At 62.8% G+C, this 56019-nt stretch carries 56 protein-coding genes (2 of these 56 only partly in view); 20 read left to right on the top strand and 36 right to left on the bottom strand.

Annotated features, from left to right (window positions below; all coding sequences use genetic code 11):
• Nucleotides 1-1194: the 5' portion of a nucleobase:cation symporter-2 family protein gene (locus tag NGJ21_RS25210; protein ID WP_012314986.1), read on the bottom strand. It extends 180 nt beyond the left edge of the window; 1194 of the gene's 1374 nt are visible here — the first part of the coding sequence; its start codon is at nt 1192-1194; its stop codon lies off the left edge, out of view.
• A gap of 138 nt (nt 1195-1332) precedes the next feature.
• On the opposite strand from NGJ21_RS25210, the gene NGJ21_RS25205 reads away from it, so the two are divergent.
• The gene (locus NGJ21_RS25205; RefSeq protein ID WP_012314987.1) at nt 1333-2223 is read left to right on the top strand and encodes a LysR family transcriptional regulator; all 891 of its coding nucleotides are present in this window, start codon (nt 1333-1335) and stop codon (nt 2221-2223) included.
• A 20-nt stretch (nt 2224-2243) separates the two neighbouring features.
• Here NGJ21_RS25205 and NGJ21_RS25200 read toward each other — a convergent pair whose 3' ends face one another.
• From NGJ21_RS25200 to NGJ21_RS25165, 8 genes are all read right to left on the bottom strand, one after another.
• Complete coding sequence (locus NGJ21_RS25200) at nt 2244-2660, bottom strand: DUF6691 family protein (protein ID WP_251962844.1); 417 nt, start codon at nt 2658-2660, stop codon at nt 2244-2246.
• A 2-nt stretch (nt 2661-2662) separates the two neighbouring features.
• Nucleotides 2663-3097 (bottom strand): YeeE/YedE family protein, encoded by a 435-nt coding sequence (locus NGJ21_RS25195; RefSeq protein WP_046785774.1) that lies wholly within the window; start codon nt 3095-3097, stop codon nt 2663-2665.
• A 94-nt stretch (nt 3098-3191) separates the two neighbouring features.
• Complete coding sequence (locus NGJ21_RS25190) at nt 3192-4511, bottom strand: serine hydrolase domain-containing protein (protein WP_046785773.1); 1320 nt, start codon at nt 4509-4511, stop codon at nt 3192-3194.
• A 20-nt stretch (nt 4512-4531) separates the two neighbouring features.
• On the bottom strand, nt 4532-6385 hold the full coding sequence (locus NGJ21_RS25185) for a DUF1302 domain-containing protein (protein WP_502943673.1): 1854 nt from the start codon (nt 6383-6385) through the stop codon (nt 4532-4534).
• A 237-nt stretch (nt 6386-6622) separates the two neighbouring features.
• A complete protein-coding gene (locus NGJ21_RS25180) occupies nt 6623-7054 on the bottom strand; it encodes an acyl-CoA thioesterase (RefSeq protein WP_115274428.1) in 432 nt (143 codons plus the stop codon).
• A 2-nt stretch (nt 7055-7056) separates the two neighbouring features.
• Nucleotides 7057-8220, bottom strand: a complete 1164-nt coding sequence (locus tag NGJ21_RS25175) for an iron-containing alcohol dehydrogenase (protein ID WP_237858767.1) — start codon at nt 8218-8220, stop codon at nt 7057-7059.
• 41 nt (nt 8221-8261) lie between these two features.
• Nucleotides 8262-10049, bottom strand: a complete 1788-nt coding sequence (locus NGJ21_RS25170; RefSeq protein WP_046785769.1) for an acyl-CoA dehydrogenase C-terminal domain-containing protein — start codon at nt 10047-10049, stop codon at nt 8262-8264.
• Nucleotides 10046-11317, bottom strand: coding sequence for a 3-hydroxyacyl-CoA dehydrogenase (locus NGJ21_RS25165; protein ID WP_442968986.1), 1272 nt, complete (start codon nt 11315-11317; stop codon nt 10046-10048). Before NGJ21_RS25165 ends, NGJ21_RS25170 begins: the two co-directional genes overlap by 4 nt.
• 67 nt (nt 11318-11384) lie before the next feature.
• On the opposite strand from NGJ21_RS25165, the gene NGJ21_RS25160 reads away from it, so the two are divergent.
• Together NGJ21_RS25160 and NGJ21_RS25155 are read left to right on the top strand one after the other, a co-directional pair.
• Nucleotides 11385-12284, top strand: a complete 900-nt coding sequence (locus NGJ21_RS25160) for a LysR family transcriptional regulator (protein ID WP_046785767.1) — start codon at nt 11385-11387, stop codon at nt 12282-12284.
• A 101-nt stretch (nt 12285-12385) separates the two neighbouring features.
• Nucleotides 12386-14344, top strand: coding sequence for an alkyl/aryl-sulfatase (locus NGJ21_RS25155; RefSeq protein ID WP_251962843.1), 1959 nt, complete (start codon nt 12386-12388; stop codon nt 14342-14344).
• A gap of 18 nt (nt 14345-14362) precedes the next feature.
• Here the strand turns inward: NGJ21_RS25155 and NGJ21_RS25150 are convergent, their stop codons facing one another.
• From NGJ21_RS25150 to NGJ21_RS25140, 3 genes are read right to left on the bottom strand one after another with little or no spacing between them, the layout of a single operon-like run.
• Nucleotides 14363-14662, bottom strand: a complete 300-nt coding sequence (locus NGJ21_RS25150) for a DUF202 domain-containing protein (protein ID WP_046785766.1) — start codon at nt 14660-14662, stop codon at nt 14363-14365.
• Entirely contained in the window at nt 14655-15041 is a 387-nt protein-coding gene (locus NGJ21_RS25145) for a YidH family protein (protein ID WP_012314999.1), read from the bottom strand. Before NGJ21_RS25145 ends, NGJ21_RS25150 begins: the two co-directional genes overlap by 8 nt.
• Before the next feature lie 28 nt (nt 15042-15069).
• A complete protein-coding gene (locus NGJ21_RS25140) occupies nt 15070-16416 on the bottom strand; it encodes a DUF1329 domain-containing protein (RefSeq protein ID WP_115274422.1) in 1347 nt (448 codons plus the stop codon).
• A 155-nt stretch (nt 16417-16571) separates the two neighbouring features.
• On the opposite strand from NGJ21_RS25140, the gene NGJ21_RS25135 reads away from it, so the two are divergent.
• Entirely contained in the window at nt 16572-17534 is a 963-nt protein-coding gene (locus NGJ21_RS25135) for a LysR family transcriptional regulator (RefSeq protein ID WP_039602330.1), read from the top strand.
• On the opposite strand, the gene NGJ21_RS25130 is transcribed toward NGJ21_RS25135, so the two are convergent.
• The 7 genes from NGJ21_RS25130 to NGJ21_RS25100 form a co-directional block, all read right to left on the bottom strand.
• Nucleotides 17519-18793, bottom strand: coding sequence for an MFS transporter (locus NGJ21_RS25130; protein WP_251962858.1), 1275 nt, complete (start codon nt 18791-18793; stop codon nt 17519-17521). The two genes, NGJ21_RS25135 and NGJ21_RS25130, sit on opposite strands and share 16 nt — an antisense overlap.
• 105 nt (nt 18794-18898) lie before the next feature.
• Complete coding sequence (locus tag NGJ21_RS25125; RefSeq protein WP_046785762.1) at nt 18899-20062, bottom strand: acyl-CoA dehydrogenase family protein; 1164 nt, start codon at nt 20060-20062, stop codon at nt 18899-18901.
• 15 nt (nt 20063-20077) lie between these two features.
• The gene (locus tag NGJ21_RS25120) at nt 20078-21625 is read right to left on the bottom strand and encodes an AMP-binding protein (protein WP_251962842.1); all 1548 of its coding nucleotides are present in this window, start codon (nt 21623-21625) and stop codon (nt 20078-20080) included.
• A gap of 165 nt (nt 21626-21790) precedes the next feature.
• The gene (locus NGJ21_RS25115) at nt 21791-23047 is read right to left on the bottom strand and encodes an OprD family porin (protein WP_251962841.1); all 1257 of its coding nucleotides are present in this window, start codon (nt 23045-23047) and stop codon (nt 21791-21793) included.
• Between the two features lie 65 nt (nt 23048-23112).
• Nucleotides 23113-24417, bottom strand: a complete 1305-nt coding sequence (locus NGJ21_RS25110; RefSeq protein ID WP_012315007.1) for a CitMHS family transporter — start codon at nt 24415-24417, stop codon at nt 23113-23115.
• A gap of 124 nt (nt 24418-24541) precedes the next feature.
• On the bottom strand, nt 24542-25858 hold the full coding sequence (locus NGJ21_RS25105; RefSeq protein WP_125924022.1) for a dicarboxylate/amino acid:cation symporter: 1317 nt from the start codon (nt 25856-25858) through the stop codon (nt 24542-24544).
• Between the two features lie 77 nt (nt 25859-25935).
• Entirely contained in the window at nt 25936-27015 is a 1080-nt protein-coding gene (locus NGJ21_RS25100; RefSeq protein ID WP_174142488.1) for a 4-oxalomesaconate tautomerase, read from the bottom strand.
• Nucleotides 27016-27162: 147 nt separating this feature from the next.
• Here NGJ21_RS25100 and NGJ21_RS25095 point away from each other — a divergent pair, with 147 nt between their 5' ends.
• Nucleotides 27163-28056: a LysR family transcriptional regulator gene (locus tag NGJ21_RS25095; protein ID WP_012315010.1), complete on the top strand. Its 894-nt coding sequence runs from the start codon at nt 27163-27165 to the stop codon at nt 28054-28056.
• A 95-nt stretch (nt 28057-28151) separates the two neighbouring features.
• Here NGJ21_RS25095 and NGJ21_RS25090 read toward each other — a convergent pair whose 3' ends face one another.
• The 3 genes from NGJ21_RS25090 to NGJ21_RS25080 form a co-directional block, all read right to left on the bottom strand.
• Entirely contained in the window at nt 28152-28931 is a 780-nt protein-coding gene (locus NGJ21_RS25090) for a MetQ/NlpA family ABC transporter substrate-binding protein (protein WP_012315011.1), read from the bottom strand.
• Nucleotides 28928-30103 (bottom strand): N-methyl-L-tryptophan oxidase, encoded by a 1176-nt coding sequence (gene solA / locus NGJ21_RS25085; protein ID WP_251962840.1) that lies wholly within the window; start codon nt 30101-30103, stop codon nt 28928-28930. The genes NGJ21_RS25090 and solA overlap by 4 nt, the downstream gene beginning before the upstream one ends.
• Nucleotides 30104-30207: 104 nt before the next feature.
• On the bottom strand, nt 30208-31452 hold the full coding sequence (locus tag NGJ21_RS25080) for an MFS transporter (RefSeq protein ID WP_115274412.1): 1245 nt from the start codon (nt 31450-31452) through the stop codon (nt 30208-30210).
• A 115-nt stretch (nt 31453-31567) separates the two neighbouring features.
• Here NGJ21_RS25080 and NGJ21_RS25075 point away from each other — a divergent pair, with 115 nt between their 5' ends.
• A complete protein-coding gene (locus tag NGJ21_RS25075; RefSeq protein WP_115275514.1) occupies nt 31568-32497 on the top strand; it encodes a LysR family transcriptional regulator in 930 nt (309 codons plus the stop codon).
• Here the strand turns inward: NGJ21_RS25075 and NGJ21_RS25070 are convergent.
• On the bottom strand, nt 32494-33441 hold the full coding sequence (locus NGJ21_RS25070) for a MerR family transcriptional regulator (protein WP_115274411.1): 948 nt from the start codon (nt 33439-33441) through the stop codon (nt 32494-32496). The genes NGJ21_RS25075 and NGJ21_RS25070 overlap by 4 nt on opposite strands.
• A gap of 96 nt (nt 33442-33537) precedes the next feature.
• Between NGJ21_RS25070 and NGJ21_RS25065 the strand changes: the two genes are divergently transcribed.
• The 7 genes from NGJ21_RS25065 (at nt 33538) to NGJ21_RS25035 (ending at nt 39045) form a co-directional block, all read left to right on the top strand.
• Nucleotides 33538-33984 carry a PAS domain S-box protein gene (locus tag NGJ21_RS25065; RefSeq protein WP_046785752.1) on the top strand — a complete coding sequence of 149 codons (447 nt, stop codon included), beginning with the start codon at nt 33538-33540 and terminating at the stop codon, nt 33982-33984.
• 100 nt (nt 33985-34084) lie between these two features.
• Nucleotides 34085-34507: a nuclear transport factor 2 family protein gene (locus tag NGJ21_RS25060; RefSeq protein ID WP_115274410.1), complete on the top strand. Its 423-nt coding sequence runs from the start codon at nt 34085-34087 to the stop codon at nt 34505-34507.
• A complete protein-coding gene (locus NGJ21_RS25055; RefSeq protein WP_046785750.1) occupies nt 34504-35256 on the top strand; it encodes an SDR family NAD(P)-dependent oxidoreductase in 753 nt (250 codons plus the stop codon). Before NGJ21_RS25060 ends, NGJ21_RS25055 begins: the two co-directional genes overlap by 4 nt.
• A 7-nt stretch (nt 35257-35263) precedes the next feature.
• Entirely contained in the window at nt 35264-36511 is a 1248-nt protein-coding gene (locus tag NGJ21_RS25050; RefSeq protein ID WP_251962839.1) for an NAD(P)/FAD-dependent oxidoreductase, read from the top strand.
• Nucleotides 36508-37320 carry a DUF1365 domain-containing protein gene (locus tag NGJ21_RS25045; protein ID WP_115274408.1) on the top strand — a complete coding sequence of 271 codons (813 nt, stop codon included), beginning with the start codon at nt 36508-36510 and terminating at the stop codon, nt 37318-37320. The genes NGJ21_RS25050 and NGJ21_RS25045 overlap by 4 nt, the downstream gene beginning before the upstream one ends.
• Entirely contained in the window at nt 37295-38554 is a 1260-nt protein-coding gene (locus NGJ21_RS25040) for an SAM-dependent methyltransferase (RefSeq protein WP_251962838.1), read from the top strand. Before NGJ21_RS25045 ends, NGJ21_RS25040 begins: the two co-directional genes overlap by 26 nt.
• A gap of 2 nt (nt 38555-38556) precedes the next feature.
• On the top strand, nt 38557-39045 hold the full coding sequence (locus NGJ21_RS25035; RefSeq protein ID WP_174142495.1) for a DUF2878 domain-containing protein: 489 nt from the start codon (nt 38557-38559) through the stop codon (nt 39043-39045).
• A gap of 1 nt (nt 39046) precedes the next feature.
• Here the strand turns inward: NGJ21_RS25035 and NGJ21_RS25030 are convergent, their stop codons facing one another.
• Nucleotides 39047-39583: a DUF3833 domain-containing protein gene (locus NGJ21_RS25030; protein ID WP_174142496.1), complete on the bottom strand. Its 537-nt coding sequence runs from the start codon at nt 39581-39583 to the stop codon at nt 39047-39049.
• Between the two features lie 2 nt (nt 39584-39585).
• Complete coding sequence (locus NGJ21_RS25025) at nt 39586-40140, bottom strand: chalcone isomerase family protein (RefSeq protein WP_251962837.1); 555 nt, start codon at nt 40138-40140, stop codon at nt 39586-39588.
• A gap of 263 nt (nt 40141-40403) precedes the next feature.
• On the opposite strand from NGJ21_RS25025, the gene NGJ21_RS25020 reads away from it, so the two are divergent.
• Nucleotides 40404-41702, top strand: coding sequence for an MFS transporter (locus NGJ21_RS25020; protein WP_046785743.1), 1299 nt, complete (start codon nt 40404-40406; stop codon nt 41700-41702).
• A gap of 68 nt (nt 41703-41770) precedes the next feature.
• On the opposite strand, the gene NGJ21_RS25015 is transcribed toward NGJ21_RS25020, so the two are convergent.
• Nucleotides 41771-42523, bottom strand: coding sequence for a TerC family protein (locus NGJ21_RS25015; protein WP_012315026.1), 753 nt, complete (start codon nt 42521-42523; stop codon nt 41771-41773).
• A gap of 25 nt (nt 42524-42548) precedes the next feature.
• Nucleotides 42549-42788: a hypothetical protein gene (locus NGJ21_RS25010; protein ID WP_012315027.1), complete on the bottom strand. Its 240-nt coding sequence runs from the start codon at nt 42786-42788 to the stop codon at nt 42549-42551.
• A 134-nt stretch (nt 42789-42922) separates the two neighbouring features.
• Between NGJ21_RS25010 and nhaR the strand changes: the two genes are divergently transcribed.
• The 3 genes from nhaR (at nt 42923) to NGJ21_RS24995 (ending at nt 45979) form a co-directional block, all read left to right on the top strand.
• Nucleotides 42923-43816: a transcriptional activator NhaR gene (nhaR, locus tag NGJ21_RS25005; protein WP_251962836.1), complete on the top strand. Its 894-nt coding sequence runs from the start codon at nt 42923-42925 to the stop codon at nt 43814-43816.
• Nucleotides 43817-43894: 78 nt separating this feature from the next.
• Nucleotides 43895-45106, top strand: a complete 1212-nt coding sequence (gene sstT / locus NGJ21_RS25000; protein ID WP_251962835.1) for a serine/threonine transporter SstT — start codon at nt 43895-43897, stop codon at nt 45104-45106.
• 225 nt (nt 45107-45331) lie between these two features.
• Nucleotides 45332-45979 carry a YceH family protein gene (locus NGJ21_RS24995; RefSeq protein ID WP_251962834.1) on the top strand — a complete coding sequence of 216 codons (648 nt, stop codon included), beginning with the start codon at nt 45332-45334 and terminating at the stop codon, nt 45977-45979.
• 5 nt (nt 45980-45984) lie between these two features.
• Here NGJ21_RS24995 and NGJ21_RS24990 read toward each other — a convergent pair whose 3' ends face one another.
• From NGJ21_RS24990 to NGJ21_RS24950, 9 genes are all read right to left on the bottom strand, one after another.
• Nucleotides 45985-46173: a hypothetical protein gene (locus tag NGJ21_RS24990; RefSeq protein ID WP_046785739.1), complete on the bottom strand. Its 189-nt coding sequence runs from the start codon at nt 46171-46173 to the stop codon at nt 45985-45987.
• Nucleotides 46174-46228: 55 nt separating this feature from the next.
• Nucleotides 46229-47791 (bottom strand): alkyl hydroperoxide reductase subunit F, encoded by a 1563-nt coding sequence (ahpF, locus tag NGJ21_RS24985; protein ID WP_251962833.1) that lies wholly within the window; start codon nt 47789-47791, stop codon nt 46229-46231.
• 124 nt (nt 47792-47915) lie between these two features.
• Complete coding sequence (gene ahpC / locus NGJ21_RS24980) at nt 47916-48479, bottom strand: alkyl hydroperoxide reductase subunit C (RefSeq protein WP_012315033.1); 564 nt, start codon at nt 48477-48479, stop codon at nt 47916-47918.
• A gap of 270 nt (nt 48480-48749) precedes the next feature.
• Nucleotides 48750-50105 carry a glutathione-disulfide reductase gene (gorA, locus tag NGJ21_RS24975; protein WP_115274402.1) on the bottom strand — a complete coding sequence of 452 codons (1356 nt, stop codon included), beginning with the start codon at nt 50103-50105 and terminating at the stop codon, nt 48750-48752.
• Between the two features lie 98 nt (nt 50106-50203).
• Nucleotides 50204-51043 carry a UTP--glucose-1-phosphate uridylyltransferase GalU gene (gene galU, locus NGJ21_RS24970; RefSeq protein WP_012315035.1) on the bottom strand — a complete coding sequence of 280 codons (840 nt, stop codon included), beginning with the start codon at nt 51041-51043 and terminating at the stop codon, nt 50204-50206.
• Nucleotides 51044-51091: 48 nt separating this feature from the next.
• Nucleotides 51092-52453, bottom strand: coding sequence for a UDP-glucose dehydrogenase family protein (locus NGJ21_RS24965; protein ID WP_251962832.1), 1362 nt, complete (start codon nt 52451-52453; stop codon nt 51092-51094).
• Between the two features lie 100 nt (nt 52454-52553).
• On the bottom strand, nt 52554-53468 hold the full coding sequence (locus tag NGJ21_RS24960) for a c-type cytochrome (RefSeq protein ID WP_046786371.1): 915 nt from the start codon (nt 53466-53468) through the stop codon (nt 52554-52556).
• 32 nt (nt 53469-53500) lie between these two features.
• Nucleotides 53501-54151 (bottom strand): c-type cytochrome, encoded by a 651-nt coding sequence (locus NGJ21_RS24955; RefSeq protein ID WP_115274400.1) that lies wholly within the window; start codon nt 54149-54151, stop codon nt 53501-53503.
• A 144-nt stretch (nt 54152-54295) separates the two neighbouring features.
• Entirely contained in the window at nt 54296-54655 is a 360-nt protein-coding gene (locus NGJ21_RS24950) for a hypothetical protein (RefSeq protein ID WP_039602624.1), read from the bottom strand.
• A 160-nt stretch (nt 54656-54815) separates the two neighbouring features.
• Between NGJ21_RS24950 and NGJ21_RS24945 the strand changes: the two genes are divergently transcribed.
• The 3 genes in view from NGJ21_RS24945 to NGJ21_RS24935 are tightly spaced (at most 18 nt apart) and all read left to right on the top strand, a layout consistent with a single transcriptional unit that may run on beyond the window.
• Nucleotides 54816-55118 carry a DUF1883 domain-containing protein gene (locus tag NGJ21_RS24945; protein WP_046785735.1) on the top strand — a complete coding sequence of 101 codons (303 nt, stop codon included), beginning with the start codon at nt 54816-54818 and terminating at the stop codon, nt 55116-55118.
• A 7-nt stretch (nt 55119-55125) separates the two neighbouring features.
• Complete coding sequence (locus NGJ21_RS24940) at nt 55126-55296, top strand: hypothetical protein (protein ID WP_012315041.1); 171 nt, start codon at nt 55126-55128, stop codon at nt 55294-55296.
• A gap of 18 nt (nt 55297-55314) precedes the next feature.
• Nucleotides 55315-56019 carry the 5' portion of an NAD(P)H-dependent flavin oxidoreductase gene (locus tag NGJ21_RS24935; RefSeq protein ID WP_115274399.1) on the top strand. It continues 372 nt past the right edge of the window, so only the first 705 of its 1077 coding nucleotides appear in the window; it begins with the start codon at nt 55315-55317; the stop codon falls past the right edge of the window.

The following is a 56019-nucleotide window of genomic DNA, read 5'->3' as shown; positions in this document are numbered from 1 at the left end:
GATCATGCCAATGCCAACGCTGGTGGCGGCAATCAGCAAGTTGTAGCGCGACTGCTCGAAGTCAACCGTAGACAGGATGCGCACCCCCATGAGCGTAACCATGCCGAACATCACCATGCCGGCGGCGCCGAGCACATATTGCGGTGTCGACGCCACCACATACGCCAGTTTTGGAAAGAGCCCGAGGGCGATGAGGATCAGCGCACCGGCTATGCACACATAGCGACTCTTGACCCCGGTCATGGTGACCAGGCCGATGTTCTGCGAAAACGACGTGTAGGGAAACGCATTGAATACGCCGCCGACAATGGCGCCCATGCCATCGGCACGAAGTCCGCGCACCAGGCGCTGGCGGCTGGTCGGCCGGTCGACCATGCTTCCCAATGCCAGGAACATCCCCGTCGACTCGACCATGGTCACCAACATCACCATGCACATTGAGATCACGGCAACGGCGTCGAACGTCGGCAGGCCAAACGCAAAGGGCGTGATGGTGGAGAACCAAGGCGTTTGAGCGATGCCATCAAGGACGATATCCCCGCGAATGAAGGCAATCACAAAACCGACCAATACACCCAGCAACACTGCAATATTGGCAATAAAGCCTTTAGCGAATCGGTTGAGCCCTAGAATCAACAGTAACTGAGCCAGCGAGATAGCCAGGTAGACCGGGTTTCCGTAATCCGGATTGGGCCCGCCATCAGCCAGCGTTGGTTGTCCGCCGGCTGACCAGTCGATGCCAACGCGCATCAGGCTGATGCCGATCACCAGCAACACAGTCCCCGTCACCACCGGCGGAAAATAGCGCAGCAGCCGCCCCATCACCGGGGCGAACAGAAAACCAAACAGACCCGACGCGATAATCGCACCATACACGCCCGGCAGGCCGAGGCCGGGGGTCACGGCGATGGCAATCATCGGCGTGACCGAAGCGAAGGTCACGCCCATCATGATGGGCAGTTGAATGCCGAAAAAACGGTTGCCCGCGCACTGCAAGAGCGTCGCCAGGCCCGCCGCAAAAAGATCGGCATTTATGATCAGGGTCAACTGGTCCTTGGGAAGTTTCAGTGCAGCGCCGAGGATCAGCGGCACAATAATGCAGGCCGAATACATCACCAGCACATGCTGAAAGCCAAGTACTGCAGTTTGTATCAGCGGTAAGCGCTGATCTACCGGGTGCACGCTAGGGGTCATTTGTCCTCTCCTGAAACGTATTGTCGAGGCAGTGATGAAATAAATAGTTATTGTGGTTATGGGTAGCGCAGCACCACCATGCGCCAGCCCGTACCCGTTGTAAAAATGGGTCCCATTTAATTTTTTTATGGAGCAGCGATGAGGTTGTCTCTTGAACAACTGGCCGCTTTTTCTGCGGTAGTCAGTGAGCGCTCTTTTTCGGCCGCAGCACGCAAATTGGGCAAGTCGCAATCCGCTGTGAGCATTTCCGTTGGCAACCTGGAAATCGATCTGGGAATTACCCTGTTTGATCGCAGTCAGCGCTATCCACAACTCACCAATGAAGGCCGGGCCTTGTTGCGTGACGCCGAGGCCATTCTGGGCCAGTGCTGCAACATGGAAAGTCGCGCGAGCAGCCTGGCGCAGGCGTTGGAGACTGAGCTGGTGATCAGCATCGACGAGGCGATTCCCTATCAGTCCCTTGCACCTGTTCTAGAGGAATTCTCCCGCCGCTTCCCCCATGTCGACCTTACTGTGTTGCATCCTTGCGGGCAGGATGTACTGACAATGATCGAAGACAAAAAACTATTGCTTGCCATGATGTGTACCCGCACTCATTACCCGCGAAATCTGCAATTCATACGCCTTGGCAGCATCACGTTCAGCAACGTCGTCGGCCGCCAACACCCTCTGGTCGCAATGCCCACCGTCAGCTTCAATCAATTGAGCAACTACCGACAGTTGATCTACCTCCCCTTCCAGGACCGCTTGCCCACCAGTGAATACCTGAATTCACCCAACCATTGGCGTGTAGAAAGCTATTTGACCTTGATGGGCATGCTGCGCGCAGGCATGGGATGGGCCACAGTGCCCAGGCAACTGATACAAGCGTTGGGTCCCAATGGGGAGTTTGTGGAACTGCAGCTGGAAGCTTACCCGTACACCGATTGGACGGTAGGCGTCGACCTTGTCTGGTCGTCAGGCTTGCGTTTGGGCAAAGCGGGTACCTGGCTGCGTGAGGCGCTGGGGCGAACGCCGATAGCGACGTAAAAATTAGAACGCAGACCTCATCAAGACGTACGCCTCTGCAGCACAGTGAACGCATACATCCCCGCCAGCATTGCCACTACGAATACCAGTACCTGCCAGTGCCCGGTAAGCGAGATGGCGACCGCAGGCCCCGGGCAGATGCCGGCAATGCCCCAGCCTATGCCGAACACCAGGCTGCCACCGATCAGGCGGGCGTCCAGCTCCCTTTTCACAGGTATCTGCATGGGGGCGCCAAGCAACGACCGCTTGTGTTTGCGTGCCCAGTTCAGCGGAGCAGCCGCCACCGCGATGGCCCCTGCCATCACCAGTGCGAGTGACGGATCCCAGGCCCCGGCCACATCGAGAAAAGCCAACACCTTGGCGGGGTTCGCCATGCCTGCCAACAACAGGCCAAGACCAAAGATCAAGCCGGCGAAAAAAGCTGTCAACTTGCTCATTCTCAGGCCCCCAGCGCATGGCGGATGACGTACACGGTCGCAAAACCGCTGGCCATGAAGCACACCGTGGCCACGATTGAACGGGGTGACAAGCGCGAGACTCCACACACACCGTGGCCACTGGTACAGCCTGAGCCGTACCGTGTCCCAAGGCCAACCAGCAGCCCGGCAATCACCAACGCCGGCCACGAGGTGTCGATCTCGATTTCCGGCAGCACGGCGAACAGCCCCCACACCAATGGCGCGATCAGCAGGCCGAGAAGAAACAGCGCCTTCTCGCCCCAGCCCTCACTGCCCCATTGCATCACACCTGCAAGCAGGCCGCTGATGCCGGCGATGCGACCATTGGCCAGAATGAACAGGCTGGCGGCCAGCCCGATCAAGGCCCCTCCCCCCAAAGCACTCCAGGGTGTGAAGTTGATCCAATCAATGTTCATGTTGCATCTCCGGCGCAGTGAAGCTGGTAAAGGGCGTTGAACAGCACATCAACATGGCAGGCATGATAACGATTTGCCAGGCGCCCCACACCGCTCAACCCGGCAGCGCCGCCAACACCGCAGTGACCATGCCGTTGAACGTCGCCGGCGAGTCCACCACGCGCGCAGTGACTTTCGCCTCACCGTCGGCACGGGTGGCGCGCCGGGCCTGGTCGGCAGTGGCCGAGAGCTTGACGATCACCACTTCGCGGCGCGGGTTGATATAGATTTTCTGGCCGAAGCGCCCGCTGGCCTCGACTGAGCCGTCGCCATCATTTTTCTGGAACCAGTAGTTGCGATAAGCGTAGCCCGGGCGGCCGGGGGCAAGGTTGCCTTGGGCAAACAACGCCGGGTCGGCGGGCTGGAAAGTGCTGCGCACCGCTTGGTTGAAGCTGTCATCCTTGACGTCACGGGCCAGCTCACGGCGCACCCGTTCGGCGAAGCGCGCGCTGTCGCGCAGGTTGCAGCTGATACCGCCGCTGGCCATCTCGGTACCGAGCGGGTCGACTTGAACATAGGCATCGTCCTGGGCAAAGCGTGACCAGATACGTTGTTCAACCAGTTGGGCCCAGTTCAGCCCGGTGATGCGCCGCAGCGCCCAGGCCAACGCTTCGGGTGAACCGTTCTGGTAGAAGAACAACGGTTTGGCGCCTGAGCCGGACGCCTTTCGTGCGTGCTGGAGGAAACTGTAGATATCCCCCGGCATGCCCTCGGCCCGAGGTATCAACCCGGTAGCGGCAAACAGCCCAAGGTCCGGCGGCACTTGCGGCGGGTACTCCACAGCCACCTGCATGTCGAGGTTGGCTTGCACCGTCGCCTCGCCAAACGGCGTGCCGCTGAGTTCCGGCACGTAATGCGCCAGTGTACGTTGCGGGTCCAGCGTGCCTTCGGCGATCAGTTGGGCGGCGATCAGGCCAGTCACCGACTTGGTCATCGAGGCCCAGATATGCGGCTGGCCGGGTTGGAAGCCCTCCAGATAACGCTCGTACACCACCTGGCCACGGTGCAGCACGATAAGCCCGTCGGTGCTGGTCTGTTGCAGGTAGCTCGCCAACGTCAGGGGCTGCTCGCCGGCATTGAACGCCACCTGGTCCAGTGGCAGCTCAGTGCCTGCTGGCAAGGCTAACGGTGTGGAAGCGCGGCCGATGCCCCGGGTCGGCGAAACCTCGCGGGCGTGGCGCATGGACCAGCGCAGGTAAGGTGGCTGGAACGCGTTGGCCTGGTTCACGCGCAACTGCGGTGCGGGTGGAAACCCTTGCATCACGCCCTGCTCTGCCGGTGCGCTGCTGGCCATGCCCGGGGCAAGTGTACTGGCCAGCATCAGAGCGATGGCCGGCAGGTTGGCGGGTGAAGCGTGCATGCTGCGTTTGGACATTGTCTTGCTCCTGGGTTGGTCTAGAAGTTGGCGCCCACGCTGAATGCCACATAGTCGCGGTCGCCGCGGGTGCCGTAATCGCCATCGAGATAATCGGTGTAGGCAAGGCTTGCCCAGTACTTGCTGGCCAGCGCCACGTCGACGCCCAGGCTGATCGAGCGCGAGCCTTCATTGAAGCCCGAGCCGTCGGCAGGCGAATAGCCTTTCACATCGTGGGACCAGGCCAGGTTGGGACGGATGTCCACGCCCGGGACCAGGTTCTGATAGCTCCAGGTCGCGCGCAGGCGGTAGCCCCAGGAAAACGGCGTGACGAACCCTTCGCCGTTGCAGTCGCCAGGGCTTTTCGAAATCGCCTGGCAAAGGCTGTTGTCGGCCAGCTCTCCGTTGCCGTAGGCCCCGGAACGGCCATAGCGCGGCCCGAAACGCCCCTCGAGCCCACCCACATAGGTTGCGCCCACCTCCCCCATCAACAGCAGCTGGTTGGCCCCCATGACCTGGCTGAACGCTTGCACTGCCGACACTTGGGCCTGGGTCACCTCTTTGCGTCGATAACCGTCGAACAACGTATCGTCGGTCGAAGGGCGCAGGCCTTCGGCGTTGAGCGGGCTGCGGCCCGGGGCGTTGAGCAGCGACTGCAGTACATCGTTGCCGTTGAGCTGCACCGGCTGGTTGGGGCGGTGACTCAACTCCCCCTGCACAGCGGTACCGTTGTGCAGGGTGGTGGCGAAGGTGATGCCGTAGAGCCGGATATCCTCAGGGTACTGCGCCAGGTACTGCGAGGTTCCCATGCGCAGGGCGCCGGCCAAGGTCTGCCCCGCGCTCGAAGCCAGGAAGGCACCGCAGCCGGACAGGGGCACGCCAATGTTGCCGCACAAGTCCCTGGCAAAACCGGTATTGGCGAAGTAGCGGCTGCTGACGGTACCCAGGTAGGGAGAGCGGCTGTGGTAGTTGGCCGCGAACAGGCCAAACTCGGTATCCAGCGACTGGACATACCAGTGCAAGGCAAAACCCCATTGGCCTCCATTGCGCGCATCCTGGTCGGCCCCGCGCGGCACGCGCACGCCCTCATCGGCAAGCGTCACGCCCATGGACGCCAGCGCTTGGGAAACCCCCGGGTTGGTGACCATCTGCCCACCGACATCCAGGCCTTGGCAGCCCTCGGGCATGAAGTCATTGCCGGAGAAGAAGGTCGCACAGTTGTCCAACCGGGTCTGCTCCCAGTCCAGTTGGTAGAAGGCGTCGAATGACAGGGCCTGGTTGATGTTTTGCGTGACATACAACAGGTTGACCGGCGCCAGCGCGTCTTTGACTTCCGAGCCTGGCCGGCGCAGTGCGGCCTGATTGAACGGGCTGATCACGTTCAGGCCACCCTGAATGAACAGGCTTTCGCCCCAGTTCACCACCTGATTGCCAAGGCGCACTGAGCCGGGCTCACCGTCGATGTCGTAGAGGGCATAGGCAAACGCATCGAGCAGTTCCGCTGCGGCGGTTTTGGCCGATGCCTGGCGGTTGTGGTCGTCGATGTCGACAGCACGCTGGCTGTGGTCGCGCTGCACCGTGTCATACCAGTAGATGCCGCGCAGAAACACCCCGACGTTGTCCCGCTGCAGTTCCAGGTCATGGGTTGCTTTGAAAATGGCCGAGAACACATCACCCGAGCGGTAGTTCCGCCGGCCGTCATTACTGTTGGCGGCCTGCAACAGTTGCTTGTCGGGGTTGGCTGTACTGACGGCAGTGCCGAACGAAAGCGCCGTATCGAAGCGGCCTTCGAGCGGGCCGGCGTGGAATTGCAGGGCAGCCGCCGGGGTGGCGAGCAGGCAGCATAGAGCCGCCAGCGGCGCTTGGCGCCGGCAGAAATGGATGTATACGCTCACTCTTAACCTCTTGTTGTTTTATTCGAGAGTGAAAGGTGGGGTACCACAGATGAGGTACCGGCCGCCCAGGCTGGCGGAATCGGTAATGTGGATTATCGGGGCAGTGAAAGCGGGCTCACAAATAGCGTCTTCGGATCAGTGCCATGCCGGATTGTTATGGCCTGGGCGGAGGTTGGGCGAGGCGTTCGGGGGCCTGGCTGGGGTGGGGTGGCGTCAATCGAGCGCCCCCAGATGACCTCAAACAGCCAACAGTTCCAAGGCCCTGCGCACCTTGCCTGGTATGGCAACCGCGCGCTGCTCACGACGATCAACGAACACATGGGTAAAGCGACCGGCTGCGCACGCTTCAGGCTCGCCCTCGACGAAAACGGCCAGCGCGTAGTGCACCGAGCTGTTACCTGTGCCCGTGACCGCGATACCCACTTCGATGCGTTGCGGAAAGGCGACCGCGGCGAAGTAGTCACAAGCAGACCCGACCACATAGGCCACGACCGGGTCGCGGTGGATATCCAGACCGGCATGCTCGATCAGCCAGGTGTTCACGGCGCTGTCAAAAAACCCGTAGTAGACGACATTGTTCACATGCCCATACAGGTCGTTGTCGTGCCAACGCGTGGTGATCGGCTGGAAGTGGCGATAGGCGCCGCGTAGCGGGCGTTCCCTGGCCATGATCAGAACGCCGCCTGGTAGAGTTCGACAGCATCGGCGAGGGTGACCTTGCGCGGGTTGTTCACCAGCAGGCGCTGCTGCTGCAGGGCCTCTTCGGCAAGCTGTTGCAAGCTGTGCCGGGGCACGCCGACATCACGCAACCGGCTCGGCAAGCCGCAGCGTGGTGCCAATTGTTCCAGTTCGGCAATGAACTGGCTGCACAACTCATGGGGGCCGCCAGGCACCAGCCGCTCGCCCAACAGCGCCGGCGCCAGCGCCGCGTAGTCGGCGAATGCCTCGCTACGGTTGAAGCGCATAACATGCGGCAGCACCAAGGCATTGGCCAGCCCGTGCGGTACGTGGAAACGCGCCCCCAGCGGGTAGGCCAAGGCATGCACCGCAGCGACCGGCGCATTGGCGAATGCCTGGCCCGCCAGGCAAGCCCCCAGCAGCATGGCCTGACGGGCCTGCAGATTACCGCCGTTGTGCACCGCCTGGTCGAGGTTGCCTGCCAGCAGTGTCAAGGCCTCGCGAGCCAGCAAGCTGGACATTGGGTTGCGTTTGAACTTGCTGGTGCTGGCTTCGATGGCATGGACCATCGCGTCGATGCCCGTGGCGGCGGTGATCGCCGGTGGCAGGCCCAGGGTGCGTTCGGCATCGAGCAGCGCAAGGTCAGGCAGCAGCAGCGGTGAAATCACCGCCATCTTGGCGCACTCGCCGGTGGTGATCACGGCAATGGGCGTGACCTCCGAGCCGGTGCCGGCGGTGGTGGGCACCTGGATCAGGGGTAGGCGCTGGCCCTTGGCCTGGTCAATGCCATACACCGCCTCCAGGGTCTGGTCGCACCCTGGGTGGGCCAGCAGCGCCACCAGTTTGGCGACGTCCATGGAGCTGCCGCCGCCGAAACCGACAATCAGCTCGGCACCGATATGCCGGGCCCGGCCGACGGCGGCCAGCACGCAGGCATGGCTGGGGTCGGCGCTGACATCACTGAAAATCGCCGCGCTCAGGTTCGCCTGGGTGAAGCCAGGCAGTACATCGTCAAGCATCCCCAGGCTGACGATACCGGGGTCGGTGACGATCAGCACACGGCGCACGCCGCGTTGCTGGCACAGCTGGGCCAGGCGGCCAGCGGCGCCCGGTTCACAGAGCAGCTGGGCGGTGGTGGCAAAACTGAATGGCTGCATGTTCATGTTCCTTTTGTTCTTGTGGGTGAACGGCACAGCGATCAGAAGGCGAAGTGCGCTTCATCCAGGCTCATCAGGCACTGGGCGCCGCCACGCAACGCCTCACAGTGGGCACTTGCACGCGGCAGGATGCGCCGCCAGTAAAAGTCCGCTGCGTGCAACTTGGCCTGGTAGAACGCGCTGTCGCCGCTGCCGACGGCCAGTGCCGCACTGGCCCGCTCGGCCGCCCGCAGCCACAACGCAGCCAGCAGCACATAGCCTGAATAGGCAAGAAAATCGACCGACACCGCTCCAATTTCCTGGGGGTCGCAGCGGCATGCGTCGAGCACCTCGGCGCTCAGGTTGCGCCACTCCTGCAAGCGCAGGGTCACTGCCTCGGCCATCCCTGTCAGGTCATCTGCGCGGCACTCGTGCGCCGCCTCCAGCAGTTCATCGATCAACAGGCGCAGCTGCTCGCCGCCGTCGGCCAGTACCTTGCGGCGAACAAGGTCCAGGGCCTGGATGCCATTGGTACCCTCATACAGCTGGGTGATCCGGCTGTCGCGCATCAACTGCTCCATGCCCCACTCGCGAATGTAGCCATGGCCGCCATACAGCTGCACGCCTAGGCTGGCGACCTCCTGGCCGACATCGGTGAGGAAGGCCTTGACCACCGGAATCAGCAGCGCTGCCCGACGCCCGGCGGCGGCCTGCACTTCAGGCTGCGCCGCACCCTGCTCCAGGTCGAGCGCCTGGGCGGCGTAGGCCGCTAGCATCCGGCAGCCCTCGCTGAGGGTCTTCTGGGTCAGCAGCATGCGCCGCACGTCAGGGTGGCAGATGATCGGGTCGGCGCTGCGCTCGGGCGCCACCGGGCCGGCCAGGCTGCGCGACTGCAAGCGCTCACGGGCATAAGTCAGGCCGCCCTGGAACGCCGCTTCGGCAATGCCCAGCCCCTGCAGCCCCACCTGAAAGCGCGCATCGTTCATCATGGTGAACATGCAGGCCAGGCCCTGGTTGGCCTCACCCACCAGCCAGCCGCGGGCGCCGTCGAAGTTCATCACGCAGGTGGCAGCCCCCTTGATGCCCATCTTGTGCTCGAGGGCACCGCAGCCCAGCGCGTTGGGCACGCCCGGTCCACCGTCAGCCGCGCACTCGAACTTGGGCACCAGGAACAGGCTGATGCCGCGCACTCCGGCCGGCGCATCGGGCAGGCGGGCCAGCACCAGGTGGATGATGTTGTCGGTCAGGTCCTGGTCGCCGCCGCTGATGAAGATCTTGCTGCCACTGATGCGATAGCTGCCATCGCCTTGCGGCTCGGCACGGGTACGCAGCAGCGCCAGGTCGGTGCCAGCCTGCGGCTCGGTCAGGCACATGGTGCCGGCCCACTCGCCGCTGACCAGCTTACCCAGGTAGTCGCGCTTGAGCGCCGGGCTGCCATGCCGGTGCAGGGCCAGCACAGCACCCTCGGTGAGGCCCGAATAGATCCGAAACGCCAGCGAGGCGCTCATCAGCATTTCGTGAAAACAGGCTGCAACCATCTGCGGCAGGCCTTGGCCATCGTGCTCGGCCGGGCCGGTCATGCCGCCCCAGCCCTGCTCGACATACAGCCGGTAGGCCTGGCGGAAGCCTTCGGGGGTCAGCACCTGCCCTTGCTCCAGGCGGCAGCCCTGCTCGTCGCCCTGGCGATTGAGCGGGGCCACCACCTCGCTGGCAAAGCGAGCGCCTTGTTCAAGGATGCCATCGATGGTTTCACGGTCCAGGCCGTTGCCCAGGCGGGCGCAATGTTGCGTCACATCGAAGACTTCATGCAGGACGAACTGCATGTCACGCAGGGGGGCTCGGTAGTTCATGCGCGGCCCTCGCTCACGTCAGCCAGCTGTTTGCCGGCCGCGACTAGGCGCATCAGCAGGCCAGCAGGTCGCCAGTGCTCGCCAAACAGGCCCTGCAGCCGCTCCAGCCTGGCCAGCAGTACCCCCAGCCCTTGTCGATCGGCCCAGCACATCGGCCCGCCGGTCTCTGCCGGGAAGCCATACCCATGCAAGTAGACCCGGTCGATGTCCTGGCTACCACTGGCTATGCCCTGCTCAAGAATTTTCGCCCCTTCATTGACCAGCGCCAGCAGGCAGCGCTCACGGATCTCCTCGTCATCGATCGCGCGCCGACGCACACCCAGGTCCTGAGCGACCTTGAGCACCAAAGCATCGACCTCGGGGTCATGCAAGGCTTCGCGGCTGCCGGGTGCGTAACGGTAATAGCCCTGGCCAACCTTCTGCCCGAAACGGCCGAGCGCGCACAAAGCATTGTCGACCTGGACCAACGGGGCATCCATCCCCTCCCCGGCCAGTTGACGTGCGCGCCACTCCAGGTCGATGCCGACCACGTCATACATGCGGAACGGGCCCATGGCAAAGCCGAACCCCTGAAGCGCCTCGTCCACCTGCCGCGGTGTGGCGCCCTCGAGCAGCAACTGCCGGGCCTCGGCGACATAGGTACGCAGCATGCGGTTGCCGATGAAACCGGGGCAGTTGCCTGCCACCACCACCTCCTTGCCCATGCGCTGGCCCAGCGCCACAGCCGCGTCCAGCACTGCGGGCGCGGTAAGCTGCCCGCGCACCACCTCCAGCAGCTTCATCACATGCGCCGGGCTGAAAAAGTGCAGCCCCAACACCTGTTCAGGCCGCCCGGTGACGGCGGCGATGGCATCGATGTCCAGCGCCGAGGTATTGCTGGCCAGGATCGCTGCAGGCTTGAGCGTGCTGTCCAGGGTGCGGAAGATCTCTTGCTTGAGCGCCAGGTTTTCGTACACCGCTTCAATCACCAGGTCGGCCTCGGCCAGCTCGGTGTAGGCCGTTACCTGCCGCACCCGCGCCAGGCAGGCATCGGCCTGGGCTTGGTCGATACGGCCTTTGGCGACCTGCTGGGCCCAAGTCTGCGCGAGCATGGCAAGGCCTGCCTCGGTGGCGCTGGGGTCGTTGTCCAGCCACAGCACAGGCAGCCCGGCACGGGCCAGGCTGATGACGATGCCGCGGCCCATGGTCCCGGCCCCGATCACGGCCGTCTGCTGAACGTTGTAGGAAGTACTCACGCGTGACACTCCTGATTCGGTAGGTGAAGGCATTGCCCTCACCCTAGTCAGGCGCCTACTATTTTTGAAATTCTAATTTTCCATCCCATGTATTTTTCACATGAATATATCCAACTTCGATCTCAACTTGCTGCGCGTGCTGGACATGCTGCTGCGTGAACAGAACGTGTCACGCGCAGCGGAACGTCTGGCCCTGACCCAGCCTACAGTGAGCAACGCCTTGGCGCGCCTGCGCGACGTGCTCGGTGATCCGCTGCTGGTGCGGGTCGGCCGACGCATGCGCCCTACCCCACGCGCCCTGGCCCTGGAAGGGCCGATTCGCGCGGCGCTGCAACAGATCGAGCAGACGCTCGGCGCCGGCGACAGCTTCGACCCGGGCCGCAGCCACAGGCAACTGCGCATTGCCCTGACCGACTTCGCCGAACAATTGTGCATGCCCAGGTTGCTCGCCACCCTGCAAACCCAGGCGCCGCACTTGCGCGTGGATGTGCTGCACCTGGCACCCAACCTGCCGGCCGATGCCCTCGACCGTGGTGAACTCGACCTGGTGCTGGGGCGCTTCGACGATGTGCCGGCGCGCTACGAGCGCCGCCACTGGCGCAGCGAAACCCTGCACGTGGCGGTGCGCCAGGGGCACCCAGAGGTCGATGGCGCGCTCGATCTGCAAGCCTTCCTGGGCTTGCGTCACTTGTGGGTGCACGGCGGCCAGACCCGGGGCATGGTCGACCAGTGGCTGGCCGAACAGGGCCTGGCGCGGCGCATTGCCTACACCACGCCCAATTACCTGCAGGCCGCGCACCTGGCCGCCAGCTCCGACCTGTGCGTGGTCTTGCCCACCGCACTGGCCCGCCATTTCGCCCAGCTACTGCCCTTGCAGGTCTTTGACCTGCCTTTCGCCCTGGAGCCCTTCGAGCTGGAACTGGTGTACCTTGCCCACCGTCAGCACGACCCGGCACTGGCCTGGCTGGTAGCGCGCATCATGGACATTCGCAGCGGCTGAGCCATCGCATTCAGGTATGGCCACCCATGCAAGAGTGGTATTGGTTTGCCGGCAACCTCTGTCCTTAGAGTGGTTGCCCCCATAACAACAAGGACCACCCCATGCGCCTACGCTACCTGCCCACCCTGCTGGCCCTCGCCCTGCCCTCTGCGGTGCTTGCCCAGGCGCCGGCCAACGATGCCACCGACCTGACGCGCCAAAGCAACCAGCAATGGCTGCAGCGCCTGCCTTTCGACGACCGGGCTGACTTCGACAACGCCCGCCGCGGCCTGCTGGAAAGCGTCGACCAGGCGGTGCTCAATGCCGATGGCAAAACGGTCTGGGACCTGCAGCGCTACGCCTTCCTCAAGGGCGAGGCACCGGCAACGGTCAACCCCAGCCTGTGGCGCATCGCCCAACTCAATACCATCGCCGGGCTGTTCAAGGTCACCGACCGCATCTACCAGGTACGCGGCCTGGACCTGGCCAACATGACCCTGATCGAAGGCGAGCACGGGCTGATCGTGATGGACCCGCTGCTGTCGGTCGAGACCGCCCGGGCCGGGCTGGCCATGTACTTCAGGCATCGCCCGCAACGCCCGGTGGTGGCGGTGATCTACACCCACCCACACGTCGATCATTTCGGCGGCGTGCGCGGGGTGGTCGACGAGGCCGACGTAAAGGCCGGCAAGGTCCAGGTCATTGCCCCTCAAGGTTTCTTCGAACATGCCATCAGCGAGAACGTACTGGCCGGGCCGGCGATGAAGCGCCGGGCGCAGTACATGTATGGTGCGCCGCTGCCACGCGGGCCACGCGGCCAGGTTGACGCGGGGCTGGGCAAGGGTGTGCCGGCCAATGCCACAGTCAGCCTTATCGCCCCGACTCGGCTGATCGAAAAACCGTTCGAAACCCTGCGTATCGATGGCGTCGATATCGAGTTCCAGCTCACGCCCGGCACTGAAGCACCCGCCGAGATGAACCTGTGGTTCCCTGCGTTCAAAGCCCTGTGCATGGCCGAAAACGCCTCCCATGTGCAGCACAATATTCTCACCTTGCGTGGCGCCCAGGTGCGCGATGCCAAGGTCTGGGCGCACTACCTGGACCAGTCGCTGCTGCGCTACGGCGATCAGGCCGAGGTGGTGTTCGCCCAGCACCATTGGCCAACCTGGGGCGGCGCGGCGATCCGTGAGTACCTGGCCGATCAGCGTGACATGTACGCCTTCCTCGACAGCCAGACGCTGCGCCTGCTCAACCGCGGCCTCACCCCTACCGAGATTGCGGCCGAACTGACCTCGCTGCCACCCCGGCTGGCCAGCAAATGGTACAGCCGCGACTACTACGGCTCGCTCAGCCACAACGTGCGGGCGGTGTATCAGCGCTACATGGGCTTCTACGACGGCAACCCGGCGACCCTAAACCCCTTGCCGCCAAGCGAGGCAGGCCAGCGCTATGTGGCGGCGCTGGGCGGCAGCGAGCGGGTGCTGACACTGGCGCGCGAGGCGTACGGCAAGGGCGACTACCGCTGGGTGGCGGAGCTCACCCGGCACCTGGTGTTCGCCCAGCCGGACAACAGCGCCGCACGTGACCTGCAAGCCGATGCCCTGGAGCAACTGGGCTACCAGAGCGAGAACGCCACCTGGCGCAATGCTTACCTGACCGGTGCGCAGGAACTGCGCAACGGCGTAGCGGCCGGTGCCAGCAAAGGCGGCAGCGCCGACGACCTGGTACGCGCACTGACCCCGACGCTGTTCTTCGACTACCTGGGTGTGCGCGTCGATGCAGCCAAGGCGGCAGAGCAGGACCTGACCATCAACTGGCGCTTCACCGACCTGAACGAAACCTACGCCCTTACCCTGCGCAACGGCGTGCTCACCCACCGCGATCACGCGCAACACGCCAAAGCGGATGTGCAGATCAACATGAGCAAGGCCACCCTGGACCGCATCGCCCTGAAGCAGACCGGTTTTCTCAAGGAAGCCAAAGCGGGAGGAATCGACATCAGCGGTGAGCGCATGAAGTTCATGCGTTTCATGGCTGGGCTGGATGAGCCTGACGGGCGCTTCAATATCGTCACGCCCTGAGCACCCAATAGCGCCGCGCTAAGCAGTGCGGCGCAACCACACCCCTAGCACCAACCCGGCCACCAGTAACGCAGTCAGCGGTACGGTGCGCGCAGCTGCCCAGCCGCGCTCGCTGCGCAACATGGCCAGGCCGCGGCGGTAGATGGCGCGTTCGCGTACCCTGCCCAGCAGCGCCAACAACACTGCCGCGCCCGCCACAGCCTCCATGCCGCCGCGCCATGCCAGGCAAGCCAGCACCAGTAAAGACAACTGTGTTCGTCGCCAGGCCAACACCGTACGCTCGGCCTGCAAACCGGTGTCGACAGTGCCGTCAGCCATGCCAACGCCCCCATAACAGCGGCACCAGTGCCGCGCAAGCCAGCGCGCAGGCCACGCTCAGCAGCGGTACCAGCCGTGGCAGCGGCAATGGCGCATCGCGACGCAGTGCGCGCTCCACCACCAGCCAGCGCCACCCAGCCCCCAGGCTTACCAGCAGGCTCGCCAGCAGCAACGCGAACTCCATGGCCAGGCGCCCGGACTGTGGCCAGGCATGCGCGGCAAAGGTTTCAAGGGCAATGGCACCACCCAGCAGTGCCAGGGCGGTGCGTAGCCATGCCAGAAAGGTGCGTTCATTGGCCAGGGTGAAGCGCGGGTCAGGTGGCTTGCCAGGCCCCAGCAACCAGCGCTCCCAGGCGCTGTAATGGTGATCGGAACTCATCGGCTGTCCTGTGTGTGGCCCTGGGTGCTCAACGCAGCCCTTGGCTGCGCAGCGCCCCAGGTGAGAAGTACGAAGCGCTGGTGCGCAGATCGAAGGTGAACGGCTTGGGTTGCTCGTTGGTCAGGCCCGACAGTTGGTAACGCCCGCTGCGCAGGTCGTAGATCACCTCCATGGCGTTGACCAGTGCCTGCCCGGTGACATGGTAGTAACTGTGCGCCTGGGCCGTGCGCCACAGCCGCCCTTGGTGGTCGAAGAAGTCTGCCTCGACGATGGCCCAGCTGTCCTCGTCCAGGTAATAGCGGCGGCTGGCATAGATATGCTCGGCCCCAGGCTTGAGGGTACCGACCAGCTCCCATACCCGGTGCAATTCGTAGCGTGTTGGCTGCGGGTTGACGTGGCCTTGGCCGATCAGCGCGGTGTAGCTGAGCTGTGGCGAAGCCAGGCGATAACTGTTGTAGGGTACGTGCAGGGTTTTCTTGCCGACCAGGGTCCAGTGGTAAAGGTCGGGGGCACCGTTGAACATGTCGCGGCTGTCGGCGGTGCGCAGCCCGGCAGTGCCCGGGCTGATGTTGTCATAGGCCACTGCAGGCGCGCGCCTGACGCGCCGCTGGCTGCTGCTGTACAACCACGACAGGCGCGGCTGGGCGACCTGGTCGAGGGTTTCGTGCAACACCAAGGCATCACCTGCCAGGCGCGATGGCGCGGTCATGCGGTAGCTCAGGTAATACAGTACGTTGCTTGCCTGGCCGCCAGGCAGCACATCGGGCCGGGCGAAGGTTTGCTGCGCGCTGAACATGACGAAGCGACCATCACGACGCGGGGTGATGCTGTCCGACGCCAAGCTGTAACTGCCGTTGCGTGGCCGCGTCAGATGGTTCCACAGTACCTGCAGGCCATTGCGTGGCAGCGGAAACGCCAGTACCCCGGCAAAACCCTGCACGCCGTTGCCGTCATTGACCAGATGGGCGCTGGCGGCGTTGTGCCTGGCCCACTCGCTCACCCGAGCGGGCACTGCGACACTGCGGTGCGACGGGTAGACCGGCAGGCGAAAAGAGCTGGGGTAACGCTCGAACAGCGCCACCTGGCCTGCCGTGAGCTGCTCGCGATAGTGCGGGTAGTTCTGCGCAGTGATGGTGTACAGCGGCTGCTCATCGGCGTAGGGGTCCAGTGGCGTGCCGTTGACCGCCAGCGAGACCTGCCCCGGTTGCAGCCCCCCGCTCCAGGCCGGTATGCGGCCATCACTGCTGGGTGCACGCTCGGCACCCACGGGTGTCAGCTGCGGGGGCAGTGGCGCGAGTGGCGTGGCGCCAAGGTGAAGGGCCAGCAGGCTGGCATTGACGAACAGAACGCTTCGCAGCAGGGCGACAGGTTTCATGGGTTTGGCCTCTTGTTGTTGTTGGCTGACCTGGCCGGGCGGGCTTGCCTTGGCACGCCCTTTCCGGGTGATACTAGGAGCCACGCTTCGAACCCCACAAATAACGTGTTCGGATACGTGCCATATCAGTTCGGCATACCCTTGGAACCGCTGCGATGACCCTCAAACAGCTCCGCTACCTGATCGCAATCGTCGAAGCCGGCAGTTTCTCCTCGGCCGCGCGTCGCGCCTACATCGCCCAGCCGGCGCTGAGCAGGCAGATCGGCCTGCTGGAGAGTGAACTGGAAATGCAGTTGCTCGACCGCCAGCACGACGGCATCGTTCTGACCGACGCCGGGCGGCAGCTTTACGAGGTGGCCCGCCAGGTGGTGCAGAAACTCGATTCGGTGAAGGACGAGCTCAAATCAAGCCGCGGTGACCCCAAGGGGCATGTCGCCATTTCCATTCCGGCCACTGCCGCAGACCTGCTGCTGCCGGAAATCCTCAAGCGTGCCGAACAGCGCTTTCCCGGTGTGACCTTGACCGTGTGGGATGGCCTGAGCCGCAACGGTGGCCAGGCCATCGAACTGGGCAAGGTTGACTTCGGCGTGGTGCCCAACGCCGAGGAGCTTGAACATGTCGAAGCCGAGGCGATCTTTACCGAGGCGCTGTACTGGGTCGGCCCTTCAGCTGCCGGCGCTGCCGACACCATTACCCTGGCCGAAGCCGCCGCCACGCGGCTGGTGCTGCCACCAAGGGCGCTGCACCTGCGCCGGCGCATCGAACAGGCGGCCATGGAAGCCGGCGTGCCGTTGGCGGCCGCCTACGAGCAACAATCGGCACCCGGCATAGCCAGCCTGGTGCGCGCAGGGCTGGCGGCGACCATCAGCAACTGGCCGCCGCTGTGTGAGCTGCTCGAACCGACGCAGGCGCGGCTCATCGTCGAGCCACGCATCAGCCGCACCATTGCCCTTGCGCACTCACGGCACAAGCCCCTGTCGTTTGCCGCCGGTTGCTTGCACGACCTGGTGCGCGGGCTGCTGATCGAACTGGTACTCGGCGGCCGTTGGCGTGGTGAGCTGATCGGCGGCGATGACGCGCCGCTCGGGTCGGTGCCCGGGGTTCAGCTGGCTGTCTGAGAGCGCGCCGGCACGCCATGCTCGACCGCAACCGGTTCACCCAGGCGCTTCAGGGTGCGCTGCGGGTTCAAGGTCACCAGGCCCGCCAGCCCGGCCACGACCAGTACGGCGCCACAGACCAAAAAGCCTTGGGCATAACCTGCGGGATGCTCGGCGCCCGCTCCTTGCACCAGCAACCCGGTTACCACCGGCGCAGCCAGGCCGGCCAGCGAAGCGATACCGTTACCGATCGCAAGCACCCCGCCCCGCTGGGCCGTCGGGGTGAACTCGGCGAGCATGGCCGGCCCCACGGAGTACATGACCAGTGCCAGCCCGCCACTTAAAGTCAGTGCGCCAACCCGCACGGCGGTGCTCAGGCCTGGCAACACCAGCGACGCAGACAGCAGCCCGGCAAGTATCAGGCACAGCGAGACGAATACGCCGCGCGCCACGCGCGACGATACGCCACGGCGCATCAGGCGTTGTGACAACCAGGCCATCAACAGGCTCAACGGCGTGGTCACCACCACGAACATCACAAAGATCCGCCCCGTCTGCAGCGGGTCGATGCCCAGGCCGACCTGCAGATAACTGGGCACCCAGGTCAGCGTCAGGGCCAGCGACCAGTTGGCGGCGAAGTGGCAAAGGTAGTTGCCCATCACGCTGGGGTCGCCCAGCAGCTTGCGATATGGTATCGCCGGCTCATCGCTCTTGAGCTGGCTGGCGCGCAGGCGCTCAAGGGTGCCCTCCTGCCCCAGCCGCCACCACAACAGGCACCACACCAGGCCGATCAGCGAAAGGATGATGAAGTTGGTGCGCCAGCCGTAGTGCAGGCTGACCCAGGGGATCATCGCGCCAGCCACCAGCAGCCCCATGGCGCTACCGGCATGCAGCAGCGCCACAGGCAGGTTGCGACGGTCATTGGGGAACCACTTGTACAGCGCATGAGTGGCGACCGGCGATGCCGGCCCCTCACCGATGCCCAGCAGCACGCGGCAGGCAACGATGGCCCACAGTGAAGTGGCGAACAGCATCGGCAACTGGATCACCGCCCAGAACAGGCCCATGCCCAATAGCAGTGTGCGAGTGGGGCGCCGGTTGGCCATGAAGCCTCCGACCACGGCGGACAGGGCGAAAAACCAGTGCAAAGCACCGCCAATGAGCCCGAACTCAGTCGCCGTCAGGCCCAGTTCGGCGCTCATCGGCACCGCGACCAGGCCGATCACCACCTTGTCGAGAAAATTGACCAGCATCAGCAGGGCCAGCAGCACGGCCACCATCCAGGCCGTACGGGGGTTGGGCAGGGAAGCATCCACAGTCATGGCGATTACTCTTGTTATTGTTGTGGAATGTAACAAAAGGCCGCCGCAGTGGCGGCCCGAGGGTCACGCGGGCATCAGCACGCCTTTGGCGATGGTGTTGCGCTGGATTTCACTGGTACCGGTCAGGATGCGCATCATTCGGGTGGCACGGAAAATCCATTCCACCGGGTGGCCCTGCATCAACCCGGCACCGCCATGCACCTGCACGGCCTTGTCGGCAATGCGGAATGCGGCCTCGGAGACGAACAGCTTGCACATCGGCGCCTGGGTCCGGATATCGCCGCCGGCATCGTTCACCTGCGCAGTGGCGTAGACCATGCTGCGTGCTGCGTGCAGCTCAGTGGCCATGTCGGCGATCATATGGTTGACCGCCTGGAACATGGCGATCGGCTGGCCGAACTGCTTGCGGCTACGGGCATGCTCGATCGACAGGTTCAGGGCCAGGCCGGCCATGCCCAGCAAGGTCGGGCAATGCAGCAGCCGGTTGAGGGTAATGCGCCCCATGGCCAGCTTGAACCCTTGGCCCTCCTCGCCAATCAGGTTGGCCGCTGGCACGCGCACCTCATCCAGCACGATGTCGCCATGAGCCCCACCACCGGACATCACCGCATAGTCGCTTTCGACACGCACGCCCGGCGCCTTGAGGTCGACGAAGAACGCCGAAATGCCCTGCGCGCCCTGCCCGGGCCCGGTCACGGCCAGCAACACCGCCAGGTCGGCGTAAGTGGCACCAGAGATGTAACGCTTGCTGCCGCTCAGCACGTAGTGATCACCGTCGCGGCGCGCCTGGGTGCGGATGGCAGTGGCGTCCGAACCTGCCTCGGCCTCGGTCAGGGCGAAGCACACGGCTTTCTCGGCGCGGCACACCGGCTGCAGGAAATGCTCCACCTGATAGGGGCTGGCCACTTTGAGCAGGTGGCCCACCCGCGGCGGCCCGGACAGCTCACCCAATACATGCGGGGCCAGCATCGAGCCGGTCAGTACCGTGGCTTCCTTCACGGCGCACAGGTCAGCCACGCTCAAACCTGCACCACCCATGGCCTCAGGCAGCATGAGGGTGTAAAGGCCCTGCTCGCTGGAGCGTTTCCATACTTGCCGCAAGACCGCCTGAGGGTGTGGGCGCGCCCAGTCCAGCTGCATTTCCTGCTCCAGCGGGCGAACCTGGTCGCGGACGAACCCTTCGATGGCTTCGATGATCTGCGCAGCTTTTGCACTCGGTTGATACATGGTCATGCTCCCTGATCAGATACGACGATCGCTGTGTTGCCAGTAGGCTTCCCGGACCAGGCGGCGGACCACCTTGCCATTGGGGTTTTTCGGCAGTTCGGTGACAAAATCCACGCCGCGCGGCTTCTTGAAACCGGCCAGGGCGCGGCCGCAGCGCTCGATGAGCTCGGCGGCGTCAAGCTGTGCGCCGGGCTTGAGCACCACCACAGCGCGCACCGCTTCACCCCACTGCTCGTCAGGCACGCCGACCACTGCCACCTCGAACACTTCTGGGAAGCCGTAGATCACCTGCTCCACTTCGCTGGGGTACACGTTGAAGCCCCCGGAAATGATCATTTCCTTCTTGCGATCGACGATGAACACGTAACCCTGCGCATCGACCGTGGCCAGGTCGCCGGTCAGGTAGTAGCCGTCGCGCATGACTTCGGCGGTGAGCGCCGGCGCGCGCCAGTAGCCCTGCATGATGTCCGGCCCCTTGACCACGATTTCGCCGATCTCGCCCGGTGCCACATCCTCGAATGCCTCGTTCACCACCCGCAGGTCGGTTTCGAAATAGCAGCGCCCGCAAGAGGCCAGGCGCTGGTAGTTGCCGTCTTCGATCAGGTGGTCCTGCTCGGTCAGTACCGTGACCAGCGAACAGGTTTCGCCGGCACCATAACCTTGCACGAGAATCGGCCCGAACAGTTCGATGGCCTTTTTCACCAGGGCCGGGGCCATGGGCGCGGCGCCATACATGACCAGTTTGAGGCTGGACAGGTCGAAGCGCTCGACGTCGGGGTAATTGACCAGCCGGTTGATCATGGCCGGTACCAGGAACAGCCGCGTCACCCGCTCACGTTCGATGGCCTCCAGCAACAGGCGATCGTCGTAGCGGTCGAGCAGCAGGTTGCAGGCGCCCACCGCCAGCAGCGGCATGATCTGCATGCCGCTGGCATGGGTGATCGGCCCCACATGGGCCATCACATCGTCAGGGCCTGAACGCCGCGTGGGGCTGGCGATGCTCTTGCGGACCAGCGCCTTGCGGTTGCCAAACGACAACATGGCCGCCTTGAGTACACCGGAGCTGCCGGAGGTGTAATGCAGCACTGCCAAGGCGTCGTCGGCAGGGTCCAGGCTACACGGTGCCTCGCTGCCGCGCTCAAGCAGCGCGGCATAACCCAGGTCACCGCCCTCGCCCTCCAGCGCGATCACCTGGCGCAACATCGGCAAGGCCTCGCGTCGTTCAGCCAGCGCCTGGGCGAAGGTGGCATCGGTGATCAGCGCAACGCTGCAGGAGTCTTCCAGCACCCGTACCACTTCATCCAGCGACAACCGCGCGTTGATCGGCACCTTGACCATCGCCGCCTTGTACAGCGCCACCTCTGCCTCTACCAGTTCCACGCGGTTGGCAGCCAGGATCGCCACATGTTCACCGCTGGCAACGCCCAGTGCACCCAGCCCCGAGGCAAGGCGGTTGCTGCGCCGTTCCAGCTGGGCATAGGTCAGGCGCGTCTGGCTGTCCGCCACGGCAGTGTGGTCCGGCCAGTAGCGGGCACTGCGGGTAATGATCTTTCCAAGGTTCACGTTGTTGTTCTCGTCGACAGGAAGACATCGACGATGCTAAACAGCCAGGCGCGGGCGGATGTAATACCAGTTTCCGATGCCGGCCATAACGAATTTGGCTGGCATCGGACAAACGCCTGAAACCGTTGGCGCATTGCCCCAGGCACTGGCGTTTACAGGCCAGTTTCACCAGATGGCAATGTCATAGGTCAGGTAGAGGCGATTGCTGTCCCTTCCGCGGGAATAGTCAGACCTGTAGACATAGTTGCGCAGCCGTACCCCCAGCCCTTTGAGTGCCCCGCCCTGCACCACATACGCAAGCTCGGCGTCACGCTCCCATTCACTCAACCCCTGCGCCCCGGAGCGGCCGTTGTCGCCGCTCAGGTAGCGTGTCATGAAGGTCAGCCCAGGCACGCCTGCGGCGGCAAAGTTGTAGGCATAGCTTGCCATCCAGGTCTTTTCTTCTTCCTCGATGAACTTGCCGATGCCAACGTTGCTGAACGAATACACCGTGGCACCACTGATGTACGGCAGGCCGGCTTCACCGTCCAGCACCTGATACCCGGCGCCGAAGGTGTGCCCTGAATGGGCGTAGGACACCTGTGCGCTGAACATGTCGTTGTCGATGCTGCCGCCGTACGCCGCGCCGCTGTCACGGCTGGTGAAATACCGCAGGTCGGTGGTCAGCACCCCGCCGGCCAGCGCAAGGTCATGCACCAGGCCGGCAAAGTCCTGGCGGTAGAAGTGCTCGAGCTGACCGTGGAAGTAGCTCAAGCGCAAGTGCTTACTGAACGCGTAGTCGGCGCCGGCGAAGCTGAAGTCGCCAGACTCGGCGCCGCCATAACCGTCCAGGTACAAGCCGGTACTGTCGGAAGAGTCGCGTTGCTTGAACCGGTCCAGATGCCCGGCGGTGAGCGTCAGCCCATCGATGTCGGTACTCGTCAGCTGTGTGCCCTGGTAGGTCTGCGGCAGTACTCGGGCATCGTTGTAGACCAGTACGGGTGTCTTGGGCAGCAAGGTACCGTGCTTGACCACCGTACGGCCCAGACGAGCCTTGGCCGTCACCCCGGCACTGGCGAACTCCTGGGCGGCGCGACCGTCGTCATGCACCGGCAACAGGCCCGTACCGCTGCGGCCACGGCCGGAGTCCAGCCTGACCCCCAAGAGCCCCATCGCATCGAGCCCCAGGCCCAGCTTGCCTTGGGTAAAGCCCGACTGGTAGTCGAGCAGAAAGCCTTGCGCCCACTCGGTTCGCTCGCTTTTGGCGGTGGCGGCGGCGCGGGCGCTCATGCCCTGCTCGTCGCGGAAATTCTCGTTGAAATAAACGTTGCGCAGTTGCAGTTTGAGTTTGCCGTCATCGACAAATCCAGCAGCGCCGGCAACAGGCAGGCAGCCGCAGAGCAGGCCACAGGCGGCCGCCGCACGCAGAGCAGTTGGGGACATGTTCGGTACTCTGTTGTTGTTTTTGAATGAGTAGAAAGCGGGCGCCCGGCGGCGCCCTGGGCGGATCAGACGAAGAAGGACAAGGCACCGGTGAGCAGGGCCAGCGCGGTGATCACCAGCGAGGTGAGCACTGCCCATTTGACGGTGGCCTTCTGAAAGTCGCCTATATCGCGGTCGACCATGCCCACCAGCAACAGGGTCGAAGCCACCAGAGGGCTCATCAGGTGCACCGGCTGGCCGAGCACCGAAGCGCGGGCGATCTCTACCGGGTCGATGCCGTAGGCGGCAGCCGCGTTGGCCAGGATCGGGACTACGCCAAAGTAGTAGGCATCATTGGACAGGACGAACGTCAGCGGCATGCTGGTGATCGCCACCACCAGCGGGAACCAGTGGCCCCAGGACTGCGGAATCCAGTCCACCAGTGTCTGCGCCAGCGCATCGACCATCTTCGTGCCGGAGAAGATGCCGGCGAAAATCCCTGCGGCAAACACCAGCAGCACGACCGTCATGGCGTTGCCGGAGTGGGCCAGGATGCGCTCTTTCTGCACCTCGAGTTGCGGGTAGTTGATCATCAAGGCAGCGACAAAACCGATCATGAACAGGATCGCTGCGTGCATCACGCCCAGGACCAGCGCGATCATCACCGCCACCACCAGCAACAGGTTGACGTAGGCAAGCCGCGGACGCTTGTGCGGCGTGTCCTCGAGAATCGCCTTGATGTAGCAATTGCCGCCACCGGATTCGAGCTTGATGTTGCCGATGCGTTTGCGTTCGGCACGGCCCAGCAGGAACGCGGTGAAGACTACCCAGGCAGCCCCACCGATCATGGTCGGCAACATCGGGATGAAGTACTCGGTCGCATCGAGCCCCAGCGCGGCGATGGCCCGTGTCGCCGGCCCGCCCCATGGGCTCAGGCCACTCATGATGCTCAGCGAAAGCATCGCCACCGTTGCCAGGATCATCGGGTTCATGCCGATGCGCTTGTACAGCGGCAACATGGCCGCACAGGTGATCATGTAGGTGGTAGTGCCATCACCATCGAGCGCCACCAGCAGCGAAAGCAGTGCAGTGCCGATGGCGATCTTGATCGGGTCGCCATTGACGCGTTTGAGAATCTTGCGGATCAGCGGATCGAACAGCCCTGCGTCGATCATCAGGCCAAAGAACAGAATGGCGAACAACAGCAGTGCAGCCGACGGGGCAACCATCTTCAGGCCGTCGAGCATCATCTTGCCGGTTGTCGGCGCAAACCCGCCGATCACGGCGAACACGATGGGGACTACGGTGAGCGCAACGATCGGCGACAGCCGTTTGCTCATGATGAGGTAGGTGAAGGTCACCACCATGATCAGGCCAAGCAATGCGAGCATGATTGGGTTCTCTTGTTTTTATTCTAGGCGTGGCCATCTGGCGCGCAGGCGGCCCCCTGCCCCACTCGGCATCACAGTGATGCTGAGCGGGGTTCAAGTCAACGAAGGGTGTTACGGGTGATGATCAGCCGTGATGACGGGGCTCTGCAGGCCAACTGGGCGCTGTTGGCGCGGCCTGCCCGGCGAGCGGCTCACGCTCACCGTTAAGGGTGCGCATCAAGGTATCCCGCTCACAGGCATTTTCCGAAAGCGAGACCACCACGGTGGCAACTGCATTGCTGGCCAGGCTGGTCAGGGCGCGCGCCTCGGACATGAAACGATCGACGCCGATCAGCAGCGCCAAGCCTGCCAACGGGATGTCGTGGATGACGGTCAGGGTCGAGGCCAGGGCTACGAAGCCACTCCCGGTCACACCGGCAGCGCCCTTGGAAGACAGCAGCATGATGGCGAGCATGGTGATGGTCTGCCCCAGGGTCAGGTCGATGTTGCACGCCTGGGCGATGAAGATGGCCGCCAGTGACAGGTAGATCGCCGTGCCGTCCAGGTTGAAGGAGTAACCGGTGGGCAGCACCAGCCCCACCACCCCTTTTTTGCAGCCCAGTTTTTCCAGTTTCTCCAGCATGCGCGGCAACACCGGCTCGGTAGAAGAAGTACCGAGCACCACCAGAAACTCCTCACGGAAATAACGCAGCAGTTTCCACAGGCTGAAACCATGCGCGCGGCAGATGCCACCGAGTACGACGATGACGAAGAAGGCGCAGGCGATGTACAAGGTGCCTACCAGCTTCGCCAGGGCGCCAAGCGAACTGATGCCGTACTGGCCTACGGTAAAGGCCAGGGCACCGAACGCACCGATCGGCGCGAAGCGCATCAGGTAGCCAAAAATGCGAAACACCATGGCCGAAGCGGATTCGAGCACATCCAGCACCGGCTTGCCCTTCTCACCCATCGAGGACAGGGCAAAACCGCTGAGTACCGCGATGAACAGCACCGGCAGCACTTCGCCTTTGTTGAATGCGCCGATGAAGGTATCGGGAATGATGTGCATGAAAAAGTCGACCACGCTCAGTTTCGCCGCCGACGCCGCATACTGGCTGAGCCCCTCGGTGCTGAGGGTGGCGGGGTCGATGTTCATGCCCTCGCCGGGACGGAAAAGGTAGACCGCCGCAAGGCCGATGATCAGGCTGACAACGGTCAACCCCAGGAACAGGAGCAAGGTCTTGCTCATCAAGCGCCCCAGCGAACGCTTGTCGGTCATGCCGGCAATCCCGGTGACGATGGTGCAGAACACGACAGGCGCGATCATCATCTTGATCAGCTTGATGAAGGCATCGCCCAGCGGTTTGAGCGCAACGGCCTGTTGCGCCCAGAAATGCCCGACCACTACGCCCAGCACGACGGCGCAGAGAATCTGGAAGTACAGTGATTTTGCGATCTTCATGAGGCATCACCCATTGTTGAAATTGTGCGGATGCGCTTTGTTGCCTGGGTTACCACGGTTTGACGCCAGGCCGGGTTTCAACCGGCCATACGCTGAAAACCAGGGGCGTATACAAAACCGGAGAACAGCCTGCGGGCAGTGCGTACCACCGAGGCCTGAATGGTCTGGCCATCAGGGCCACCGCGCGAAAGCGCGACATCGATACCGCCGCTGGGATGTTCCAGGCGTACTTGGGTGAGTGCTTCGGCAGTATCACCGAGCATGTCCATCACTACAGTGCCTGGGCTGACGCAGGCAGTTGCCAGCCCGATGGACCCTGTGATGGCCAGCGCCCGGTGGCAGTTGTGCGGCATGAAATACCGGACCTGCAGCGTACCGTCAAAGCGTGGTGCCGATATCAGCACGGGCTTTGGGATCACCATGCCGCTGACGTCGCCCAGGCCCATGGCCTTGCCCGCTTTCAGGCGCAGGGCTTCCAGGCGCTGCAGCAGGGCCGTGTTCGCATCCAGTTGCGCTGGGGTTTCCGACCCCGTTACGCCCAGTTGCGCGGCATCGACGATCATCATGGGCATGGCCATGTCGATGCAGGTCACGGGAATACCGTCGATCACATCCTTGGCCTGCCCCGTCGGGAACAGCTTGCCGGTCTTGCTACCCACGGCATCGAGGAAGGTCAGGTGAACCGGGGCGGCAGTGCCCGGCACGCCGTCGATCGCCGTACGCCCTTCGTAGCGCACGATGCCGCCGGGTGTCTCCACCAGCGAATTGACGAAAGTGTTGGTGTTGAGGTTGCGGATACGCACCAGGGTCTTGCCGTCATTGCCCTTGACCAGCCCTTGCTCGATGGCGAAAGGGCCCACGGCACACAGCATGTTGCCGCAGTTGGGGGCGGTATCGACGCGGCGCTGGGCAACCATCACTTGCACGAACAGGTAGTCGACATCGGCGTCGGCATGCAGCGAAGGGCTGATGATGGCCACCTTGCTCGTCTGCGGGCTGCCACCGCCGATGCCGTCGATCTCAAGCTCGTGACCGGAGCCCATCAGGTTGATCAGCAGCTCGTCGCGCTCGACCACATTGGCTGGCAGATCCCACGCATGAAAGAACGGGCCTTTGGAGGTACCGCCGCGCATGAGCACACAAGGAATTCGTTGCATGACTACTGACTCTTGTTGATCAATTGGGGAAATTGATGTTCTGGACACAAGAGTGACAAAGATTGATAAATCGATCCAATGCAAATATCGTCGCCATTGTTGCGTTTAACAAAACAATAAAGCGGTGAATTCCCTTAGGAAAACATCATGGAATATGAGCTGCAAGACATAAGATCTTTCGTGAAAATCGCCGAACTTGGCAGCTTTCACGAGGCGGCTGAGGTGCTGCACCTCTCACAACCCGCGTTGAGCCGGCGGATAAAAAAGCTCGAAGAGGGTCTGGGAACACCCCTGCTCGAGCGGACCACCCGTCGCGTGAGCCTGACCACCGTCGGCCGCGATTTTCTGCCCAAGGCCAGGCGCCTGCTGGATGATTTTGAAGATTCGATCCTGAGCATTCGCGAACTTGCAGAGCGCCAGACCGGCCAGGTGACCCTGGCCTGCATCCCAACCGCCGCGTTCTACTTCCTGCCCTCGGTGATTCGGGACTACAACGAGCAGTACCCGAAAATCCGGATTCGGCTGCTGGACCTCAGTGCCAACGAGGGGCTGGAGGCGGTGCTGCGCGGCGAAGCCGATTTCGGCATCAACATGATGAGCGGCCAGCATCCGGATATCGAGTTCGTGTCGCTGGTGCAGGAGCGTTTCGTGCTGGCCTGCCGGCGCGACCACGAGCTGGCCGATCGCGCTTCGGTCACCTGGACAGAGCTTGCCGATTACCGGCTCATCGGCGTCGGCCGCCTCAGTGGCAACCGCATGTTGCTGGACCATGCGCTGTCCGGGCTCAGCTGGCGGCCGAAGTGGTTCTATGAGGTGCAGCACCTTTCCACCTCGTTGGGCATGGTCGAAGCCGGGCTGGGGGTGTCGGCCATGCCAAGCCTGGCCATGCCGGCTGCCGACCATCCAACGCTGGTGAGCATTCCGCTGATGGAGCCCGAGGTGACGCGCACGCTCGGGCTGGTGTATCGACGTGGGGCCTCGCTTTCACCAGCGGCAGAGAAGTTTGTTTCCATTTTGCTGGAGAAGTGGCCGAACCGTTGATCGGTTGGGGTTACTCAAGAGTCAGGTTTTTAACGGATTGTCCGGGGGCGGGATATCGGGAGGTGGACGCCACAGCAATCCCCAAAGGCCAAAAATCAGAACGCCGGCACAACATCGCCGTGGTAGCGATCCAGGATGAACTGCTTCACCTGAGGCGAATTCAACAATGCCCCAAGCTTCTGTACAGCCGGGTCGCTAGCCTTGTCCCTGCGTACATACAGGTAGTTGGCGTACGGCGATTCCGAGCTTTCGATGAACAACGCATCCTTGTGCGGCTCAAGCTTGGCCTCCAGCGCGTAGTTGGCATTGATCAGCGCCAGGTCCACCTGACCAAGGACGCGCGGCAGCATGGCGGCTTCAAGTTCCTTGAACTTCAGATGCTTCGGATTGCTGGTGATGTCAGCGGCGGTCGCCATGATATTGCCAGGGTCCTTGAGCGTGATCAGCCCCTGCTTGGCAATCAGTAGCAGTGCGCGCCCGGAGTTGGTGGGGTCGTTGGGAATTGCAACGATGGCGCCGTCCTGCAACTCGGCCACAGATTTGACCTTGCTTGAGTAGGCCCCGAACGGTTCGATGTGTACAGCAACAACCGGGACCTGGTCGCTATTGGGCCGGTCTTTCTTGTACGCCTCGTAGTAGGGCTTGCTCTGGAAGTAGTTGGCATCCAGCCGGCCCTCGTCTACCTGGCGGTCAGGCTGGATATAGTCGGTGAAGACCTTGATATCCAGCTCGACCCCCTGCTTGGCCAGCTCAGGTTTGAGGAATTCCAGAATCTCGGCGTGAGGCACAGGCACCACAGCGATCTTGAGCGTTTCAGCCTGTGCAGTACCGAGCGTGGCAGCCAGCAGAGCCAGCGAAAGTGCAATGCGCTTCACGAGAGTTTTCCTTGGAATCGTTGGAGGGTGAACGATGAAAGATCGAGGTCGGTCGAGCCCCGGATGCACCACTGGGCGAATGCCTCGCCCAAGGCGGCGGAGTGTTTGAAACCATGGCCAGAGCACGCTGACACCACCAAGGTGTGCTTCAGCGCAGGGTGTTCGTCGATAATGAAGTGGCGATCTGCCGTGACGGTGTAGGCACAAACGGCAGACTTGACGACCTTGTCGGTCACCCCGGCGATACGGCCTTGTACTTGCAACTCGTACATCTCGCGCTCTTCTGCCGCGCTCACGGTCCGGTCCAGCAGGTCGGGCAGCGATGCCGTGTGGTATTGGGCCGTGGCGATTTTCAGGCTGCCCTCACCCGGCAGCGCAGGGAAACCGTAATTGATTTTGTCGTCCCCGCGCCCATGGGTCAGGATGAACGTTGGCGATGCACCCTCAAGGCCCGCCTGGGCTTCGAGCTCGAACCAGAACAGCTTCTGCCGGTAGACACGCAGCAAACGGTCGAACGGCTCGCCCAACAAACCACCCGCCCAGTTGCCGGCACTGAACACCAGTTTGCGGGCCTTTAACGTACGCAGGTTGGTGCAGACCGTGACGCCGCTTTCATCCGAGCTGATCTGAGTAACCGTTTCACCTGTGTGCAGCGTTGCCCCGTGTTGCACTGCCAGGCGCAACTGCGCGTCGATGCACCGTTCGGGGCGCACGAAGCCGCCACCGGGCTCGAAGTAGCCGATCGCATCGTCGCGCACGTTGGCAAATTGCGGGAAGCGCTGACGGATCTGTGCAGCGCCAAGCACTTCGTGCTCGATTCCGTAGGCTTGGGCCAGGCCTATGGTGCGCAGGGTGAAATCGCTTTTATCGTCCGGATCGAAGTCGGGACTGGAGGTCAGTGCCAGCAAACCGGACTGCTCGAACAGCGATTCGCCAGACAGCGCCTCAAGTTCACGCCAGATTTGCTGGGCCCTCTTCACGATGGGCACATACTGGGCACCCTCGCCAACGGAAAGCCGGGTAATGCGCGTATCACCGTGGCTCGAGCCAAGGGTATGCGGTGGGTGGTAGCGATCGACCCCCACCACATCCACGCCCGCCTTGGCCAATTGATAAACGGTGGCGGCCCCCATGGCACCAAGCCCGATGACGACTACTTCGCAGTGCTCCACTGACTATCGCTCGCTCAAAAAGGCGTTAGTTGAAAGCAGGCGGGCTCAGTAAACAAAGAATTAAAGGGTATATCGATATGCCCTTGAGTAGACCGTGTTCAACCTCAGCTTTCTTTCACTGGCGCGGGTGCCGTTGCGCGAGCGCGTTTAGCAGCATTACCGGACCGATCGCTTGCCATCCACAACAGCAGTGACAAGCCCACCGCCAGCACTGCAATCAGCGCACCCACCCAGCCCAGCGCAGCCAGACCCAACTGCTCAATGGTAACGCCGCCAATCACAGCGCCCAACCCGATGCCCGCGTTCGCCGCAGAGACGTTCAGCGTGCCGGCGAGGGCCTGCGCTTTGGCGCCTGCGATCATCACGCGCACCTGGCAAACAGGGAACAACGCGGTATACGCAATACCCCACGCGGCCAGGGCCACTACCAGCAGCCACAGCGTATCGACCGCGGGCGGTGCACCCGCCATGCCGGCGCCCAGCACCGTCAACAACACGATGGTCGCGCCAAGCGGGCTGCGGTCGACCAGCCGCCCGCCGATGGCGTTGCCAATCATGCCCACCGCACCGAAGCCCATCAGCCACCAGCCGACCTGCGCGCTGGGCACATGGGCAAGGCGCTCGAGCATGTCAGCCAGGTAGGTGTATGCGCTGAACATGGCAGTGAACACCACCACCGAGAGCGCGACGTGGAAGACGAACTTCGGATCCCGCAGGATGACCGTCTGGCGCTCGCCGCCCGCCCTTTTGGGGGCCTCTGGCAACTGTGGCAGGAACACCCACATCAGCAGCGCAATGACCAGGCAAAGGCCCGAGATCAACCAGAAGGTGCCCCGCCAGCCGAGCGCATCGGCTGCCAGTGTGCCCAAGGGAATGCCGAACACGAACGCCGCCGTGATGCCCAGATAGACCCGGGCGACCGCCTTGCCTTCATTGCCTTTACCCGCCAGCTGGGCTGCCGATTCACTGGCGGTGCCCCAGAACACGGGAAGCGTCGCAGCAGCCAGGATGCGCGACAATGCCATGGTCCAGAAGTCAGTAGCGACCGCCGACAGCGCATTGGATGCGGCGAAGATCAGCAGGACCCCGAGAAACACCTTTTTGCGATCCCAGTGGGATATCGCAGCGGTGAGAAACGGCCCGACAAGCATCACGGTAAAGGCGAACACGGTGACCAACTGACCCGCTTTGGGCACAGTAATACCCAGATCCCGGGCGAGCCCGGGCAAGATGCCGAGAATGATGAATTCGGTGGTCAGCACCGCGAACGCCGCCATCGTGAGGATCAGAATGCTGGTGCCTGCACGGGCATCTGCTGCCCCCGACAGGGACGCAGGGTTGGCATGCATGAGCGAATACTCCAGAACAGGAAAATGGAGCAGGAGGTTATACTGGAATAAAATTATCATCTTGGGTATTTAAGCAAGGATACTTAAGAAATTTATTCAACAGTTGGAGGCGCCATTGCTCAGTGAACAACGCTTGAAGGGCATTGCGGTTTTCATTTGCGTGGCAGAGGCCGGAAGCTTCACTGCTGCGGCCGAACGCATGAGCCTGACCACCTCCGCAGTCAGCAAAAGCGTGGCGCGGCTGGAGCAGCGCCTGAACATGAAGCTCTTCGCACGCACCACACGGCGCCTGGCACTGACCGATACGGGGGCCAATTACTACCAGACCTGCAAGCAGATCCTGGCCAGCCTGGAAGAGGCCGAAATGCAAATGCACAGTGCCCAGACCGAGCCCTGCGGCCGGGTGCGCATTGACCTGCCGGCGTCATACGGCAAACTGCGGGTACTACCGCTACTCATCGAGTTCATTGCCGAGCATGAACTGCTGATGCCACACATCACGCTCACGGACCGCTTCGTCGATCCCATCGAGCATGACATCGACATCCTGGTGCGCATTGGCGGGCCGCAGACCTGGCCCCAGGGTGTAGAACGGCGGCTGATTGGCATCCAGCAGCACATCTTTTGCGCAGCACCGGGTTATCTGCAACGACGGGGCGTGCCTGAAACGGAGCGGGACCTTCATGAGCACGGGTGCGTGCTTTACGGCAGGACCGACGGCGGTGTGTATCCGCTGCACTTCCCGGGCGCTCATGCCAGTGACAGCGAGCAGCGGGTGGTCTCGGGCCGTATTGCAATCGGCAACGCAGAAGGCCAGCTTGCCATGGTGCTGGCCGGGCTGGGGGTGGCCCAATTGCCCTCCTGGCTGGTGCAGGAACATCTTGACGCTGGCACGCTGGTCCAGATCCTGCCTGAGCTGAGCACCATCGGTCTGCCTATCAACGTTGCATGGCTGAAAAGTCGGCAGTCGCTTCCTAAAGTAGCCGCATTGGTCGATGTGATCTGCGCCAGGCTGAGCCAGCAAGCAGCAGCCAAAGCCGGCTAGAGGGGCTGCTCAGCGCTTTGCTCCCCTTCTGCAGGCTGGGTGGTCGAGAGCTCCAGCGCCCCCCTGAGCAAGGCATTGAGCATCGCGCCTGCCTCGCCTCCCCGCCCCTCCAACAGCCTCAGCGGAATTCCCTTCAGTGCAGTGGCCGACTCGGCCAGGCCATCACCCAGCAGCGCCAATGGGCAGGCGATATCCATCTGCAAGGCGCGCAGACGATCTGCCAGGCCACTGCTCACTGGGGGCTGCACCAGAACCACCAGCGCGGCAGGCGCAATGGCTGCACACAGCAGTGGCAACTCCTCAAGTGGTTGTTCGCTGCTCAGCACGTCGATACGCTGCTGCTCACCGCTCAGCAGCAAGCCGTGGCACAGCAGTTCAAGCTCAGCACTGCCCCCGGTACCGGCCAACAGCACGCGCGGGGCGTTGGCCTGGTTCAACTGCAGGCGCAACAGCAACCGGGCGCGCAGAAAGGCATCGAGAAACAGCCACTGGCTACGCTGGCCGTAAGAGCTGCCCGACTGTAATGTGCGCCACACAGGCATCAGTACGTCGAGCAACACCGTGGTTTTGGGGAACAGGGTGAACAGCTGCCCGTGAATACCCTCGAGCGCCTGGCCATCGAATGTCTGGGTTGCACGTAGCACGGCAGCACGCCACGCGGCAAAGCCATCAGCAGCCGGTTCAACCGTTTGCTCGTATGCGTCTCGCCGTCTGGCCAGCATTTCGCTGACTTTGCTGATCGGCAGGCCACTGGCGGTCCAGCGCAGTATGTCGCGGATGTGCTGGACATCCTGTGCGGTGTACAGGCGATGGCCGCCCTCGGTGCGCTGCGGGCGGATCAGGCCATGACGACGCTCCCAGGCACGCAAGGTCACCGGGTTGACCCCGGTCAGGCTGACAACGTCACGCATTGGCAACAGGTCGGTGAAGGTCGCTTCGTTCATTGCGGCGGGTCATCAGGACGGTTACACATACTAAACCTATAGCTGCATGCAGGCTAAGCTGCGCATAAGCATACGCAACCACTTCGAGGAGGCCCCATGATCGACGCAAAACTCCTGCAATTGATGGTCGAGGCGTCCAACGACGGCATCGTCATTGCCGAGCAGGAAGGAAACGACAGCATCCTCATCTACGTCAACCCCGCCTTCGAGCGCCTGACCGGCTACGCGGCCGATGACATCCTCTATCAGGATTGCCGCTTCCTGCAGGGCCAGGACCATGACCAGGAAGCGCTGGATGCCATTCGCCAGGCCATCCTGGACGGGCGCCCGTGCTGCCAGGTGCTGCGCAATTACCGCAAGGACGGCAGCCTGTTCTGGAATGAACTGTCGATTTCGCCGATACGAAACGAGGCCGATCAGTTGACGTATTACATTGGCATACAGCGTGATGTCACGGCCCAGGTGTTCGCCGAGGAGAGAGTACGAGAGCTGGAAGCGGAGGTCGCCCAATTGCGGCGACAACTGGATGACAGGGACAGCTGACACCCCCGCGCAAAACTGTACAAAATTATGACCCTGTATAGCTTTATGCAGCGGGATCGACTATACCTGTACAAGAAACCATTTTTGTACAGGGCCGCGCATGTCCAGCTACCTGCAAACCTTCGCCGAACGCTTTGCCAGCCTCGATGCGGACAACCTCGACCGCCTGGGTGACTTGTACAGCGAGGATGTCACCTTCCGCGACCCTCTGCACAAGATCGACGGGCTGAGCGACCTGCGTGCCTACTTCGCTGAGCTCTACGCCAACACCCAGGAGGTGCGTTACACCTTCGAGGGTACCGACGAGGTCCAACCGGGCCACGGTTACATTCGCTGGACCCTGCATTTTCGCCACCCACGCCTGGCCAACGGGCGCCTGATCAGCCTGCAGGGTTGCAGCCACCTTCGCTGGCACGAACGCGTGCACTTTCATCAAGACTACTTCGACGCCGGTGCACTGCTTTACGAGCATGTGCCAGTAGTAGGCAGCGCTGTGCGTTGGCTCAAGGGGCGGCTGGCATGAGCCGCTGCTGGCTGACCGGTGCCAGCAGCGGCATCGGCGCCGCGCTGGCGCAACAGCTGCTGGAACAGGGCCATCAGGTTGCGCTGGGTGGCCGGCAGGCCGAAAACCTGGCGCCGCTGACCGCGCAGTTTCCACAGCAGACGTTGCTGGCCATCGGCGATATCAGTGACCCTCGGCAGGTCGCTGATGTTGCCGCGCACATCGAACGCAGCTGGGGCGCGCTCGACCTGGTGATTCTCAATGCAGGCACCTGTGAATACCTGGAGCCGGGCCATTTCGACCCAGAGCTGGTCGAGCGCGTGGTGCGCACCAACCTGATCGGCGTCAGTCACTGCCTGCACGCTGCCCTGCCCTTGCTGCGCCGTGGCCAACGCCCGCACCTAGTGGTGATCGGCAGCTCGGTGTCCTGGCTGGCGCTGCCCCGTGCCGGGGCCTACGGTGCCTCCAAAGCGGCCGTGCGCTACCTGATCGAGTCGCTGCGCATCGATCTGGTCAACGAGGGCATCGATGTCACGCTAATCAGCCCTGGCTTTGTCGATACGCCATTGACCCGCCGCAATGACTTCCCCATGCCCCAGATCTGGAGTGCAGAACGCGCCGCCAGGCACATTGCCGTGCGTTTGCCCAAGCGCCCGCTAGAAATCAACTTCCCCGGCGTATTCACTCTGGTACTGCGCCTGCTGGGCGCAATGCCGGTGCGCTGGCGACTGAAGCTAGGCCAGCGCCTGGCACGCAAGCAACAGGACTGAAACAGACATGCGCATCGCAATCATCGGCAGCGGTATTGCCGGCCTCACCTGTGCCTATCTGCTCTCTCGGCGGCATGAAGTCACTGTGTTCGAGGCCGCCGACTGGGTCGGTGGCCACACCCATACCGTCGATGTCCAATGGGGTGGCCGGCAGTACGCAGTGGATACCGGTTTTATCGTATTCAACGACTGGACCTACCCGCACTTCATCCGCCTGCTCGACCAGCTCAAGATTGCCTCCAGGCCCACCGAAATGAGCTTTTCGGTGCATGACCCGCGTAACGGTTTCGAATACAACGGCCATGACCTCAACACGCTGTTCGCCCAGCGTAGCAACCTGTTATCGCCAGGCTTCTGGGGCATGCTGCGCGATATCCTGCGCTTCAACCGCAAGGTCCTTGCCGACCTGGACAGCCAGCGTATCGACGAAGCCACCACCCTGGGTGGCTACCTGCAGACGCAGGGCTATGGCCAGCGCTTCATCGACCACTACATCGTGCCGATGGGCTCGGCTATCTGGTCGATGTCACGCGCCGACATGCTCGGTTTTCCGCTGCAGTTCTTCGTGCGCTTTTGCCGTAACCACGGCCTTCTCTCGGTGAGCAACCGCCCGCAATGGCGGGTGATCGAGGGTGGTTCACGCAGTTACCTGGCGCCGTTGTGCAAGCCATTCGCCGAGCGCATCCGCCTCAACTGCCCGGTTGACCGTGTCAGCCGTGACGAAGGCGGCGTGACCGTGTTCAGCGCGGCCGGCAGCGAGCGCTTCGATAATGTGGTGTTCGCCTGCCACAGCGACCAGGCTTTGGCCTTGCTGGAGGCGCCAAGTGCCGATGAGCGCGCAATACTCGGCGCCATCACCTACGCCAGCAACGACGTGGTGCTGCACACCGACACCCGCCTGCTGCCAACCCGGCGCAAAGCCTGGGCCAGTTGGAACTACCGCCTCGGCGGCCCGCAGCAGGCACCGGCCGCGCTGACCTACGCGATGAACATCCTGCAAGGTATCGAAGCGCCGGTGACCTTCTGCGTGAGCCTGAACCAGACCGCACTGGTGGACCCGACGCAGATCCTCGCCCGCTTCAACTACGCGCACCCGCAGTACAGCCTCGTCGCCCTCGCTGCCCAGGCCCGACAGGCTGAATTGCAGGGCCGACAGCACAGCTACTTCTGCGGCGCCTACTGGGCCAACGGCTTCCACGAGGACGGCGTGGTCAGCGCCTTGAAAGTGGCTGAGTTTTTTGGGGAAGGCTTGTGATCAGCAGCCTGTGCCACGGCTGGGTCAGCCATAGGCGCCTGACACCACGCCAGCATGCCTTCCGCTATCGGATCGGCATGTTCTACCTGGACCTGGACGAGCAACCCCGCCTGCTCAGCCTCAGCCGCTGGCTGGGGCGGTCGCGACTGGCGCCGCTGAGCTGGCGCGAAAGCGATTACCTGCCGGCGCTGACCCGCAATGGCATGCCATTGGCCCAGGCCGCTCGGCAATTGGTCGGCCAGGCCACCGGGCAAACGCCTGAAGGCGCCGTGCACCTGCTAACCCAGCCGCGCTGCTGGGGCCTTTCGTTCAACCCGGTGAGTGTCTACTTCTGCCACGACCCCGCCGGCCAGTTGCAGGCGATCCTGCTGGAGGTGCGCAACACGCCATGGCGCCAGCGCTTTCACTACGTGTTGCCGGTGCAAGACGGCCTGTCTACCGGGTTTTGCGTGGCCAAGGCGTTCCATGTGTCGCCGTTCATGCCCCTGGACATGGAGTACCGCCTGCGTTTTCTGCTCGATGCGCGACGCGTACACGTGCACATGGAGAACTGGCGCGAGGGGCAAAAGGTGTTCGATGCCGACCTCGCGCTGCAACGCGGGCCGCTGGATCGCGCCGCTCTGCACCGCCATATCCTGAGTTTCCCCTGGATGAGCCTGCGCACCGTAGCAGCCATCTACTGGCAGGCCTTGCAGCTGCTGCTCAAGCGCACGCCCATCCACGACCATAGCGCCAGCCTGGGTAACCTGAGCCTGGGCCAAGCCGCCTCCAAGGAGTTAGATGATGACCGAGCCCACCCTGAGCGTTAGCAAGTCCACCGGCCTGACACCGCTGCTTGGCAACCTGGCCAGGACGGCCGTGCTGGCCCAGTTGCGCCGCTTGGCCCGCGGCAGTTTACGGGTGATCTGCAACGATCGTCAGTGGACCTTCGGTGAAGCCGGCAGTGCTCTGCACGCCCAGGTCGAAATCGTTGACGAGGCCGCCTGGAGCCTGGTCGCCAGTAACGGCTCGATCGGCGCCGGGGAAGGCTATATCCATGGCTACTGGCGCACCCCCGACCTGGCCGCAGTCACCCGTGTGTTCGTCGCCAACCTTGAGGTGCTCGATGCCATGGAGGGCGGGCTGGCACGCTTGGCACGCCCGGCCCTGCACCTGCTGCACCGGCTCAACCGCAATAGCCGACGCGGTTCACGGCGCAACATCCTGGCCCATTACGACCTGGGCAACGCCTTGTTCGAACGCCTGCTCGACCCAACCATGATGTACTCGGCGGCGCAGTTCGAGAGCACCGAGCAAACCCTGGAGCAGGCACAACTGAACAAGCTTGAACGCATCTGCCAGAAGCTCGAACTCAAACCCCATGAACACCTGCTGGAAATCGGCACCGGCTGGGGCAGCCTGGCCATCCATGCTGCCACCCGGTATGGCTGCCGCGTCACCACCACGACGCTGTCCGAGGCGCAGTACGCCCACACCCTGCAACGGGTGCAAGCGCTGGGCCTGACGCAACGCATCACGGTGCTGCGCGAGGACTACCGCGACCTGAGCGGGCGCTTCGACAAGCTGGTTTCGATCGAGATGATCGAAGCCGTCGGCCACCGTTACCTGCCCACTTACTTCCGCCAGTGTGCCGCACTGCTCAAGGAGGATGGCCTGATGCTGCTGCAGGCCATCACCATTCGCGATCAACGTTACGCCCAGGCGCGGCGCTCGGTGGATTTCATCCAGCGCTACATATTCCCAGGCGGTGCGCTGCCATCACTGAGCGTGCTGCTGGACACCGCCAGCCGCAAGACTGGGTTGAACCTGGTGCATATGGAGGACTTTGGCCAGGACTATGCCCGCACCTTGCGCCATTGGCGCGATAACCTGCGCCAGGCGCGCACGGCACTCAAGGAACTGGGTTACGACGAAACCTTCCAGCGCCTGTGGGAGTTCTACCTGTGTTACTGCCAGGGCGGCTTCGAGGAACGTGCCATTGGCGTGGCGCAACTGCTGTGGGCCGCGCCGCAAGCCCGTCGGGCGCCTTTGCCAGGTGCCTGAACATGTCACGTACCTGGCTTATCGCCAATGCAGTGTGGTTGCAGGCTGGCTGGTGGGTGTGTGTACTCGGCGCCCACACGCCCTGGCTGCTTGCCCTGGTGCCGATAGGCGTGGCGCTGCACCTGGGTTATTGCCATGAGCGGCGCGCAGAGCTGCGTGCGCTGCTGGCGATAGGGCTTGCAGGTTGTCTGCTGGACAGCCTGCTGGGGGCACTGGGGGTATTTGCTTTTGCCCAATGGCCGCTGCCCGGCTGGCTGGCCCTGATGTGGCTGGTGCTGGCAAGCGGGTTGCGCCACAGCCTGGCCTGGGCTACCCGCCCGCTGTGGCTAGGAGGGCTGCTTGGACTGTTCGGTGGGCCGTTGGCCTACCTGGCGGGGGCGCGGCTGGCCGGGGTGGAACTACCAATGGGTCCCCTGCCTACCGCCCTGCTGCTGGCACCGATCTGGGCGGTGGCATTTCCGTTGATGCTACGGCTCGCGAGAGCGGCCTGAGTCACTGCGAGGCCTTTGGCAGGCGGCGGAAAAACAGGGTGATCTGCCCGACCTCCACACCCAGTTTGCGCATGCTCGAACGGTTGATCAGGGTGTCCTCATCCATCAGGTACATCCAGTCATCGATGTCCATTTCCCAATGCCGGCCGTCGACCGGCAGGTCCAGGCGGTAGCGCCAGTGCAGGGCGTTGCCCGCCACCTCGCCGCGGGCTTCGCCGATCACATCGCCCGCACGACCACGCCAGCGCCCGGGGCCGTCCGGGGTCAGGGTCCAGATGCGCCGCTGGCGCGTACCGTCGCTGTACACGAAGTGCTCGTCAAGAATCAGCCGGTCACCTTCGCGGCGGCTGTCGATGCGCACATCGAAGCGTTTGACCACTTCCCCCGAGCGATTCTGGAACATGCCCCAGGCCTGCACCGGCACGGAGAAGAACGTGACCAGGTCCAGCGCCGGCTTTTCACCGGCGTAATGGTCGACCTCGACATTGCCGCAACTGCCCAGCAGCAGGCAGCCGACCAATAGCAACACTCTTCGCATATTCAATCTCCTTGATCATTACCGGCCAGGCCGAGCAGGCGCTGGCGCAATTCGGGGTCCCGGGCCCGCGGGTCCAGCCAGATGGCAAAAAATGCCCTGGCAAATGCCGGGTCGGCAATTTCGCGACGCAGTTGACCATCGACATAGAACCGGGAGCCCTGCCCCGGCAGGTACACCCCGGTGATGCGCATGCCCGGGCGCACATCGACGAACGCCTCGTTCATCGCTTGCTCCCAACGCTCAAGCGTGGCCTCGGGCAAAGGGCGGTCGCTCAGACGACGCATTTCATCCAGACTGGCCTGCACCAGCGCCTCGCGTGACAACCTCCGGTGGTAGAGAAGGTCCAGGGCAAAAGGCTCACTCCAGCCCTGCGGCGAGCCTGCGCTCCACAAATGGGCGGTGTAGACACGCAGGCCAAACCAGGTGAACTCACCGCTGCCGACGCTGCGCGCCTCGGGCACCGCTGGCCGCCAGTCCGCCACGGCGGGTGGCATGACGGCAAGCGCAACGGCAAGCACGAACAGGTTGAGGGCTGTGACAGTGCTTCGCATGGCCATACTCTGGAGACCGGAATACTCAAATATTGTACAAGTATATTTTCATGTACAACTTTATGTAGAGATATCGAGTCTTTCACGCAAAATAATGACGGACGGCAATCGTTCGGTTATCGAACGGTAGCGCGTTTTCTGGCATTGACGGTCCTTGCTTCACTGCTCACCATGCCACGGCCTTGCGGGTGCTCACTGCCTTGAGCCAAACCCGCGGGCCAGAAGCATCCAGCAGCTCATTACAATTTCAAGAAACAGGTACATCGGCCATGCCTCCTATTCCCCATGCTTCCATGGGCAGCAAGATTCGCGACGCCTTTGCTGTCGGCAAGACGCGCTGGGGCATGCTCGCCCTGGTGTTCTTCGCCACCACACTGAACTACATCGACCGCGCCGCCCTCGGCATCATGCAGCCCATGCTGGCCAAGGACATGAGCTGGACGGCGATGGACTACGCCAACATCAACTTCTGGTTCCAGGTGGGTTACGCCATCGGCTTCCTGTTGCAGGGCCGGTTGATCGACAAAATCGGCGTAAAACGTGCATTTTTCATGGCGGTACTGCTCTGGAGCCTGGCCACCGGAGCCCATGGCCTGGCGACATCGGCCGCAGGCTTCATGGTCTGCCGCTTCATCCTCGGCCTGACCGAAGCCGCCAATTATCCGGCTTGTGTGAAGACCACACGACTGTGGTTCCCCGCGGGTGAAAGGGCCATTGCCACCGGGCTGTTCAACGCCGGCACCAACGTTGGCGCGATGATCACCCCGGCGCTGCTGCCAGTGATCCTGGCGGCCTGGGGCTGGCAGGCCGCCTTTATCGCCATGGGTTGCCTGGGCCTGGTCTGGGTGGTGTTCTGGGGCTTGAAATACTTCAACCCTGAAGAGCACCCGACTGTGCGCCAGAGCGAACTGGAGTACATCCAGCGCGAAGCCGAGCCTGAGGCGGTACGTGTGCCCTTCAGCCGCATCCTGCGCATGCGCGGCACCTGGGCCTTCGCCGTGGCATTCGCGATCACCGCACCGGTGTTCTGGTTCTACCTGTACTGGCTGCCACCTTTTCTCAACCAGCAGTACAACCTGGGCATCAGCGTGACCCAGATGGGCATCCCGCTGATCCTGATCTGGCTCACGGCCGACTTCGGCAGCATTGGCGGCGGCATCCTTTCGTCCTGGCTGATAGGCCGTGGCGTACGCGCCATACGGGCACGCCTGATATCGATGCTGATCTTCGCCTGCACCATGATCAGCGTGACCTTCGCCGCCAACGCCAGTGGCCTGTGGGTAGCGGTGCTTGCCATTGCCGTGGCGGTCGGCGCGCACCAGGCCTGGACGGCGAACATATGGAGCCTGCTGATGGATTACACGCCCAAGCACCTGATAAGCACGGTGTTCGGCTTTGGCAGCATGTGCGCGGCCATTGGCGGCATGTTCATGACGCAGATCGTCGGCACCGTGCTGACGGTTACCAATAACAACTACGCAGTGCTGTTCACCATGATCCCGGCGATGTATTTCATTGCACTGGTGTGGTTGTACTTCATGGCGCCGCGCAAGGTCGAAGCGCAGTAAGCGTCAGTTGCCCCCTTCCTGGAAGGGGGCCCGCCGGCGAATGGGGCGCAAAGCGCCCCCGCCATGAATCAGCCTTCGGTCGCTTCGCGCTTCATCCGTGCCCGGCGGGCCAGGATGTTGAGCACTTCGATCGCCGTAGAGAAGGCCATCGCTGCATACACATAACCTTTTGGCACATGGGCACCGAAACCTTCGGCGATCAGGGTCATGCCGATCATGATCAGGAAGCCCAGGGCCAACATGACCACGGTCGGGTTGTCGTTGATGAAGTTCGCCAACGGGTCAGCGGCCACCATCATGACGATCACGGCAGTGATCACGGCAATGATCATGATCGGCAGGTGCTCGGTCATGCCCACAGCGGTGATGATGCTGTCAACCGAGAACACGATGTCCAGCAGCAGGATCTGGAAGATCGCGGCCGCGAAGCCCAGGGTAACCGTGGAGGACACCTTGGCTTCTTCCTTGGCGCCGTGCGGGTCGACGTTTTCGTGGATTTCCTTGGTCGCTTTCCACAGCAGGAACAGGCCACCGGCAATCAGGATCACGTCCTTCCAGGAGAAGGCATTACCGAACACTTCGAATACCGGGTCGGTCAGCTGAACGATCCACGCCACCGTGCTGAGCAGCGCCAAACGCATGATCAAGGCCATGCTGATACCGATACGGCGTGCCTTGGAACGGTATTCGACCGGTAATTTGTTGGTCAGGATCGAGATGAAGATCAGGTTATCGATGCCCAGTACGACTTCCATGGCCACCAGTGTGGCAAGGGCTACCCAGGCGGTGGGGCTTGCGGCGAGTTCCAGCAAATATTCCATTTTTCAGTCCTGCAACGTTTCTGGGTCAGATGTCCTGGGTTTTATCTTGCTGGTCGGCGTCCTTGGGCTTCTGCCCTTCGGTGCCGATAGCGTCGCTCAGCGCCTGCTGCGCCGCTTCGTTGGTGTCATCGATGGCCTGCTTGGCCGATTTGGCGGCCTGGTCGAGCATCTGCTGGGCAGATTTCTCGGCCTGGTCGCAGCCTGCCAGGCTCATCAGTGCCAAGGCTAGCACCAAGGGTGTGCCAATGGATTTGAATTGCAGCATGGGGTCCTCGCTTGTCGATATCCCGACGGCGCGCAATGCGCCTGATGGCGTCGAATTCTAAAGATGCCGATACATCAGGAAAATTCGTATTTTCAGCGGTTATACTTCGGTTTTTACGAATCGGGAACGCGGTGATGCTCAACTATCGACAGCTTCACTATTTCTGGGCCGTGGCCAAGACCGGCAGCATCGCCCGCGCCAGTGAGCAACTGAACCTGACCCCGCAGACCATCAGCGGTCAGATCAGCCTGTTCGAGCAGACCTACGGCCTGGAGCTGTTCCAACGGGTCGGGCGGCAGCTGGAGCTGACCGAAACCGGTCGCCAGACCTTGGTCTACGCCGAGCAGATGTTCCAGATCGGCGGTGAACTGGAGGCCATGCTGCGCGCCGGCCCGCAGGAACAGATCCTGTTTCGCGTGGGGGTTGCCGACGTGGTGCCCAAATCGATCGTCTATCGCCTGCTCGCGCCCACCATGGAGCTGGACGATGTGCTGCGCATCAACTGCCGTGAGGACAAACTCGAACGCCTGCTGGCAGACCTGGCGATCCAGCGCCTGGACCTGGTGATATCCGACAGCCCGATGCCCAACCACCTGGATATCAAGGGTTACAGCCAGAAGCTCGGGGAATGCGGCTTGAGCTTCTTTGCTACAAAAGCCTTGGCCCAACGCCACGCTGGCGTCTTTCCTGGCTGCCTGCACGATGCACCATTGCTGATCCCGGGCCAGGAAACGGTAGTGCGCAGCCGGCTGCTGCGCTGGCTTGGCGAGCAGCAGGTGCAACCGCGGGTAATCGGCGAATTCGACGACAGCGCCTTGATGCAGGCATTCGGCCAGTCGGGCAGCGGTATCTTCGTGGCTCCCAGTGTGATTGCCGAGGAAGTGTGCCGCCAGTACGGGGTGGAGCTGATCGGGCAGACCGAGGCGGTGCACGAGTCGTTCTATGCTATTTCGGTTGAACGCAAGGTCAAGCACCCCGGGATCGTGGCCATTACCGAGGGGGCGCGTCGGGAGCTGTTCCATTGGTGAGCGTAAACAGGCCGGGACGACCCTACCAAGGTCTATGGTAAAGTCACGCCCTTTCAAGATACCGAGATAGCGCAGCACATGTCCCCCCTCCTTCGCGTCCTCAACCGCACCAGCCTGGTGACCCAGATCGTCATCGGCCTGATCGCCGGTATTGTCCTGGCCTTGCTTGCGCCAGCCATCGCCCTCGACCTGGGCTTTCTCGGCAAGGTGTTCGTCAGCGCCCTGAAAGCAGTCGCGCCGGTGCTGGTGTTCATTCTGGTCATGGCCTCGATCGCCAACCATCGCCATGGCCAGGAAACCCACATCCGCCCGATTCTCTGGCTGTACCTGCTGGGCACCTTCTCGGCTGCGGTGGTGGCCGTTGTCGCCAGCATGCTGTTCCCTTCGCAACTTGCCCTGAGCGCCAGCGATGTGACCCTGAGCGCGCCTGGCGGCATTGGTGAAGTGCTGCAAAACCTGGTGCTGAGCGCCGTCGACAACCCGATCAACGCCCTGCTCAACGCCAATTTCATTGGTGTGCTGACCTGGGCCATTGGTTTGGGCGTGGCGCTGCGCCATGCCGGTGAAACCACCCGAACCGTGGTCGAGGACCTGTCCAATGGCGTAACCCTGATCGTGCGGTTAGTCATCCGCTTCGCCCCGCTGGGCATTTTCGGCCTGGTCAGTTCGACACTCGCCCAGTCTGGCCTCGATGCCCTGCTTGGCTACCTGCACCTGCTGGGGGTGCTGATCGGCTGCATGCTGTTCGTGGCGCTGGTGATGAACCCGCTGATCGTGTTCTGCAAGATCCGCCGCAACCCATACCCATTGACGCTGCTGTGCCTGCGCGAAAGTGGTATCACGGCCTTCTTCACCCGCAGCTCGGCGGCCAACATTCCGGTCAACCTGGCACTGTCCGAGCGCCTGGGCCTGCATGAGGACACCTACTCGGTGTCGATCCCGCTGGGTGCGACCATCAACATGGCGGGCGCGGCCATCACAATCACCGTGCTGACCCTGGCAGCGGTGCATACGCTGGGCATCCCGGTCGACCTGCCTACCGCGGTGCTGCTGAGCATGGTGGCGGCGGTCTGCGCCTGTGGTGCGTCGGGCGTGGCTGGCGGTTCGTTGCTGCTGATCCCGCTGGCATGCAGCCTGTTCGGCATTCCCAGCGAGATTGCCATGCAGGTGGTTGCTGTTGGCTTCATCATTGGCGTGCTGCAGGATTCGGCAGAGACTGCGCTGAATTCTTCGACCGATGTGCTGTTCACGGCAGCGGCCTGCCAAGCGCAAGAGCGCCGTAGCGCTTGAGATAGCCAGGGCCGCGTAGCGGCCCATTCGCCGGCAAGCCGGCTCCCACAATAGGGATGGCGTCAAGGTTTGAAATCAAGCAACACTGCAGCCCCACAGGCTCTGCACATGCCTTGAGTTCAGGGCCAGTCTGTGGGGGCCGGCTTGCCGGCGATGGGGCAGTGATTGCTTAACCCAGGCGCTTTACCTACGCTAGTGGCCTTTTCCTCGCAATGAGACTTGGCCATGTCAGAAAATCAAACCGCAGACGAAGGCCGCTTCAGCAGTATCGAGATCCGCATTCTCGGCGCGCTGATCGAAAAACAGGCCACCAGCCCTGAAAGTTACCCACTGACCCTCAATGCCCTGGTGCTGGCCTGCAACCAGAAGACCAGCCGTGAGCCGGTGATGAACCTGTCCCAGGGCCAGGTCGGCCAGGCGCTGCGTGCCCTGGAAAGCCAGGGCATGACCCGGCTGCAGATGGGCAGCCGCGCTGACCGTTGGGAGCAACGGGTGGACAAGGCACTGGAGCTGGTACCGGCCCAGCTGATACTGATGGGCCTGATGTTCCTGCGTGGGCCGCAAACCCTCAACGAGCTGCTGACCCGCAGCAACCGCTTGCACGACTTCGATGACACCGAACAGATCCAGCACCAGCTGGAGCGCCTGATCTCGCGTGGTTTGGCACTGCATCTGCCACGCCAGGCCGGGCAGCGCGAAGACCGCTACACCCATGCACTGGGGGATCCGGCAGAAATCGAGGCGATTCTTGCCGCTCGCCAGCAGGAAGGTGGGGCGCGCAACAGTGGCGGCAATGTGTCGGAAGAAAGGATCGAAGCCCTGGAGGCCCGGATTGCCGCGCTGGAGGCGCGCCTGGCCGAGCTTGAAGGCTAAGCCACTCAGTGTTCCGGTTCAGGGAAGTTGCGGCAGCTTTTGCGCTCGGCCATTTCCCGCTCACTGGGGCGCTGGTCGACGAACACGGTACGGCCGTCTGCGTAGATTTCCAGGTAACCCCAGTGCAGGTCCTGCTCCTGCTGCCCGGGCTGGGGTGGCACTAACCACCAGGGTTCGCGGCTGATCAGGGTCATGGCTTGAATTTCCGAGGGTGTCTGCAGTAAGCATAGACACCCCCGGTTTTCAGGATTACGCCGGCGCCGAGGTACGGATCAGGTGATCGAAGGCCGCCAGCGATGCCTTGGCACCCTCACCCACCGCAATGACGATCTGCTTGTACGGCACGGTGGTCACATCACCGGCTGCGAACACGCCCGGGATGCTGGTCGCACCTCTGGCATCGACGATGATCTCGCCGCGCGGCGACAGCTCGATCGTCCCCTTGAGCCAGTCGGTGTTAGGCAACAGGCCGATCTGCACGAAGATACCTTCCAGCGCCAGGTCATGCTGCTCGTCGGTGGTACGGTCCTTGTAGCGCAGGCCGGTTACCTTCTCGCCATTGCCCACCACTTCGGTGGTCTGCGCGCTGGTGATCACCTTGACGTTCGGCAAGCTGTGCAACTTGCGCTGCAGCACGGCATCGGCACGCAGCTGGCTGTCGAATTCGATCAACGTCACCTGCGCGACGATGCCGGCCAGGTCAATGGCTGCTTCCACGCCGGAGTTGCCGCCACCGATCACCGCCACACGCTTGCCCTTGAACAGCGGGCCATCGCAGTGCGGGCAGTAAGCCACGCCACGGGCACGGTATTCCTGCTCACCCGGCACGTTCATTTCGCGCCAGCGGGCGCCGGTGGCGAGGATCACAGTCTTGGCTTTGAGCGAGGCACCGCCGGCAAGGCGTACTTCGTGCAGGCCGCCGTCGGTGGCAGGAATCAGTGCTTCACCGCGCTGCAGGTTCATGATGTCGACGTCGTACTGCTTGACGTGCTCTTCCAGTGCAGTTGCCAGTTTCGGCCCCTCGGTTTCCTGCACCGAGATGAAGTTCTCGATGGCCATGGTATCGAGCACCTGGCCGCCGAAACGCTCGGCAGCGACACCGGTACGGATGCCTTTGCGTGCTGCGTAGATGGCAGCCGCGGCACCGGCGGGGCCGCCGCCGACCACCAGCACGTCAAAGGCGTCCTTGGCATTGATCTTCTCGGCCTGGCGGGCGCCGGCGTTGGTGTCGATCTTGCCGAGGATTTCCTCAAGGCCCATGCGCCCCTGGCCGAACACTTCGCCGTTCAGGTAGATGCTGGGCACGGCCATGATCTTGCGCGACTCGACTTCGTCCTGGAACAGCGCACCGTCGATGGCCACGTGGCGTACGTTCGGGTTGAGCACCGCCATCAGGTTCAGCGCCTGGACCACGTCCGGGCAGTTCTGGCACGACAGCGAGAAATAGGTCTCGAAGGTGAACTCGCCTTCCAGGGCCTGGATCTGCTCGATCACTTCGGCGCTGGCCTTGGAGGGGTGGCCGCCGACTTGCAGCAGCGCCAGCACCAGGGAGGTGAATTCGTGGCCCATGGGGATGCCGGCAAAACGCAGGCTGATGTCAGCGCCCGGGCGGTTGAGCGAGAACGACGGGCGACGGGCGTCGGTACCGTCCGCGCTCAAGGTAATGAGGTTCGACAGGCTGGCAATTTCCACCAGCAGGTCGTGCAATTCGCGGGACTTCGCGCCGTCGTCGAGGGAAGCAACGATCTCGATCGGCTGGGTGACCCGCTCCAGGTAGGTTTTCAGTTGCGATTTAAGCGTGGCGTCCAACATACGGGCGATTCCTTTTTCAATCTTCGGATACAAAAACGCCCAGGCAATAGCGCCCGGGCGTTTGGCGGGGCAGTGAGTACTTCAGCTTTGGCGGCTGCTCACCGCCCACGACTGGCGCACGGTCTTAGATTTTGCCGACCAGGTCCAGGGATGGCGCGAGGGTAGCTTCGCCTTCTTTCCACTTGGCCGGGCAGACTTCACCTGGGTGAGCGGCGATGTACTGGGCAGCCTTGACCTTGCGCAGCAGCTCGCTGGCGTCGCGGCCTACACCACCGTCGTTGATTTCGACGATCTTGATCTGGCCTTCCGGGTTGATCACGAAAGTACCGCGGTCGGCCATACCGGCTTCTTCGATCAGCACGTCGAAGTTGCGCGAGATGACGTGGGTCGGGTCACCGATCAGCGGGTACTTGATCTTGCTGATGGTGTCGGAAGTGTCGTGCCAGGCTTTGTGGGTGAAGTGGGTGTCGGTGGACACACCGTAGATTTCCACGCCCAGCTTCTGGAACTCGGCGTAGTTGTCAGCAAGGTCACCCAGCTCGGTCGGGCAGACGAAAGTGAAGTCGGCCGGGTAGAAGAACACGACAGACCACTTGCCCTTCAGGTCGGCTTCGCTTACCTGAACGAATTCGCCGTTGTGGAAGGCGGTGGCGTTGAACGGTTTGACCTGGCTGTTGATGATAGGCATGAGAGACGCTCCTTCATGGGGTTGAAATCAGTTGACGGAGAGAATCCTAACCGCTGGTCGCCACGAAGGCTCATTGGCAAACCTCATGCTTGCGATTGGTTTTGGCTATAAGCGAGGTTTATTAATAGAAGGGATTGGGCTGAGCAAAGGATTGCGCAAGCATTTGAGGGGCCTATCACTGGCACGCCAGGACACACAGGTACGGCGCCGAGCTTGAGAGCTGGGCCGTACCTGTGAGAGCCGGCTTGCCGGCGATAGGGTCCGTGAGGTTTAGCGCGTAACGGTCCGCATGGTGACGAACTCTTCCGCCGCCGTCGGGTGCACGCCAATGGTCTCGTCGAACTGCTGCTTGGTAGCGCCAGCCTTCAGGGCAACACCCAACCCCTGAATGATCTCGCCGGCATCAGGGCCGACCATGTGGCAGCCCAGCACCTTGTCGGTCTCGGCGTCGACCACCAGCTTCATCAGGGTCTTTTCCTGGATGTCGGTGAGGGTCAGTTTCATGGCGCGGAAGCGGCTCTCGAAGACCTGCACCTTGTGCCCAGCTTCCAGCGCCTGCTCTTCAGTCAGGCCTACGGTACCGATCGGCGGCTGGCTGAACACCGCGGTGGGGATGTTCTGGTAATCCACCGGGCGGTACTGCTCGGGTTTGAACAGGCGCCGCGCCACGGCCATGCCTTCGGCCAGGGCGACCGGGGTGAGCTGCACGCGGCCAATCACATCGCCAATGGCCAGGATCGACGGGGCGGTGGTCTGGTACTGCTCGTCGACGCGAATATAACCGCGGGCATCCAGCTCCACACCGGTGTTTTCCAGGCCCAGATTGTCGAGCATCGGGCGTCGGCCGGTGGCGTAGAACACACAATCGGTGAGCAGCTCGCGGCCATCCTTGAGCGTGGCCTTCAGGCTGCCGTCCTCAAGCTGCTCGATGCGCTGGATATCGGCATTGAACTGCAAGTCCATGCCGCGTTTTTCCAGTTCTTCCTTCAAGTGGGTACGCACCGAGCCGTCGAAGCCGCGCAGGAACATCTCGCCGCGGTACAGCAACGTGGTGGCGGCGCCCAGGCCCTGGAAAATGCCGGCGAACTCGACCGCGATGTAGCCGCCCCCCACCACCAGCACCCGGCGTGGCAGTTCTTTGAGGTAGAACGCCTCGTTGGAGGTGATGGCCAGTTCTTTGCCCGGGATATCCGGCACCTGTGGCCAGCCCCCCGTAGCGATGAGGATGTGCCCGGCGCTGTAGCGCTGGCCCTGCACTTCCACTTCGTTGGCGCCGGTGATGCGCGCATGGCCTTCCAGCAAGGTCACGCCGCTGTTGACCAGCAGGTTGCGATAGATGCCGTTGAGGCGCTCGATTTCGCGGTTCTTGTTGGCGATCAGGGTACCCCAGTCGAAGTGGCCCTCTTCCAGGGACCAGCCGTAGCCGGCAGCCTGCTCCAGCTCATCGGCGACGTGGGCGCCATACACCAGCAGCTTCTTGGGCACACAACCGACGTTGACGCAGGTACCACCCAGGTAGCGGCTCTCGGCCACCGCCACTTTTGCACCAAAGCCCGCGGCGAAGCGTGCCGCTCGCACACCACCGGACCCGGCACCAATCACGAACAGATCAAAATCGTAGGCCATGTATTCAGTCTCCTTGGCTGGCGCTCAGCATACCGCCGTTGGCCGCCACAAACAAAAAAGCCACCCCGAAGGGTGGCTCGTCGACCTGCAGGGGCTTATCAGTAAGCCTTGCCGGTCTTGTAGTAGTTCTCGAAGCAGAAGTTGGTGGCGTCGATGTAGCCTTCGGCGCCGCCGCAGTCGAAACGCTGGCCCTTGAACTTGTAGGCGATCACGCAGCCGTTCTGTGCCTGCTGCATCAGTGCGTCGGTGATCTGGATCTCGCCGCCTTTGCCCGGTGGGGTGTTGCGGATGATATCGAAGATATCCGGGGTCAGGATGTAGCGGCCGATGATCGCCAGGTTCGACGGGGCGTCTTCCGGCGCTGGTTTTTCGACCATGTTGGTCACACGGAAGATGTCGTCGCGGATCATGTCGCCGGCAATCACGCCGTACTTGTTGGTTTCCTGCGGGTCGACTTCCTGAATGGCGATGATCGAGCAGCGGAACTGGTTGTACAGTTTGACCATCTGGGTCAGTACGCCGTCACCTTCCGGGTTTACGCACAGGTCGTCCGCCAGCACCACAGCAAACGGTTCGTCACCGATCAGCGGCTGGCCGGTCAGGATGGCGTGGCCCAGGCCTTTCATTTCGGTCTGGCGGGTGTAGGAGAACGAGCACTCGTTGAGCAGGCGGCGGATGCCGACCAGGTATTTTTCCTTGTCGGTGCCCTTGATCTGGTTTTCCAGCTCGTAGCTGATGTCGAAGTGGTCTTCCAGGGCGCGCTTGCCGCGGCCGGTGACGATGGAAATCTCGTTCAGGCCAGCGTCCAGGGCCTCTTCAACGCCATACTGGATCAGTGGCTTGTTGACCACTGGCAGCATTTCCTTGGGCATGGCTTTGGTAGCAGGCAGGAAGCGAGTGCCGTAACCGGCTGCCGGGAACAAGCATTTCTTGATCATAAACGTCCTTAAACAAAGGCAGAGCCTGTGGAATTCGGCGCAGTCTAATCAGGCGGCTGTCACCTTACAATGCCCCGCCTGCGGCCGACCGATGCCATGATAGAGATAACCCAGTGTAGATAGTTCCAAGGGATCGTAAATATTACGGCCATCAAATATCACCGGCATGCGCATCAACCCGCGCACACGGCTGAAATCCGGCTGGCGGAACTGCTTCCATTCAGTCACCAGGGCCAGTGCATCGGCACCATCCACGCAGGCGTAGGGGTCATCGGTCAGTTTCAGTTGGCCACTGGCCAGCGCCTGCGCATAGCGCTCGGCAACCCCGGCCAGCGCCACCGGATCGCAGGCCTGCACGCGCGTCCCTGCGGCCAGCAAGGCATCGAGCAGCACCAGGCTGGGGGCCTCGCGCAGGTCATCGGTGCCCGGTTTGAAAGCCAGCCCCCATACCGCCACGGTACGCCCGCGCATGAACCCACCGAAATGCTGCTGCAACGCAGTGAACAACAGGGTCTTCTGCTGATCGTTGCGGGCTTGTACTGCCCGCAGGATGGCAGGCTGATAACCTTGCTGCTCGGCGGTGCGGACCAACGCGCGAATATCCTTCGGGAAGCATGACCCCCCATAACCACAGCCGGCATAGATGAAGTGGCTGCCGATGCGCCGGTCGCTACCGATGCCGTGGCGCACCTGTTCGATGTCCACCCCCAAGTGTGCGCACAGCCCGGCCAATTCATTGATGAACGATATCTTGGTCGCCAGGAAGGCATTGGCTGCGTACTTGCTGAATTCGGCCGCACGCGGGGACATCACCAGGATACGTTCGCGATTGCGCACAAAAGGCGCGTAGAGGCGTTGCAAGGACTGCCGTGCTGCCTCGTTGTCCGTGCCGATGATGATGCGGTCCGGGCGCATGAAATCGTCGATGGCGCTGCCTTCCTTGAGAAACTCCGGGTTGCTCGCCACCTCGACGGTAAAACCGGCGCTGCGGTCGCGCAGGCCCTGCATCACGTGCCGGGCCACGCGCTCTGCGGTGCCCACCGGCACGGTCGACTTGTTGACCACCAGGCAACTGCGCGGCAAATGGCGGCCAAGGCTGTCGGCCACGGCCAGCACGTGCTGCAGGTCGGCCGAGCCATCTTCCTGGCTGGGCGTGCCGACAGCGATGAACACCACCTGCGCCTTGGCCAGCGACGGCTGCCACTGGTCGCTGAAGCTCAGCAGCCCTTGGCCGATCCCAGATTGCAACAGTGCCTGCAGCCCCGGTTCATGGATCGGACACTGGCCCTGACGCAGTTGTGCCAGGCGCTGCGGGTCGCGTTCCAGGCACACCACCCGGTTGCCCATCCCGGCGAAACAGGCTGCCGTCACCAACCCTACATACCCTGCCCCGATCACACAGAGGTCCATGGCCGCGCTCCTTGAGTGAGATAGCGGACATTGCTACCCCGCAGGGGTTGCAAAGCGGTGACGGCCGGATGACAGAACCGTGAGGCCAACGGTGAGCGCGTCAGCTACCTGTTCCCTGCCCGATCAGCACCCCCTCGACCTTCTGCCCATACAGGTTGACCCCGTCGTTGGCATGGAACTTGAGCCGGGTCTTCTCGACAGAGCCCTCCACCAGCCGAGGGTCCTGCGGCCGTTCGTGGCGATTGACCCAGGCTGCCACATCCCACGCCTGCTGATCACTCAGGCTGCCTGGCCGGCCCAGCGGCATGTTGTGCTTGATGAAGGAGGCCGCGGTGTTGATCCGGTGCATGCCGGCACCCCAGTTGTAGGAATCCTTGCCCCACAAGGGCGGCATCACGTATTCGCCGGCCACTTTCTGCCCTTCACCATTGTCCCCGTGACAGATGGCGCACTGCTCGCGGTAGACCTGCTGGCCGCGCTTGAAGTCGTAGCCACCCTGGGGTTGTGGTACTTCAGGGTAGCCACGCCCGGCGATCTCCACACCGGTAGGCGCTTTGGTGGACAGCCAGTAGGCATAGGCCGACAGCGCAGTCATCTGCGGGCTGTCGGCGGCCGGGGGCTTGCCGTTCATGCTGAACTGGAAGCAGCCCTGGATACGTTCGGCGTAGGTGTTGACCTTGTCGTTCTTCTTGCGATAGGCCGGGTACATAGGGTACGCACCCCACATCGGCGCGGAGTTTGCCAGGCGGCCCTGGTCGAGGTGGCAGTTACTGCAGTTCATGCCATTACCCACCGCCTCGGGCATCAGTCGGCGGGTGTCGACGAACAGCGCATGGCCCTCGCGTACCATTTTGCCGAAGGCGTTGTCCGGCAGCTCACGCTCAGCGGGAGGCGCGAACTGCGCTGAGGCCTGGGCAGCAGGAACGTTCAACTGCGACTGGTCTTCCATGGCGATGGGCGCCGCAACGGCGTGCCCCATGGCCGACAGCAGCAACGCTGGCATCAATGCTTTCATGGCTTTCATGGCTTTCATGGCTTTCATGGCTTTCATGGCTTGACCTCCTGGCTGGCAGGGTTGGCAAAGAATTCTGCGATTGCCTGGACCTCTTGGTCGGTCATGGCCTTGGCCACACCGACCATCAGCTGATTGGGGTCGTTGCTGCGGCTGCCGTCGCGCCAGCCGTTGAGTTGCGCCACCAGGTAGCTGGCAGGCTGCCCTGCCAGGGGCGGAAAGTGCTCGCCGACACCACTGCCACCGGGGCCATGGCATTGCACACAACCGGGGATGTTGCGGCTCCAGTCGCCGTAAAGGGCCAGCCGGGTGGTGGGGTCGTCTGCGATTTGCTGGCGGCGCAAGCCGGGGGCCGGCTCGCCAGGCAGGCTGGCCAGGTAGTCGCTGACGGCCGTGATCTCATCCTCGGTCAAGGCTTTGGCCAGCGGCTCCATCACCGCCTGTTTGCGGCTGCCGGCACGCCAGTCATGCAACTGCTTGCTCAGGTAGCCGGCCGGCAGGCCGGCCAGGCGGGGGAACCCAGCGGCGGCTATACCCTTGCCGTCCGGGCCATGGCAGCCCAGGCATGCCATGGCGGCAGGGTTGGCGCCACCCTGGGTGAAGATTTTCTGGCCATCGGCGGCGTGCGCCATGGGCCAGGCCAGGATCAGCAGGCTGCCGACCAGGACTCGACTCAACGGGGTCATCACGAATCTCCATTTCTTTTGTTATAAGCTTAGGCTTAAAACACATAAGCAAATGGATACTAGCCCCGCCAGGGAATTGCCAACAACGCCAACCCGACCAACAGATGGCAATTGGCCTGTTAAGCGCGTTTTACTTGAGCCAGATCAACCGCCAGAGATGCACTTGGTCGCCGCCGTACGCACATCACCCAGGCGCAGCGGGAAGTTGTTCAAGCGTTCATGCAGCTTGATGCTGCTGCCGCTGCCACGTTCCTCGATGTCCACCAGTGCCGCTGGCCCGGCGCCGGCAGTCAACTTTTGCGGCACGATCAACCGCAGGCCATCGTCGCGCTGCTCTTCGACCAAGGGATCACGGGTGTTCGCCAGCTCTGCCTTGACACAGTCGGCATACTCGCGGGGCGTCTTGCCAGAGATCACATCCATCGTTTCGTGCGACTGCTCCAGCTCGGAAACGCTGACACAACCACCCAGCGTCAGGGACAACGCCGCCACCATCCACTTCATTTGGCACACCTCACCTATCAGGAATGCATCAGACCACGGCCAGGCACTTTTGCTCCGTGCTTTGGCAGATTTATCTAGCCCCATGCCATCAGGCGCGCCAGCCAATCCCGACATCGTGGTATCGTTCGCGTTTGCAGAACCCGACTTTGCGGAGCACCCCATGAAATTCGTACACCAGCGCGAGCATCTCAACGAGGACGACATCGTTGTCGTCGAGTGCTCTCAACGCTGCAACATCCGCCTGATGAACGACGCCAACTTCCGCAGCTTCAAAAATGGCGGCCGACACACTTACCACGGTGGCCACTTCGAGCGGTTCCCGGCCAAGATCACGGTACCCAGCACCGGTTTCTGGAACATCACCATCGACACCGTCACCACCCGTCCCATCTCGGTAACGCGCAAGCCGACCTTGACCCACAAGATCAAGATCATCCGTCGTTCGTCGTCCAAACTCAGATAAGACCGCCATGACCCAGAACATCAAGTACGTCATCAAATACAAGCTCGACGGCGAACGCCGCTGGGATTTCGCCGTCATGCCCGATGCCTCGCACGAGCAGGCACTCGATGCCCTGCGCAAGATCCACGGCGACGACGCCGACAAGATCAGCGACATCCAGGTCAGCAAGGCACTGTAAAACCGCAGGGAGGACTGCATGAGCAACTGGCCCGACCATCGTATTCTCGATCTGCTGGGCATCGAGTTGCCCATCCTCCAGGCGCCCATGGCCGGCGCCAGCGGCTCGCCCCTGGCAATCGCCGTGGCCAAAGCCGGTGGCCTGGGCGCCCTGCCCTGCGCCATGCTCACGGGCGAGCAGGTGCGCGGCGAGATTGCAGCCTTTCGCAGCGCTTGCCCGGGCGCCCCGCTTAACCTGAATTTTTTCTGCCACCAGCCGCCCACCCCAGACATCGACCGCGAAACGCGCTGGAAGCTGGCACTCAAACCGTATTACACAGAAGTTGGCGCCGACTTCGAGGCTCCCACTCCGGTTTCCAACCGTGCACCGTTCGACGAGCACAGCTGCCGGCTGGTCGAACAATTGCGCCCTGAGGTGGTGAGTTTCCACTTCGGCCTGCCTGAGGCTGCATTGCTGCAGCGGGTAAAAGCAGCCGGGGCCAAGGTGCTGTCCAGTGCCACCACGGTGGAAGAAGCGCTGTGGCTGGAGGCCAAGGGTTGCGACGCGATCATTGCCATGGGCAGTGAAGCCGGTGGCCATCGCGGCATGTTCCTCAGCGAAGACATCAACAGCCAGATCGGCACCTTCGCCCTGGTGCCACAGGTTGCCGATGCAGTGGGCGTGCCGGTGATCGCCGCTGGCGGCATCGCTGACCACCGTGGCCTGGTTGCAGCACTGGCCCTG

This window comes from Pseudomonas sp. Marseille-Q5299 (genome assembly GCF_943737035.1).
Taxonomy (GTDB): Bacteria; Pseudomonadota; Gammaproteobacteria; order Pseudomonadales; family Pseudomonadaceae; genus Aquipseudomonas; species Aquipseudomonas putida_E.
Note: the sequence above shows the minus strand (reverse complement) of the source record. Positions and strands in the feature narration are given on the sequence as shown.

Bases quoted from the DNA above. Each gene is read 5' to 3' on its own strand.
- NGJ21_RS25205 (WP_012314987.1), top strand. From the start codon at position 1,333: ATGAGGTTGTCTCTTGAACAACTGGCCGCTTTTTCTGCGGTAGTCAGT.
- NGJ21_RS25200 (WP_251962844.1), bottom strand. From the start codon at position 2,660: ATGAGCAAGTTGACAGCTTTTTTCGCCGGCTTGATCTTTGGTCTTGGC.
- NGJ21_RS25195 (WP_046785774.1), bottom strand. From the start codon at position 3,097: ATGAACATTGATTGGATCAACTTCACACCCTGGAGTGCTTTGGGGGGA.
- NGJ21_RS25190 (WP_046785773.1), bottom strand. From the start codon at position 4,511: ATGTCCAAACGCAGCATGCACGCTTCACCCGCCAACCTGCCGGCCATC.
- NGJ21_RS25180 (WP_115274428.1), bottom strand. From the start codon at position 7,054: ATGGCCAGGGAACGCCCGCTACGCGGCGCCTATCGCCACTTCCAGCCG.
- NGJ21_RS25175 (WP_237858767.1), bottom strand. From the start codon at position 8,220: ATGCAGCCATTCAGTTTTGCCACCACCGCCCAGCTGCTCTGTGAACCG.
- NGJ21_RS25170 (WP_046785769.1), bottom strand. From the start codon at position 10,049: ATGAACTACCGAGCCCCCCTGCGTGACATGCAGTTCGTCCTGCATGAA.
- NGJ21_RS25165 (WP_442968986.1), bottom strand. From the start codon at position 11,317: ATGCCTTCACCTACCGAATCAGGAGTGTCACGCGTGAGTACTTCCTAC.
- NGJ21_RS25160 (WP_046785767.1), top strand. From the start codon at position 11,385: ATGAATATATCCAACTTCGATCTCAACTTGCTGCGCGTGCTGGACATG.
- NGJ21_RS25155 (WP_251962843.1), top strand. From the start codon at position 12,386: ATGCGCCTACGCTACCTGCCCACCCTGCTGGCCCTCGCCCTGCCCTCT.
- NGJ21_RS25150 (WP_046785766.1), bottom strand. From the start codon at position 14,662: ATGGCTGACGGCACTGTCGACACCGGTTTGCAGGCCGAGCGTACGGTG.
- NGJ21_RS25145 (WP_012314999.1), bottom strand. From the start codon at position 15,041: ATGAGTTCCGATCACCATTACAGCGCCTGGGAGCGCTGGTTGCTGGGG.
- NGJ21_RS25140 (WP_115274422.1), bottom strand. From the start codon at position 16,416: ATGAAACCTGTCGCCCTGCTGCGAAGCGTTCTGTTCGTCAATGCCAGC.
- NGJ21_RS25135 (WP_039602330.1), top strand. From the start codon at position 16,572: ATGACCCTCAAACAGCTCCGCTACCTGATCGCAATCGTCGAAGCCGGC.
- NGJ21_RS25130 (WP_251962858.1), bottom strand. From the start codon at position 18,793: ATGGTGGCCGTGCTGCTGGCCCTGCTGATGCTGGTCAATTTTCTCGAC.
- NGJ21_RS25125 (WP_046785762.1), bottom strand. From the start codon at position 20,062: ATGTATCAACCGAGTGCAAAAGCTGCGCAGATCATCGAAGCCATCGAA.
- NGJ21_RS25115 (WP_251962841.1), bottom strand. From the start codon at position 23,047: ATGTCCCCAACTGCTCTGCGTGCGGCGGCCGCCTGTGGCCTGCTCTGC.
- NGJ21_RS25110 (WP_012315007.1), bottom strand. From the start codon at position 24,417: ATGCTCGCATTGCTTGGCCTGATCATGGTGGTGACCTTCACCTACCTC.
- NGJ21_RS25105 (WP_125924022.1), bottom strand. From the start codon at position 25,858: ATGAAGATCGCAAAATCACTGTACTTCCAGATTCTCTGCGCCGTCGTG.
- NGJ21_RS25100 (WP_174142488.1), bottom strand. From the start codon at position 27,015: ATGCAACGAATTCCTTGTGTGCTCATGCGCGGCGGTACCTCCAAAGGC.
- NGJ21_RS25095 (WP_012315010.1), top strand. From the start codon at position 27,163: ATGGAATATGAGCTGCAAGACATAAGATCTTTCGTGAAAATCGCCGAA.
- NGJ21_RS25080 (WP_115274412.1), bottom strand. From the start codon at position 31,452: ATGCATGCCAACCCTGCGTCCCTGTCGGGGGCAGCAGATGCCCGTGCA.
- NGJ21_RS25070 (WP_115274411.1), bottom strand. From the start codon at position 33,441: ATGAACGAAGCGACCTTCACCGACCTGTTGCCAATGCGTGACGTTGTC.
- NGJ21_RS25065 (WP_046785752.1), top strand. From the start codon at position 33,538: ATGATCGACGCAAAACTCCTGCAATTGATGGTCGAGGCGTCCAACGAC.
- NGJ21_RS25060 (WP_115274410.1), top strand. From the start codon at position 34,085: ATGTCCAGCTACCTGCAAACCTTCGCCGAACGCTTTGCCAGCCTCGAT.
- NGJ21_RS25055 (WP_046785750.1), top strand. From the start codon at position 34,504: ATGAGCCGCTGCTGGCTGACCGGTGCCAGCAGCGGCATCGGCGCCGCG.
- NGJ21_RS25050 (WP_251962839.1), top strand. From the start codon at position 35,264: ATGCGCATCGCAATCATCGGCAGCGGTATTGCCGGCCTCACCTGTGCC.
- NGJ21_RS25040 (WP_251962838.1), top strand. From the start codon at position 37,295: ATGACCGAGCCCACCCTGAGCGTTAGCAAGTCCACCGGCCTGACACCG.
- NGJ21_RS25035 (WP_174142495.1), top strand. From the start codon at position 38,557: ATGTCACGTACCTGGCTTATCGCCAATGCAGTGTGGTTGCAGGCTGGC.
- NGJ21_RS25030 (WP_174142496.1), bottom strand. From the start codon at position 39,583: ATGCGAAGAGTGTTGCTATTGGTCGGCTGCCTGCTGCTGGGCAGTTGC.
- NGJ21_RS25025 (WP_251962837.1), bottom strand. From the start codon at position 40,140: ATGGCCATGCGAAGCACTGTCACAGCCCTCAACCTGTTCGTGCTTGCC.
- NGJ21_RS25020 (WP_046785743.1), top strand. From the start codon at position 40,404: ATGCCTCCTATTCCCCATGCTTCCATGGGCAGCAAGATTCGCGACGCC.
- NGJ21_RS25015 (WP_012315026.1), bottom strand. From the start codon at position 42,523: ATGGAATATTTGCTGGAACTCGCCGCAAGCCCCACCGCCTGGGTAGCC.
- NGJ21_RS25010 (WP_012315027.1), bottom strand. From the start codon at position 42,788: ATGCTGCAATTCAAATCCATTGGCACACCCTTGGTGCTAGCCTTGGCA.
- nhaR (WP_251962836.1), top strand. From the start codon at position 42,923: ATGCTCAACTATCGACAGCTTCACTATTTCTGGGCCGTGGCCAAGACC.
- sstT (WP_251962835.1), top strand. From the start codon at position 43,895: ATGTCCCCCCTCCTTCGCGTCCTCAACCGCACCAGCCTGGTGACCCAG.
- NGJ21_RS24995 (WP_251962834.1), top strand. From the start codon at position 45,332: ATGTCAGAAAATCAAACCGCAGACGAAGGCCGCTTCAGCAGTATCGAG.
- NGJ21_RS24990 (WP_046785739.1), bottom strand. From the start codon at position 46,173: ATGACCCTGATCAGCCGCGAACCCTGGTGGTTAGTGCCACCCCAGCCC.
- ahpF (WP_251962833.1), bottom strand. From the start codon at position 47,791: ATGTTGGACGCCACGCTTAAATCGCAACTGAAAACCTACCTGGAGCGG.
- ahpC (WP_012315033.1), bottom strand. From the start codon at position 48,479: ATGCCTATCATCAACAGCCAGGTCAAACCGTTCAACGCCACCGCCTTC.
- gorA (WP_115274402.1), bottom strand. From the start codon at position 50,105: ATGGCCTACGATTTTGATCTGTTCGTGATTGGTGCCGGGTCCGGTGGT.
- galU (WP_012315035.1), bottom strand. From the start codon at position 51,043: ATGATCAAGAAATGCTTGTTCCCGGCAGCCGGTTACGGCACTCGCTTC.
- NGJ21_RS24965 (WP_251962832.1), bottom strand. From the start codon at position 52,453: ATGGACCTCTGTGTGATCGGGGCAGGGTATGTAGGGTTGGTGACGGCA.
- NGJ21_RS24960 (WP_046786371.1), bottom strand. From the start codon at position 53,468: ATGAAAGCATTGATGCCAGCGTTGCTGCTGTCGGCCATGGGGCACGCC.
- NGJ21_RS24955 (WP_115274400.1), bottom strand. From the start codon at position 54,151: ATGACCCCGTTGAGTCGAGTCCTGGTCGGCAGCCTGCTGATCCTGGCC.
- NGJ21_RS24950 (WP_039602624.1), bottom strand. From the start codon at position 54,655: ATGAAGTGGATGGTGGCGGCGTTGTCCCTGACGCTGGGTGGTTGTGTC.
- NGJ21_RS24945 (WP_046785735.1), top strand. From the start codon at position 54,816: ATGAAATTCGTACACCAGCGCGAGCATCTCAACGAGGACGACATCGTT.
- NGJ21_RS24940 (WP_012315041.1), top strand. From the start codon at position 55,126: ATGACCCAGAACATCAAGTACGTCATCAAATACAAGCTCGACGGCGAA.